This is a genomic window from Erwinia sp. PsM31 (genome assembly GCF_030433775.1).
GTDB lineage: Bacteria > Pseudomonadota > Gammaproteobacteria > Enterobacterales > Enterobacteriaceae > Erwinia > Erwinia aeris.
The window spans coordinates 1-46,706 of the sequence record NZ_JARUWZ010000033.1 but is presented as its reverse complement, the minus strand read 5'-3'; the positions used below and the strand labels follow the sequence as shown (position 1 = coordinate 46,706).

Below are 46,706 nucleotides of genomic sequence, written 5' to 3'. Positions count from 1 at the left end.
CAAATGTCACCGATAGAATATGAAAACCAGTATTATCAACGGCTCGGAAGTGTCTGGATTATCCGTGGCGATTCAAAAACTTCGAGTGATCCAGCTACTGTTGGGTCACAAAAAACTCGAAAGCACAGTACGTTACCTTGGCATTGAAGTAGATGATGCTCTGGAGATATCGGAGTCAATTGAAGTCTAACCGGTGAGGGCTGCAACAGCAGCCCTGTGCCAAAAGTCGACATTCATATACAGGCCGGCACAGCAAGACGTTAAGATTCTTATGCCCCCCTTAATTCCGGCCGGCAACGACAAGATCCTCTTTTCAGCAGATCTTTATGCGCTTATTTTTCATCCAGAAGGATTTACATAGAAAACTGATTTTCAGTTACGTTATTTCTGCTGATAAACCAGTTGTTGCTTTTCGAGGTAACAGTCGGGAAACAAGAAGGCCTACAACCTGCCCGGCTGCAGCCAGATAAAAAGCGAGCTGTAAGGCATTTTCGAGACTGCTCACAGACGTTTCCTGCTGCAGATTTTCAGCCCCGCTTCCGGATAGAGCTATCAGCAAAGCAATACCAACAGCATTACCCACATTCAGCGTTGTAGAAGCCATACCCGAAGCGATCCCTTGTTCGTTAAGCTTTACCCCTGAACCAGAAGCTATCCACATTGCCGTCCAGACAATCCCCTGGCCTGTTCCTGAAATAACCAGCCCGGGCATTATGGTCGCATAGGATGCAACTGAAAAGGCTGCTGGTACCAGTGCCAGCGTACCCGCAATTCCTGTGACAAATCCGGTCAGTAATACCGTGCGCACTGGCAGGCCATTTGCAAGTCGGGCTCCAAGTTGCGTTCCGGCAAAAATGGCCAGCGAAGGAATAATAAACGCAAGGCCGGTCTGCAAAGCGCTGTAACCAATAATGCTTTGAAACATAACCGTCAGGAAATAAGGCAGAGCACCAAAGGTTCCCATATAAATAAACGTGATCACCATGCCTGTGACCAGACTGCGGTTTCTGAATAAGCGTACCGGCATCAGGGGATCGTGACTGCGAAATTCAATAGCAATAAACGCCAGCAGGCATGCCGCTGCCAGACCCAGCGATAAAAGAACATGTGCCGTCAACCAGCCCTCTTCCGGCCCCTGAATCAGTGCATAAACCAGCAGGGTTGATCCCACGGTTACTGTTACGGCGCCGGGTAAATCGAAGTTGCGGCGTTCGTTCCGAAAGCTGTCTTTCGGTAAGACAAAAAAAGCGGCAAAAATAGCGACGGCCGCCAGCACAACGTTGACGAAAAATACCGCCGGCCAGCCACAGGTACTGGTGAGTACCCCCCCGGCGAGCGATCCCAGGGTAAGCCCACTTGCGCCTGCGCCGCCCCAGACAGCCAGTGCCCGGTTGCGTGACGGCCCTTCCTCAAAGAGTCTGTTTATAAGCGAAAGTGTGGCTGGAAACAGTAATGCTGCGCCGATGCCCTGTATGGCTCGCGCAATGACGATGACCACAGGACTCCACGCTAACCCACCGGCAAGCGAGGATAGCGCATACAGCCATAACGCACCGATAAACACGCGACGCTGCCCCATAAGATCGGCAGCACGCCCACCGAACAGTAAAAATCCTCCGCAACATACCGTATAAGCACTGACCACCCACTGAAGTGTATGCTCTGAAAAGCCCAGTCCCGCGCCAATTTCCGGCAGAGCGACAAACACAATATTGATATCCAGGGAGTACATAAGCTGGGCAAAAGCAAGCAGCGCAAGGCTCCAGTGCTGTAAGCGAGGGGTATCTGAATCCGGTAAGGCTATAGCCATCTGATAATCTCCATATAGACTAATGTACGAGTACATACGTACAATTAATGTATGTATGTACTCGTACATTAGTCAACAGATAAAATTTAAAGTAGAGTGTTGGTATGTTGCTAACCTGATGAGAAAACTAATGCTTGCTGGGCATCCTGATAAGGAACAAATACGCTTTGAGAATGTGCTGACGGCTTTAGGAAATCCGCTACGTCTGACTGTGGTACGCGTACTGGCTGGGGGGGGTGAGCATGCCTGTAGCGCCGTGCTAAGCGGTATACCCAAATCAACTCTGACTCACCACTGGCGTGTACTACGAGACAGTGGCGTTATCTGGCAGCGTCCCTTTGGCCGCGAAAATTTATTGTCGCTACGTCGGGAAGACCTAGATGCCCGCTTCCCCGGATTGCTTGATGTCCTGTTAGGGGTGGTGAAAAACGATGCACTAACTCAGGAATCAACGACAAAGAATCTGCCGCCGTCATCCCCGGAACAACAGGCACATGCAAAGATGAAGTGAACTGAGTGTATATGTCCGCTTTTCGCTCATAGCAGACCTTTAGCGCCTACCGTCCGCTTTGTGCCAGAAGCGGACGTTGGCTTATGCCAGTTAATGAAGGCAGGTCACTTCATCAGCCGGAAAAATACTAATTATCAGTTTCGGTTAGTAACGGATTTTTCAACGAGTACCGTCGTGGCGAACAACCATTGAGTCGTCGAAACGCCGTACTGAACGCAGCTTCTGATTCATAACCTAGTGAGTGCGCGATTGCAGAGACAGATTCAGTGCCACTGGTGAGCCGGTGGCATGCAATCATCATCCGCCATCGTGTCAGATATTCGATTGGCGACGCGCCGGATAGACTTTTAAACCTGAGAGCGAATTTGGATCGAGACATCCCGGCCTCCTGCGCAAGTGCCGGCAAGGTCCATCGCCTGCCCGGGCTGGCATGAATTGCGCCAATGGCAGCCGCGATCCGCTTATCACCAAGTGCAAACAGCCAGCCGACGTCTTTTCCCAAGCCGTGATCCAGATAAAGCCGCAGCGCCTGGACCAGCATCAGATGCGCGAGATGCTGCACGATAAGCCTGGCGCCCGGCTGTGCTCCGAACAGTTCCTGGCGCATACGATCGAGGGCCCATCGCAGACCTGTCTTGTCGTCTTCATCGCGGAGCCGAATGATGGCTGGCATTGAGCCGAGAAGCATATCGACATGGTCACCAGCGAAGCCGAAATGGCCGCCGAGCATTGTCGTTTCTCCCCCGCCGTTCACCGTTGCGATCCCGCCGTTCCAGTCTTCTTCAGGTATGGTAGCAATGCCGATCGGCTCGAAGGCGAGGTCTTGGGCAATCAGGAACCGACGTCCGTTAGGCAGCAGGACGCAATCACCCGCCTTAAGCTTTATCGGATCCTGCCCATCATCGACGGCCAGCCAGGCGCTACCCGATACGAGCGCAAAATACTTGAGGCCAGAATGCTTCCCGAACTGAAGCGCCCATTCCCCCCCGAAGTCAAATCCACCCGCGATGTAGGTTTTCGGCGTCAATAGCGAGATGATATCGGATAAAGGATCAGCAATCATGGGGACAATCTCGAAAGTAATAGGGATATTCAAACATAGTTTGTTTCGACTTCCATGGTTATCCTTATTTCGAAGCAGACGCACCGGCTGCTCCCCGTCAAAGGATATTTTCATGATCAAAGTCATTATCGCTTTCAAGCGTCGGCAAGGTATGAGCATAGAGGAATTCAGGAATTATCGTCGCGACGTTCATGCTCCACTGCTTTTTGCCATTCCTGAAGCAAAGATGATCCGCCGCTTTGTTATTTCATACCCCATGGATTATGCGTCTTCAGAGCTACCCCGGTTTGACGCTATGGTGGAGGCATGGTTCGACAACGCTGAAGAGATGGATAAACTCTTTCTGTCAGACAACTTTGCAACCAGGGTGGATCCGGACCACGTAAACTTTATTGACCTGAGTTCCGTAGTCCGGCTCGTGACCGAAGAACTCATCGTCGTTGAATAACGATCCCGCCGGGGACGCAGGACGAAAAGCGTGGTCTGGAACGGCGATCGCCCCGGCCTTATCAGGGATAAATCATGTCCGCCTCGTGCCAAAAGTCGCTATCGGTGCTTTAGGTTAGAACCGAAGTGGAACGCCTCATAGCTGTTTGGTCTTCCACCTCATCGGGCCTGGCTGCCTACCCTTCCTGGCGATCTGCGCCATATGCCACGGCTTTCATTGCTTGCAGCGCGTGCAGACGCATTTTTAACGCGGCTTCAATATTGTCGTAGGCTGTGCTGCCCAGCGGCAGACGTAATGGAGGGCTGGCAGCATCTGCCGCCGCGATCATAGCCGTCACGCATTTTTCAGCATCGCCTTTAATCACAAACTCTCCGGACATCAGTGCCGCCCGCAGTTTCCCCGCTGCCGTATCACGGTAGGCCGGTAAGGCATCAGCAATATCCAGCCCCGCACCAAACCGCGTCGCCGTCGGCCCCGGCTCGACCAGCAAAAAATCAATGCCAAACGCCGCTACTTCCTGCCGCACCGCTTCGACAAAACCTTCAATTCCCCATTTAGTGGCATGATACAAACTGAAATCAGGATAGGCGACCTGGCCGCCTTCCGACGACACCTGCACAATGCGCCCGCCACCCTGCTGCCGCAAAAAGGGAATCGCCGCGCGGATAAGCTGAATCGACCCGGTAAGATTGGTGGCAATCTGACGCTCAATTTGCCTATCGCTTAGCTCTTCCGCTGCGCCAAACAGGCCGTAAGCCGCGTTGCTGACCACAATATCAATTCTTCCCGCCTGAGCGAACGCCGCCTCAACGGTGGGTTTTATCGTCGCTGCCATACTGAGATCAAGCACCGTTACCTGCAAACGATCGCCGTATATTGCTGACAGACCGTCTAATACTGCTCGATCGCGGACGCTGGCAAATACTCTGTCGCCTCGGGCCAGCAGCGTTTCACACATCAGGCGGCCCAGGCCGCTGGATGCACCGGTTATTAGCCAGGTTTTCATTAGGGTCTTCTCCATTCAGTGAACCGAAGGACAGCATAAACCGAATAATTGGTGGCATAATCTCCGCAAATCAGCATGAAGTGGTGGGAAATATTCAACAATGAAACGACCTTCCTGGAATGAATTGCAGGCGGTGAAAACCATTGCCGGGCAGCGCAGTTTTCGTCGCGCTGCTGAGGTGCTGGGACTTAAACGCTCGACGCTTAGCCATACTGTCAAAGGACTGGAGGCAACACTTGGCGTGCAGCTGTTCCATCGCACAACGCGCAGCGTTGCGCTGACAGAAGCGGGTGAAATACTGATCGCGCGCCTGGCGCCGTTACTGGCGGAAATGGATGACCTGCTGAACGACGTTACCGCCAGCGGTCAGCAGCCTTATGGCACGCTGCGCATCAGTGCCAGCGATGCAGCGATTAGCCTTCTGCTGGAAAAGGTGCTGCCGACATTTATCCAGCAAAAGCCGGGGATTGAAATTGATTTAGTGGCGCAGGGGCAACTCATAGACATCGTGGCGCAAGGGTTTGATGCGGGCATTCGGCTGATTGAAGATGTGCCTAAAGACATGGTTGCCATTGCTCTGAGCGGGCCGCTGCGCTTTATTACCGTGGCCTCGCCCGGTTACTTAGCCGGGCGGCCCAAAATCATGCATCCGCAGGATCTGATGCAGCATACCTGTTTGCGCCAGCGCTTGCCGGGCGGTAAACGGTATCACTGGGAATATCAGCAGCATGAGCAGCAGTTTGCGCTGGATGTGCCGGGCAGCCTGACCCTCGACAGCAGCGCTTTAATGGTGGAAGCGGCTGTCGCCGGGCTGGGTGTGGCCTATGTCCCCGAGCGCTACGCCCGACAGTGGCTGGACACGCAGCGGCTGGTGACGTTGTTGGACGACTGGACGATTGCGTCACAGGGCATCGCGCTCTACTTTCCACAACATCGCCATATGTCTGTCGTATTGCGCCTGTTTATCGACACGGTAAAAGTCGTTATGCGCGGCCGGGCTTAACCTAATCGCTTTATTTTATTCAGAAAAAAGGCCAGGCACGGGCCAGAGAATAAGAAAGGTAGGTTGAGTAATCGAATTACTCATTTAACGGCCGGTAGAACCACCTTAATTTATGCCTCTGGCCCGTGAATTCAGGGAAATATTTTTTGCCTGTTCAGATATGATTTTTCATATCTGATGGGTTGGAATGCGGGCAATGACCTTAATTTCAAAGTCGAATCCCGCAAGCCATGTTACGCCAACGGCAGTCCAGTTTGGATAAGGGGGATGGGGAAAAATCGATTTCTTCACCTGCATAATTGTCGAAAACTGATTTTCCGGATCGGTATGATAAGTCGTGACATCAATCAGATCGTCAAAAGTACACCCCGCTGCGGCAAGCGTGGCGGCCAAATTATCAAACGCAAGCTGCACCTGCGCGGCGAAATCAGGCTCCGGCGTACCGTCGGCGCGGCTACCGACCTGGCCGGAAACAAACAGCATATCACCAGAACGGATTGCGGCAGAATAACCATGTTCCTCATAAAGAGCATGTCGACTAGCAGGGAAAACCGGTTCACGATGGGCGATGGCCATACGATTTCCTTTGATTAGGTCGGGTTGGAATGCGGGATGCGCAGCGCACAGGAATGATCTAATATACGCTGCGTATGTACAATTAATCACACATACGCGTCGTATGTCAAATAACATACGCCGCGTATGGCACAAGGATATCGTATGGCCACCAAGAGCCGCGCCGAACTGATGAAAGAAAACCGCATAAAACTGATTGCGGCGGCACGAAAAGCATTTGCTGAAAAAGGGTTCGCAGGCGCATCAATGGATGAGCTTACTGCCAGCGTGGGCCTGACGCGTGGCGCGCTTTACCCCAATTTTGGCGATAAAAAGGGGCTGCTTGCGGCGGTTGTCGAACAGTTAGATGGTGAAATGGCGCAACGTGCTAAAGCTGCGGCGGCTACGGCTGGCAATGACTGGGAAAAGTTAATAGCTGAGGGCATCGCCTATATCGAAATGGCGATGGATGCAGAAGTACGGCGCATCGTGCTGCTTGATGGTCCGGCCTTTCTTGGTAACCCTTCGCAGTGGCCTGGTCAAAATAGCTGCCTGGAATCCACTCGCCAGAGCATTATAAAAATGAGCGCAAGCGGCGTCATAAAACCCGTCGATGCCGATGCCGCCGCACATCTTTTAAATGGTGCCGCGCTCAATGCGGCCTTGTGGATAGCAGCCAGCGACGATCCGCAGCAGGCACTGCCAAAAGTTATTGAGGTATTCAGACTACTGGCAAGCAGCTTACTCACCCGCTCGGGTAAAGAGGGGTCTGATTAGAACGCTACCGCCGGTTCAGGCTTTTGCAAGCAAAAAAATAGCCGCAGGAGCAAAGCGATAATTTCTCCTGCAGCCCAGAGGTGATATTGAAGCAAACTTCCCGCGTCAGACATTCGCACCCAGCGCTTTATCAACGGCAGCTTCGCAGTGGATCAGCGTGGTATCGAACACAGGGACGGAAACGTTATCCCTGTTAAGCAACATGCCGACTTCGGTACAGCCAAGGATCACACAGTCAGCGCCGTTGTCAGCTAAACGCTGTGCGATATCTTCATAAACAGCGCGACTGGCCGGGTTTATAACGTCCTGGCACAGCTCCTGATAAATGATGCGATGAACCTCAGCCCGATCGGCATCATTCGGTATAACGGGCTGAAGTTTTACCGCCCTGAGCCGATCAAGATAAAAAGCTTGTTCCATCGTAAATGCGGTTGCCATCAGGCCTGGCGCTTTAAGGCCCGCTGCAAGGATCCGAGCCGCCGTTGCATCAGCAATGTGCAGCAGCGGAATGGAAACGCCGCTCATCATTTGGTCCGCCAGTTTATGCATGGTATTTGTCGCCAGTACGATAAAGTCGGCCCCGCCGCGCGCCAGCGCCAGCGCCTCCTTATTTAAAAGGGTTGCGGCGTCGTCCCATTTTCCGCTGGCCTGCAAATGTTCAATGTTGGCAAAATCCAGCGAACGGATAAGCAATTCAGGCGAGTGTAAACCGCCCAGACGCTGACGAACCAACTCACACATTTTCCGATAATAAATTTGTGTTGAGGCTGCTGACATCCCTCCCAGGATCCCAATCGTTTGCATTGCGTTTCCTTAAATTTTGTTACCTGTTCAGGGTGGTTACTCCAGCTTATCGCTGATAGCGGCGACGTACGCCAGTTGGTATCTGCTTTGGAACTAAAGCAGGCCTGAGCACGTAAGCCCATCGTTTACTGCCATAGCCTTGGGATCCTTATTTTATTTAAGCCGTAATCCGGGTGATACCAAAACGCAGTAAAGCAATAGCATACTTACCTGAAAATGTATGTCGAATCATGCAGGTCTGCCAGCGAGCGCCTTTCCCGGCATCCTTTTTAAGGCTCAGGCCTTTTCGCCCGGAGACTGCCCGATATTAAGGGGAAAGTGGCGCACTTTTAGTACGCCACCCGACAGTTATAACAGCGGCAGTTCCAGAAGCTGCCCTCCCTCTTCCGCAAGCCGCGTTAAATAGTGCGACGCTTCCAGAATCTGATAAGGAAAGTAGAGACCCGGCGCCACCGGCGGTTTGCCATCCAGCCCGATCAGTCGTTCAAGAAGCAGGGCAATGCTCATGCCTGTCAACGGTGCGGCTCCCCCCGGATGAACGACCGCATTGCGGGTACGAAGAGCCTGCCCGGCCTGATCCAGGCCTGAAATCTCAATAATGATTTCGGTGGAGAATGTTCCTCCTTTGCGCCGGCTTGAGCTGATACCCATGCCGAGATCGAACAGGACGCTGTGCGCACCCGTAGCAGTTGCCAGCCCAACCACGTCAATCGACGAGAAGCCCGTGGCGGGGATTTTGGTGCCGTCGAGCGCTGAGAAGGTGCCCTTAGCCTCATCGCCCTCGCGCCACAGATAGACGCCGGCCCGCCGCGTGAGCGCTGCGGGCAACAGGTGGTGCAGATGGTCGAAATCAGCGGCGACCGCAGGCCCGCCAACATCCTGTTCATCGACTAACGCCCCAATGCGGATTTCATGTACCTGGCCAAACGCTTTGCTCAGATGAAGCGCAGGCACCGTCGTGGCACCGACCAGCCACTCATAGCCGAGCACCACTGCCGACGCGCCCGGAGCGTGCATAAAGCTTGCGATTTCCGGAGCAATCTCGAACACGCCAGAAGAAATACTCAAATGGGGTACGCCTCGTGACTGAGCAAAGCGGAGTGCAGCAAGCGTATGGTCTTTATAGAGGACGACCACCGCACTGATTTTTCGCTCGCCGAGGCCAAGGTCTGCACGGGCGGTGTCAATCGCTATACCTTCCGCACCTCCCATTTTTGCGGCGGCGTGCTGCGCCCTGGCAAGGTCGCGCCCCCCTATCAGCAAGGGAAGATCGGGATAAGCAGCGCGTATTGCCCGGGCAGTCTGACCACCAATAGATCCGGAGCCGCCCAGCAGTAAGACAGGAGCAAATGACATAAGCGAGGTTCCTTGTGTGTGATAAGCTACTATTGGTAGGAAAGATAGCACTCCACAGCAACATAAGCTACTTTTAGTAGGTTTAATGAGAAAGAGAGAATGAAAGAACACAAGGCTCCGGCCGCCGGGTCGCCTGCCCGGCGCCTGTCGAAGGCAGAACGGCGACAACAGCTTCTCGATACCGCGCTTCTGATCGTGCGCGAGGAAAATGCGGATCGCCTCACGCTGGGCCATCTGGCCGTGCGTGCAGGCGTCTCGAAACCTGTGGTTTACGATCATTTCGCGACTCGTTCGACGTTACTGATCCAGCTGTACAGGTGGATAGATATGGAACGGGTAAGGACGTTTACTGAGGCCATGAGCGCGACTTCCCGAAGCCAGCAGGAAACGGTACAGATGCTGGCGAGCGCCTATATACACTGCGCCGCAGACAAAACGGACGAGTTTCACGCAGTGGGAGCGGCGCTGGCGGGGAGTGAAGAAAAGGCGGTCGTTTTCCAGGAACTTCTGGACAATTGTGTCGCCATGTTTGCGTCAATTCTGACACCCCATGTCAATATGACGCCCCAATCACTACAGCAATGCTGCATCGGCCTGGTCGGCGCGGGAGAAGCGCTGTCCGTGGCCCTTACCCGTGGGCGACTGAAGGAAACGGAAGCGGTTACAGCCTTCGCCTCGCTGATTGGCGGACTCATACAGACGGGCGAAAGCTGAAGGTCTGCGCAGATAACAGGCCAGGATATCAGCTTTTCGCCTGGCCCGGGGGCGGACGTGTTGTTTACATATTCTCTTCCAGAAAATCACGAATAGCAGGAATGATTTCCTTGCCGTGGGTTTCCAGCGCAAAGTGTCCGGTGTCATAGAAGCGAATCTCCGCATTGGGAAGGTCGCGTTTCCATGCCTCTGCGCCAGCCGGAAGGAAAAACGGATCGTTCTGCCCCCAAACTGCCAGCAAAGGTGGCTGATATTCACGGAAGTACTGCTGAAAATCAGGATACATTGCCACATTCGAGGCGTAATCCAGCACCAGATCGAGCTGAATATCCGCATTGCCCGGCCGTGAGATTTGCAGCCCCTCCAGCGTATATCCATCTGGCGAAACCAAACTCTTGTCGGTCACCCCTTCAAGATATTGCCATTTAATTGAGGCCGGTGTCGGAAAATCCTGCAGCGCATTCCGGTTCTGCTGTCCAGGGTCATGCCAGTATCTCTGGATAGGCGCCCAGCTCTCGCCCAGTCCCTCCTCATAAGCGTTGCCGTTCTGGGAAATGATGGCGGTCACGCGCTCCGGATGCGCGACAGCGAGACGCCAGCCTACCGGGGCGCCGTAGTCGTGAACCATAAGTGCGTAGCTATTGAGCTTAAGCTGTTCGGTGAACTGTCCGATGGTCTTTGCCAGCTGGCTGAACGTATAGGCGTACTCGCCTCTTGCAGGGGCTTCGGTAAAGCCGAACGCCGGCAGATCTGGCGCAATGACGTGATAGCGTCCGGCAAGTTCAGGTATCAGGTCGCGGAACATAAATGATGAAGCAGCAAAGCCGTGAAGCAGCAATAGGGCGGGCGCTTCTGGATTACCGGCTTCACGGTAGAAAATCCTTACGTTATCCACCTGCTCGTAGCGGTAATGAACCTGGCTCGCCACGGCGGATGCCGTGTCGTTAAGCAAAGGGGCAGCAGATGCTGATTTAGAAGCAGTCACGATCGTCTCCTGTAACCTTTAAAGTTAGAATTTGAAGGTTACATGCATTTTTGGTAACCTGCCAAATTAAATTTGTGGGTTACATAGCATGCTGGATCCTGACAACGCTTTTTCCGACGCCCCGTTTCTGGGTGATAACCTGGCCCTCGATTTTATTAACAGCGAGTATGTTGTGGAGGGTAAACGTCATGACACGCTTATCGACGATCGCAGCGTCGCAAGCTGGCTGATGAGAGCCGGACTCTTGTCCGACATCAACGATCGGCAGGTCCCGGATGGACTGCTTACTGAGGCTCGTGAACTTCGCGACGCGGCAAAGATCGTGGTGAACGCCGCCATTAACAGTGTTCCGGTGGATCTGGCTGTGATTAATCGGGTGCTTGAGCTGGGCCGCCCTGTCAGGAAGCTGGAATGGGACGGCGATTTGCAGCAATTTCGCATCGCCGTGTATCAAAATGCCACCAGCCCGTCCGGCCTGCTCTGGCCGATTGCCGAGGCTCTGATCAATCTGGTCACCAGCGATAAGTTCGAATTCGTTCGTCAGTGTGAGGCCCATGACTGCATTTTGTGGTTCCATGACCTGAGTAAATCTCATCGCCGCCGCTGGTGCAGCATGACAACCTGCGGTAATCGCATGAAAGTGGCGGCATTTCGTGCCAGAAAGAAACCCGGATAAGGCAGATCTTCCGGGCCTGCACTGCGTTCCCGTCAGCTGTGGCAGCATCTCCGCCTCTTGCTCAAAGTGGACATCGGCCTGCACGTCAGGGCGCTCCGTGCGAAAAGCAGACGTGGGTTCCCAGGGGGGCCGTATGGTCAACTCAACCGGCCGCAATCAGCCGTTAACGTCAGAGCCTGGTGAAACTTAAACTACCTCGCTCAAACTTGTGTCAGCCCACCATCCACACAAATTTCCGCTCCGGCTATATAGCTGCTTTCGTCACTCGCGAGGAATAATGCTGCATTGGCAACTTCTTCAGGCCTGCCCATTCTTGCTAAAGGAATGGCGCTGATTATCCCGTTGCGTAGCTCTTCAGAGGCTGCCTGCATCATCTCCGTATCAACAGGGCCGGGAGCGACAACATTAATGCGAATGCCCCGCTCGGAGAGTTCACGTGTCCATGTGCGGGCAAAAGAACGAAGCGCCGCCTTACTGGCACCGTATACGCCATATCCCTGAGTGCCAAGGACATCGGCGACAGAACCTATCAATACCACGCTGGCGCCCGCTTTCATCAGGGGAAGTGCGGCCTGGAGAGCAAACAGCGGTGAGCGCACGTTCAAACCGAAAGTAGTATCAAAATGCGCTGGGGTGACTTCATCAAGGGTCGAGTATGTCGACATGCCGGCATTGATCACCAGCACATCTATCTGGCCGGACTCCGTCTTAATCAGCTCAGCTATACGCGTTAGTTCGCTTATCTGACTGACATCGGCACGTAGCGGCCTGCCATCGCCGGCTATGGTGTGGCTGGCTGCTGCTAATTCCTCGTTGCGGCGCGAGGTGAACCAGGTTGTTGCCCCTTCACTGGCAAATCGCTGGCTGATAGCAAGACCAATGCCTTTGGCGCCGCCGAGTATCAGGGCAACTTTATTATTTAACCTACTCATCTGCTCACTCCTGTCGGGATGGAAAACAGATGATATAATTTTTATACTTAATAACAATTACGCACTTTGTTTATACCAGGTATTCCGGAGTATATCGCTATGAATCAGACTGACTGTAATGACCTGAAAGAAATAGGAAAAACCCGCCCGGTTCTTGAGAATATAACCAATAAATGGTCGATTTTAATTCTTACCGTGCTTTGTAGTGAACCCGTGCGCTTTAATGAACTGCGCCGCCGACTGGACGGCATTACGCACAAGGCTTTGGCTGATGCGCTTAAGCGGCTTGAGCGCAATGGACTGGTTCATCGAAAGGTACTGTCTGGTTCGCCGGTGAGCGTGGAGTACAGTCTTACCGCACTCGCGCAGTCGCTCCAGGACCCTTTTAATGCGCTGTACGAATGGGCGCTAAAATATGGCCCTGAAATGGCACAGGCTCAGTTGATATATGACGCTAAACATGCGGAAAAACTTTGCTGAATCAGCGAAACGTTGGATAACCTTGCGATGAGCCGCCTGGCCTTTCGGGTTGTTGCAGGCTTTAAGGAGGCGAAAGCATCCGCTGCTTTCTGTTACGAAGAATTAATCGCGCAGCAGCGTCAGCACGTTTTGCGCCTGCTGGTTGGCCATCTTCGTGACCGCATTTTGCCCCTGCTCTTTGATCTGCGCCATAGCCAGCTTGCTGGCTTCCTGCGCGTAGTCGGCGTCCTGAATGCGGCTCTGTGCCGCCTGCGTCGCGATACTCTGCTGTGACAGCACCGATTTGTTGGACTCGTAACGGTTGATCTTCGAGCCATAATCGGAACGGTAGCTGCTGACTTTGTTCAATGCCGCATCCAGCGCGCCCATCGCCGTACGAATGGCACCATCGGTCAGCAGGCTGGTGTTGTCCAGACCCAGCGTTTTGGTATCGGACGGCGTCGGCCCCAGGGTATCCGACTGGATCGGCTGACCATAGTTGGCGCTGGTGATCACCTCTAAAGGCTGGCTCTGTTTCGGCGGCACCGCTGGCGTGGCGGTCGGCTGCGGCAACGAGCCCCACGTCAGGTTGCTGTTAAACGAACCGTTGCCCACCACCACCACGATAAGATCTTCGCTGACGTTATCAATGCTGACCCGTTCCAGGGTATTGCTGGTTACCGTGCCGTCGTTCGCCGCGCCCGTGGCCGCATCTTCATAGCGATCGCCGTCGCCGCTATAGGTGATGCTCATCCCGTTATAGCTGGAGGTTTCGCTGCCGTTCAACGCCCACGCCGGGCCGCCTTCATTCAGACCTGAAGCGTCGTAGCTGGCGCCGCTGCTGAAACCGTTGCTGACGCTCATCAGCTTGCTGGTCGCGGAGGCGGCATCGGTGACGCCTTTACTGGCCCACGTAAAGTCGGGCGTGCCGCCTTCGATCGGCGTGCCGGCCAGATGCTTGCCGTCGCGCGTGAACAGCTGCACATCGTCATCCATGCTCAAGGAATCAACGGTAATAGAAATATTCGTGGTGCCGGCCGGAATATACGCCAGCGAAATCACGCCGGAGTTAAAGGAGTAGTTCTGTCCGGCTATCGGGAATTTAGTGCCGATAGGCGCAACGTTGCCCAACAGCACCGGCGGCAGCTCCGGCTTATCGGTCGCCAGAGGAAACTGCCCAAAAATTTCCGTGCCGCTGGCGATGCCGTTGATGCTTGCCAGCAGCTGTTGATATTCCGCGTTATAGCTCTGGCGGTCGGACACTGACATAGTGCCGTTGGCCGCGCGTACCGCAAGGCTTTTTGCCTTGATCAGCATATCGCCAATGTTGCCCAGCGCGCTTTCCGCCGTCTGCGCGTAGCTGATAGCGTCGTTAAGGCCGCGTGTTACCGCGCTGTCGGCGTTGACGTTCGCCTGCATACGGTTGGCGATAGCCTGCCCCGCCGCGTCGTCGCGCGCGCCATTAATGCGCAAACCAGAGGAAAGCCGCTCAATAGATTGCGCCAGCAGCGAGCTGTTCGCCGCTCGGGCATTGCCCGTGGCCAGCGCAGTTTCATTGTTGTAAATCGTTAACATTATCACTCTGCACAATTATTGAGGTAGTGAAGTTATCGGCTGCAGCCAGGACGGCTTTAGACGGCACGATTAATCTTTACACAACCCAAATAAATCTCGCCTTTCCGCGCCAGAGGCCAACATGGCGCACGGTTGGATAAGTTATTTTTCACTCATTAATAACTTATGATGCACTTAACTGCGCGGTTTTAGCTCGTTGAGTCGCGCCAGATGACGGCAGAAACGTGATAATCCTCTATTTTTTGTGAAATGGCGTGCATAAACCACGCATAATATTGCTTAAGTTTGCTGCGGTAAGAGAAATATCCAGCTGTTACAGACAGGTTATTAATAGGGCTTTTTGCGCAACCCTTAACCTTGATACAGAGCAATATGTTTAACATTTATGTAAAAAAAGCAGTTTATAGCAGGCACGGGCTTTTCAAATGTAATAAACACTAATAAAACTGCGCTTGACCTTATTTGAAAAAAGGCTTGCCTGACAGCACGCAATCGGCGAAATTAACCGCCGATTTTCCGAATTTATAACTATGCGGCTAAAGCCCGTCCTGATGAAAACCGACTTAATTTTCGCTTCAAATCAGGCGATTGACTCCAGAGGTATCCGTGTCAACTGCAAACAAACATCCTGAGAACACCAGTCTCAACGCGTTTAAACAGCCCCGATCCTTTTATTTAATTTTTTCGATTGAGCTCTGGGAACGATTTGGTTACTACGGCCTACAGGGCATCATGGCGGTTTATCTCGTCAAGATGCTGGGCATGTCCGAAGAGCAGTCTATTACGCTGTTCGCCTCTTTCAGCGCGCTGGTCTACGGCCTGATAGCCGTTGGCGGCTGGCTGGGCGATAAGGTGCTCGGCACCAAACGCGTTATCGTGCTGGGCACGCTGGTGCTGGCGCTGGGCTATGCGCTGGTGGCCTGGTCAGGCCATGACGTCAGCATGGTCTATATCGGCATGGCGACGATTGCCGTCGGTAACGGCCTGTTTAAAGCGAACCCCTCTTCGCTACTCTCTACCTGTTATGAAAAAGACGATCCCCGCCTGGACGGCGCCTTCACCATGTATTACATGGCGATCAATATCGGCTCCTTTTTCTCCATGCTGGCCACGCCCTGGCTGGCCGCGCACTATGGCTGGAACGTCGCCTTCTCACTCTCTTTTGTCGGCATGCTGATCACCCTGGTGAACTTTATGATTTGCCGCCGCTGGGTGAAAGATCATGGTTCTAAGCCTGACTTCCAGCCGTTGCAGGTAGGCAAGCTGCTGGCAACGATAGTCGGTATCGCGGTGCTGATCGTCATTGCAACCTGGATGCTGCACAATCAGGGCGTCGCGCGTCTGCTGCTGGCAGTGGTCGCTATCGGCATCGTGCTGCTGTTCGCTAAAGAAACTTTTGCCTTACAGGGCGCGCCGCGCCGCAAGATGATCGTCGCGTTTCTGCTGATGGTGGAAGCCATCGTGTTCTTCGTGCTCTATATGCAGATGCCGACCTCGCTGAACTTCTTCGCCATCCGCAACGTCGAGCACAGCATCCTGGGCCTGACCTTCCAGCCCGAGCAGTACCAGGCGCTGAATCCTTTCTGGATCATGATTTTCAGCCCGCTGCTGGCGGCAATCTATAACAAGATGGGCGACCGCCTGCCGATGCCGCACAAGTTTGCGCTGGGCATGGTGCTTTGCTCCATCGCTTTCCTCGTGCTGCCGCTGGGCGCGAAATTCGCCAACGATCTGGGTATCGTGTCGGTGGGCTGGCTGATCCTGAGCTATGCGCTGCAAAGCGTGGGCGAGCTGATGATCTCCGGGCTGGGCCTGGCGATGGTCGCCCAGCTGGTGCCGCAGCGTCTGATGGGCTTTATTATGGGCTCCTGGTTCCTGACCACGGCAGGCGCTGCCATGGTAGCCGGTAAAGTTGCCAACATGATGGCGGTGCCGGAAAACATCACCGATCCGCTGCAGTCACTGCACGTTTATGGCGACGTCTTTTTGCAGATCGGTATCGTGACCGGCGTTATTGCTGTTCTGATGATGCTGACCGCGCCTAAACTGAACCGCATGACGCAGAACTGATATCGACTTAGTGCTGAAAAGGGTGACGCCACGTCACCCTTTTTTATTGACGGCCAACGTCGAGGCGGCAAACTCCACCGCCAGCCCGGCGGCGGGCAGCAGCTGGCGAAAACGCACTATTTTTTCCGGCGCGATCAGCAGGCAACGTTCTTCCCCCTCCTTTTGTGGCCAGACAAGCTCCGCCGTTCCCTGAATATGCAGCGCCGCGCCCTGATGAAAATCCATAATCAGCAGCGCGCAGCGAGGCGCCAGCAGCAGATTCCCCAGCGTATTCATATAACGGTTGCCCGCGTAGTCAACGATCGCCAGCTTCCCCTGCGTCATCCCGATAAAACCCGGCGGCCCGCCGCGATGGGAAATATCCGCGCCCTGCTGCGGCGCGCGGCTGGCGATAAAGCAGGTATCCGCGGCGGCAATCAGGTAGCGCGCATCGGCATCCAGCGCGGCCAGCGGCTCCCGCTCCGGCTGTCGCAGCAGCTGGTGCTCAGGCAAGATCCGCCGCTGAATATATTTTGGGCAGTTGCCAAAGCTTTCCTGCACGGCGAGCGTCACAAAATCTGGCGTAACGCTGGCGATCGTGCCGTTGACCCGATTGCGCCGCCGGTTGGAAAAATCGAGGCCCAGGCCGCCCGCCGTCATGCCGGGTCTTAAAGCCGGCAGGCCGGGAAAGGTCGTTAAGGAAGCGGTGGCTATGCGCAGATGGTTCTCATCCGTTGCCTGCACAAATCCCGGCTCGCCCTGCAAAACGGCCGCAACCGGATAGCCAGCGGCATCGATCGTGCTGAAATAAAACTGGCTCAGCCCGGCGTAAAACAGCTGGTGCTGTTGCGGCATTGCCGTATAGATGGCGGCGCTTTCGGGGCTAAAGCCCGCCTTTTGCTGCGCCAGACGTTCGCCGGAGTGGAACATGGTTACGCTTCCTGTGGATGCGGCAGCGGCGGCAGCGCAATAAATCCCGGCAGCGCCTCAACGTTTTGCAGCCATTGGCGAATAGCCGGATAGTCGCGCAGCGAAATGCCGCCTTCCGGCGCGCAGGCGACGTAGGCATAGCAGGCCAAATCGGCAAGCGTCGCGCTGTCGCCCACCAGCCAGCTTTTGCCGCCTAAATGCGCCTCCATCTGCGGTAAAAATTTACGCGCTGTCGCCACTGCCGAGTCATAATTCTCTGGCGTGCCGAACTGTTTAATCAGCCGCGCCGAGGCAACCCCGTAGCGAATTTCGCCTGCGGCCTTGCCCAGCCATTGCTGCACCTGGGCTTGCTGATGCAGATCCTGCGGCAGCCACTGGCTGTCCGGCGCATAGCGTTTTACCAGCCAGATCAGTATCGCGTTGCTGTCGGTAATGACGTGCTCGCCATCCACCAGCACCGGCACCTGTCCCAGCGGATTCAGCGCCAGAAAAGCGGCGCTTTTTCTGACATCGGCACCAGCCTCTTTCAGGGTGGTCGGCAGGTTCAGCATAGCCAGCAGCAGCCGGACGCGATGCACGTGCCCCGAAAGTTCCGTTCCATAAAGCGTTAAGGTAGTCATGACGTTTCTCCTCTGTTTTTTCCAGCATACTCTTGCTGAAAACGGCGTAAACCGGCAAAGATAGCAATTCATAATTTCATAAAGTGAAACGGTGATGGATAAACTCGACGAGCTGGCGGTCTTTGTCGCCGTGGTGCAGCAGGGAAGCCTGGCGGCGGCGGCCCGCATGCTGCGGCGTTCTCCGGCGGCGATAACCCGCACGCTGGCCGCGCTGGAGCAGCGCCTGGCCTGTACGCTGATAGAGCGTACCACGCGTCGCCTGGCGCCGACGCCCGCAGGCGTTGCGCTGTTTGAACGGGCAAAAGGCGTGCTGGACGCTTATCAACAGGCGCTTTCCGCCAGCGACGGCAATCCGCTCAGCGGCCAGCTTAGCCTGACCGCGCCGGTGCAGTTTGGCCGCAGGCATGTCGCCCCGCTGGTGCTGACGTTTCTGGAGCGCTATCCGGATATCCAAATCGATTTACAGCTCAACGACGGCTATCAGGATCTGATTGAGCAAGGGCTGGATATGGCGGTGCGCATTGGGCAGCTGCGCGACTCTTCGCTGGTTGCCGTCGAGGTCGGCCGCGTGCGGCGCCTGCTGGTCGCAAGCCCGGACTATCTGGCCCGCATGGGCGAGCCTTTATCGCCTGCCGCGCTGGCGGATCACCATCTGATTGCCGGTGTGACAGCCAGTAAAACGTGGCGCTTTACCGCCGCTGGCTTGCAGGAGCGCGTTCGCATCACGCCCAGGCTAACCGTTAACGAGGTGGAAACCCAGCTGATCGCCGCCCGCGCGGGAAAAGGCATCGCCCGCCTGCTCTCCTATCAGGTTTACGAGGATCTACAGGCGGGAACGCTGTGCGAAGTGCTGCCCGCGTTTCGTTGCGCCGCCGTTCCGGTGCAGCTGGTGACGCAGAATGTCAAATATATGCCCGCCCGCGTGCGGGCATTCTGGGAGCTGGCTCGCGCCGCGCTGCCCGAGCTTGCCTGTTTTCAGACCAATAAGCCGGGCCAGCCCGAAAAAGAGATCGATTAAGCCAGCCGCGTACGCAAAGCCGCTGACTTTTTGAGCAGACGGCACTAAGCTAAGAACATCTTTTCCTCTGAGTCAGGGAGTACGCCATGAAACTGTTCTTTAAACCCGGTGCCTGTTCGCTTTCGCCGCATATCGTGATGCTGGAAACGGGCCTGGATTTCACGCTGGTCAGGGTCGATACCGCCGCCGGGATCACCGAGCAACAGGAAGATTACCGCCGGATAAACCCAAAAGGAAAAGTCCCCGCGCTACAGTTTGACGACGGCACCGTGCTGACCGAAGGCGTAGCGATTGTCCAGTATCTGGCGGATCTGAAACCCGACCGTCAGCTGCTGGCGCCGACCGGCACGCTGGCGCGCTATCAGACGCTGGAATGGCTGAGCTTTATCTCATCGGAGCTGCATAAAGGCTTTTCGCCGCTGTTCAGCGATGCCGCGCCGGACGACTATAAAGCCGTGTTGCGCCAGCAGCTGGAGGAAAAATTCACCTGGATCGATGGCGAGCTGAAAGACAAACAGTGGCTGTCTGGCCTGCATTTCAGCGCCGCAGATGCCTATCTGTTTACCGTAATGCGTTGGGCGAAATTGCTGAAGCTGAATATAGCCAGCCTGTCGGCGCTGGAAGGCTGGTTTCAGCGCGTTGCGGCACGACCATCCGTAATTGAGGCCTTAGAGGCGGAAGGACTGAACTGAAGGCCTGCGGATGAGCCAGCGCATAAGGTGTTAAACCGCGTAGCGGCAATGCCTTATACTCTGCGGCTATTACATCTGGAGGTACTATGAGTTCCGTAATTGATATCCTTACCGCCCATAAAAGCGAGCGCAGCTTTACCGATCGTCCGATTGATGACGCTATCCTCGATCGTCTTGTTGCGTCCGCCTACCGTGCGCCAACCTCGGTGAACTCACAGCAGGTGTCGCTGGTTATTACGCGCAATGCCGAAGCTCGCGGCAAGATTTCCGCTATTGCCGGCGGCCAGCCGTGGATTGCCAAAGCGCCGCTGTTTATCACCTTTGTGCTGGATATGCATAAAAGCCAGCAGGCGATGGCGGCCATCGATAAAGAGCAGATTGCCCAGCAGAGTATTGAAAGCGTGGTCTCCGGCGCGACCGACATCGGCATTGCGCTGGGCGCCGTGATGACGGCCGCGCGGGCTGAAGGCCTGGGCATTGTGCCGATTGGCGGCATCCGTCGCGATCCGCAGGCGATGATTGAGCTGCTGCATCTTCCCGAGCTGACTTTCCCCGTGGTCGGGCTGGCGCTTGGCTATGTGGATGAGCCGGCGCATCAGAAACCGCGCCTGCCGCTGAGCACTTTCCGTCACGAAGAGCGCTACAGCACGGAAGGCCTGCAGGAAAATATCGCGGCTTATAATCAGGAGATGGTGCAGCACTGGCAGAATATCGGCCGCCAGGACGGCGAAAGCTGGAGCGAGAGCGTTTCCGGCTACTATCAAAATATCTATTTCCCGGACGTGCTGTCCGCGCTGCTTAAGCAGGGCTTCGGCAACGAGAAATAATGAGGTTGCCGGGCTGCTTTCAGCCCGGCAATATCAGAGTTTTACCGCATCAAAATGCTGCTGGGGATTGGCGATACTGTCCTGAGCCGCCACCAGCTGAAGCTCGTACTCCCCCATCTCATGGGTTTTCAGCATCACTTCATAGACCGCCGCCGTAATGTGCTCTAACGCCTCTTTCAGCCCCAGACCGTGCAGCAGATCCACCAGCAGCAGCCCGCTGGTCAGATCGCCGACGCCTACCGGCTGACGCACGCCAAAATCCACCAGCGGACGGCTGATATGCCAGGCCTCATCCGCCGTGACCAGCAGCATTTCAAAGCGATCGCTGCGCTGGCCTGCCCGCGCCAGATGCTTCACCAGCACGATTTTCGGCCCTTTGGCGATCAGCTCGCGCGCGGTGGCGATAGCCTGCTCCACGCTGTTGACCTCATGACCGCTGAGCAGCTCCAGCTCCAGCAGGTTCGGCGCAATAATATCGCTGGCGGGCAGCGCGCTGCGGGCATGAAACTCCGCCACGCCGGGCGCAACGATACAGCCCTTTTCAGGATGACCCATCACCGGATCGCAGAAGTACCAGGCGTCGGGATTAGCCGCTTTCACCTGACGAACGATTTCGAGGATCTGCTCGCCCTGCTCTGCGGAGCCAAGATAGCCGCTGAGCACGGCATCACAGGTTTTCAGCCGGTCGATAGCCGCAATGCCGCTGACGATATCGGTCAGGTGGCTGGCAGGCATGACCACGCCGGTCCACTGGCCGTACTGGGTATGATTAGAAAACTGTACGGTATTCAGGGGCCAAACGTTTGCGCCCATGCGGCGCATCGGGAATTCCGAGGCGCTGTTGCCGGCATGGCCGAAAACGGTGTGCGACTGGACGGAGAGAATGTTTTTCATGGAAACCTTGCCGGAAAAAAGGGACGGGATGCTTAAAAGCGGGCTGGCGCGCCCCTGCTTCAGGACGCGCCTTTGTCTGTTCACGCCTGAAGCATTATTTCCAGACGATCAGACAGTAGTTCTTTTTACCACGGCGCAGCAGCGTAAAGCGATTAAACAGGCGATCTGCCGGTGCAAACGCGTATTCCGCGCTGAGCTGCACGTCACCGTTGATACTTACCGCTTTCGATTCGATCAGCTTACGCGCCTGGCCGCGAGACGGCGCTAAATCGCCGTCGACCATCGCCTGTTGCAGATCCTGACCGGCTTCCAGCTCAACAAACGGCATTCCGTCCTGCGCCAGCTGCTCAAAGTCCGCTTCGGTCATTTCCGCCAGGCTGCCGGAAAAGAGGCTTTTGGTAATGCGCTGCGCGGCGGTCAGGCCTTCTTCGCCGTGCACCAGCTTCGTGACCTGCTCCGCCAGCACATACTGGGCGCGAGGCGCTTTACCGCTGTTTTTGTCTTCTTCTTCCAGCGCATTGATCTCTTCAATGCTCATAAAGGTAAAGAACTTCAGGAAGCGGTAAACGTCGGCGTCCGCGGTATTGATCCAGAACTGGTAGAATTTGTACGGGCTGGTTTTCTTCGCGTCCAGCCACACCGCGCCACCTTCGGTTTTACCGAACTTGGTGCCGTCGGATTTAGTGATCAGCGGAACGGTCAGGCCAAACACCTGGTTCTGATGCAGACGACGAGTCAGATCGATACCGGAGGTGATGTTGCCCCACTGATCGGAGCCGCCAATCTGCAACGCCACGCCGTAGCGCTCGTTCAGGCAGGCGAAGTCGTAGCCCTGTAGCAGATTGTAGGAGAACTCGGTAAAGGAGATGCCCTGGTCGTCACGGTTCAGACGCTGCTTCACCGCTTCTTTATTAATCATCTGATTAACGGAGAAGTGCTTACCGATATCGCGCAGGAAAGTCAGCACGTTCATGCTGCCGAACCAGTCGTAGTTATTGGCCGCTACGGCGCTGTTGTCGCCGCAGTCGAAGTTCAGGAAAGGCGCGACCTGGCCGCGGATCTTTTCCACCCACTCGTTAACGGTATCCGCGGTGTTCAGCTTGCGCTCGGCCGCCTTAAAGCTCGGATCGCCGATCAGACCGGTCGCGCCGCCCACCAGCGCCACCGGACGGTGACCGGCATCCTGGAAGCGCTTCAGGCAGAGAAGCGGGACCAGATGGCCCAAATGCAAGCTGTCCGCGGTCGGATCGAAGCCGCAATAGAGCGCGATTGGCCCTTGCGCCAGCCGCTCTGCTAACGCTTCCTCATCCGTTACCTGGGCGACCAGGCCACGCTCTTGCAATTGTTTAATCAGGTTACTGCTGCCCATCTGTGACTCCGTGTAAAAAAAGTCTGCACCTTTGCTGGTACACAGCTCTCCGCTGGCTAGCGGATGAAAAAAAGGGGTATAGAATAAAGCGCCGACGGGCTCTGTGCCAGCGCTTAACGGATTATTTCGCGCAATCAGGGCGCCAGACGATCGATTTTCCACGCCTCGTTGTCGCGCTGGTAGAAAAAGCGGTCATGCAGACGATGTTCGCCGCCCTGCCAGAACTCCATTGAGTCTATGGTAATGCGATAGCCGCCCCAAAAGCTCGGCAGCGGCACCTCGCCCTGCTGAAATTTCTGCTTCAGTTCCAGAAACTTGCCTTCCAGCACGCCGCGCGCGGAAATGCGGCTCGACTGTTTCGATACCCATGCGCCTATCTGGCTTTCGCGCGGGCGGCTGTGGAAGTACTTTATCACGTCGATCATTGACAGTTTTTCAACGCGGCCCAGCACCATCACCTGGCGCTCCAGCATATGCCACGGAAACAGCAGGCTGATGCGCGGATTTTTTTCCAGATGCTGTGCTTTGCGGCTGCCCAGATTGGTGTAAAACACCATGCCGCGCGTATCAAAATGCTTCAGCAGCACGATGCGCTGGTAAGGCTGCCCGTGCTCGTCCACGGTCGCCACGCTCATGGCAGTAGGATCCGGCAGCTGCGCGGCAACCGCCTGGCTCAGCCACTGTTCAAACAGCACCAGCGGGTCGTCAGGCAGATCCTTGCGGCGCAGGCCGCCACGAGTATATTCACGGCGCAGATGAGCAATCTGCTGTAGGCTGTCGTCATTCATGGGATTTTCCGCTATCAGAGTTGAGGCATTGTGCGCCTCATCACAATCAATTTCAACGAGTTAACGGTTTTCGAGCCGGCAGTCGTCAATGATGATTTTGCCGTTGCGCTCCACAAAAGCGCCGTCGCCTTTTGACCAGAAAACGTAGTTTTCATCGGCATAGCGCGTGCCGGAAGCGGCGGGCTGCTGCTTCAGCGTCAGCGGATTGCCGTCCAGAATCAGATTCACTTCCTCACGATCGTTATCCAGCAGCACCGACAGCGGCAGCGTGCCGCAGCGATAGTGCAACCGGCTGATTTTTTCAGGCGTCTGATGTAGACATCCGCTCAGCAGCAGCGCGGCCATCAGCAATAAACATTTTTTCATCTTTGCTCCATTCAGATAACTCAGCGGCAGCGCTGAACATTAGCGGGAAAGATTGCACCGATCACGGAGGCTTCGCGCGCGCCGGTCACGGAAGGCAGATTACCCGGCTGCGATGAGAGCGTACGGCAGGCCAGCCAGGCGAAAGCTAGCGCTTCCATATCGTCACCGCGAATGCCGACCTCATCGGTGGCGTTGACTTCAATGCCCGGCAGCAGCGCTTTCAACCGCGCCATCAGCAGCGGGTTTTTTCCGCCGCCACCGCACACCAGCAGCCGCTCGCAGCCGCCGCTCAGCATCACCTGCTGCGCAATAGTGGATGCGGTCAGCTCCACCAGCGTGGCCTGCACGTCCTGCGGCGGCAGACCGGGGAAGTTAACCAGCTGCCGGTCGATCCAGGCCGGATTGAAATATTCTCTGCCGGTAGACTTGGGCGCGGCCAGCGCAAACCAGGGATCCGCCAGCATTTGCTGCAATAAAGGATACACTACCTGGCCGCTGCTGCCCCAGGCGCCGTCCCGATCGTAGGGCTGACCCTGGTGACGCCAGATCCACGCGTCCAGCAGCATATTGCCCGGCCCGGTATCGTAGCCGCCCACCGGCTGGCCGGGGAGCAGCAGCGAGAGGTTGGCAATGCCGCCGATATTCAGCACCATCCGCCGCTCTTCAGGATGCATCAACACTGCCTGATGAAAAGCGGGCACCAGCGGCGCGCCCTGTCCGCCTAACGCCATATCCCGGCGGCGAAAATCCCCCACCACCGTAATGCCGGTCAGCGCGGCTATCTGGTTATTGTCGCCGATTTGCAGCGTATTAGGCGCGTCGCCCAGCGGCTCGTGCCAGACGGTCTGCCCGTGGCAGCCGATGGCGGCGATATCCTCTTTCTCCAGCCCTTCGCGCTCGATCAATGCCTGTACCGCTTCGGCAAACAGCCGGCCCAGCCGCGTATCCAGCTGCCCCAGCCGGGAAAGCGTCAGCGACTGCCCCTGGCTGACCGCCAGGATCTCCTGGCGCAGCGCCAGCGGCATGGGATGGCAGTAGCTGGCCTGCTGCGCCACCATCTGCGGGTCAATTGCGGCCAGCACCACGTCCACGCCGTCCAGACTGGTTCCTGACATTACGCCTATATAACGTCCCGATCTCATCAAAGTCCCTTACCCGCTGTGGGAATATCAAACCTGGGTACAGCGTCGCAAAAACGGTGCAGCAATTCTATGATTAACTGTGCATTTTTACATGATGACAGACTTTTTACTGCGCTTTCCGCGCCGGCATTGATTTCAGGTTTACCCGCACTGCGCTATGCTTAAAGCAATTTTTTGACGTAACCACACAGCAGGCATTGCCTGTACCGTATAATTAGGTTATTGATCGCTGCGCAATTGACTGCAGCACATGGAAAAGAAAGGAGTTTGATGATGTTGAAGCGCATGATGATCGTAGCACTGACCGGTGTGACTTTAGCAGGCTGCGCCAATGACAGCTCGCTTTCCGGCGACGTTTACACCGCCTCGGAAGCGAAACAGGTGCAGAGCGTCACTTACGGCACGCTGGTTGGCGTCCGTCCCGTCCAGATCCAGGGCGGCGACGACAGCAATGTGATCGGCGCGCTCGGCGGCGCGGTGCTCGGCGGCTTCCTGGGTAATACCGTTGGCGGCGGCACGGGCCGCAGCCTGGCAACGGCGGCAGGCGCAATTGCCGGCGGCGTGGCCGGTCAGGGCGTACAGGGATCCATAAACAAAACTCAGGGCGTGGAGCTGGAGATCCGTAAGGATGACGGCAACACCATTATGGTGGTGCAGAAACAGGGCAACAGCCGTTTCGCTGTAGGACAGCGCGTCGCGCTGGCTTCCAACGGCAGCCAGATCACCGTTTCGCCACGCTAACCGAGGAACCGGCAATCGCCGGATCATCAGAGTGCGGATAAAGCCCATTCAGTGGACTGCACCCCCGTAATGTTAGACACAGTTTTTTTATGAGCAGTCCCCTGACCATAAACAGATGTTCAGGGGACTTCATAGAACAACCAGAACCACATCGCTTACATGTTCCAGTAATCCTCTACAAAGTTGCGCACAGGCAGTTTTGGACTTAATAATCCTATGCAAGTTCAGTTAGTCGTAATTTGACTAATTATTACACCCTCTACATTCTTGTCTTTAAGATTGTACTGAAGGCAGTTCATCTGTGTGAAATCACCATAAATCTTGGTGTCATTGCAATATCTAAACACTTTTGCATCTGAAGTTTCAGAAAATGATGATGAAATGTTTTTCAATGTCATATTCAATAAAGGAATCCCCTTGATTGTTACGCTTAAATCATCTGAATAAGAATAACATCCTTTCGTCCTCTCATTTCTGGCTACTGCTATAGATGTTAAATTGCCTTGCCCCATCTCGTTATCAGAAATAAACCAATAGTTCACGCCTTTTGAGTTCAGGCAAAGCCATGAGGCTTGATCTCCTTTGTTGATGGTTACGTCAGTACTTTTCGCTATGTCTGCAAGGAGGCTGTATTCCATAACAAACACGTTGTCGCCAACAATAACGTGAGGCGATAAATCCTTATTAGTATTGTATTCAGGAACGGATGCATCATCCTGGTAATAGTTAGCACCAAACCCCTCCATTTGCATAGACATAGCAGCAGGAGAAGCCATTACAGCAAGGGCAAGGGCAATATTTTTCATTTCACCTTTAACTCCCTTTCACCACTTGCCCAAATGCTCTTTCTGACGCTGATGGGGGCGATAATACATCCTTCGGATGAGTCCAGTGGATGCCTCTTGCTCGCGCCATGTATGCGAAAGGCTGAGCGTCCGCACATTGCATTACTCAGGTTAGGGGTAAGGTTTAGCGTATATTTCCCCGTATGAGGGGAATTGTGGGGGAAGCCGATTGTATAAGTCCCTCTGGGAAGAGGGCCTTTCCCGCTCACACATTCTTGAGAGCTATCATTTTTATATCCAGTCGCTCCGGCATAGTCAGCGGTATAAGTTTCACCGTTACGGGTAAAAGTGTGTGTTTTTACATCATATATCCACGCCATTATGCAGCCCGTCCTTTCCATAAGTCAGAATGAATAATATTGCCATCAAGATAATGCCATGTGATCTTCTCATAAGCTAAATCAACGTATTCAAGATGGTCATGCCTTTCCCATTGAGGATTGTTTATATCCATCATGAGCGGTTCTATTTCTGTTACTTTCACGCTCTCCAGCGTGGTCCTGAAGTACTCTTCCTCGAATCCGTTGTGGTTGATGCGATAGAACTTAAATACAGCCCTTTTTAGGGGCTGACCTGTAGACAATGCTTTGTAAAGATAAGATGATGAGCTATCGATGCCTTTCATGAAAGCATATGAGCTATGTAAACGCTTTGCAGTCGCTTTCCCAGTCAGAAAATCAGTAGGCTGTTCTACAGAGTGCATTAGTTCACTAACTTCTATGCTTCCTTCCCGACCATTCACATCGACACTGCCCTTTATTGAAGATCCACTGTCATCTTCGAGCCATAGGTAAACCGGAATAGCCATTGAATAAATTCCCTTATTAGTTGAATGGGCGATTATCCTCTGTCCAATCTTTCATGATGAGATGTTGTTTGATATTTTATTGAGACAGGTCAATAAAACACGCATTTCCCCGACTACATTCAGCCTTCGTCTCGTGTTCTCTGCGATCAGGCTGCCACTTGTTGAATGTTGAAGTAAGCGGAACTCAACCGGGCTGAGGCCATTGAGGCGCAAACTGATGCGTTCATGGTTGTAGTAGTGGATACAGGCGTCAATGGCCTCTTTCAGAGCAGGGATGCTGCTGAATTCTTCCAGATAGAAGCATCAGGATTTAAGCGTGCCGAAAAAGCTTTCAGCTATTGCGTTATCGAGGCAGTTGCCCTTTCACGACATGCTTTGCACCACGCCTGCCGCCCGGAGCCTGTCCTGATAAGCCGTCATCTGGTACTGCCAGCCTTGGTCAGTGTGCAGCACGGGCGTATCACCCGGCGACAGCCGTGTAAATACTTTATCCAGCATCGTATCAATAGCGCCATCACGTGCCTTTCCGACAGACTGTACGCGCGGTCAGGGCGTGCAGGGATCCATAAACAAAACTCAGGGCGTGGAGCTGGAGATCCGTAAGGATGACGGCAACACCATTATGGTGGTGCAGAAACAGGGCAACAGCCGTTTCGCTGTAGGGCAGCGCGTCGCGCTGGCTTCCAACGGCAGTCAGATTACCGTTTCGCCACGCTAAAAAAGGAACCGGCGCTCGCCGGTTCTTTTATTCGCGGTTTTGCAGATCCAGAATATTCTTTTCCAGCCTGGCGATTAGCGTCACCAGCTGGTCGATCTCCTGCTGGGAGATACCAGCCAAAATATCATCCCGCGTGGCGTCGATAACATGCTCGACTTCGCTAATGATCGGCGCCGCTTCCTCGGTCAGCTTGATGCGCTTGGCGCGACGATCGCTGGCGCAGGTGGTGCGGGTAATCAGCCCTTTTTCTTCCAGCTGATCCAGCGTGCGCACCAGCGAAGGCTGTTCAATGCCGATGGCTTTGGCCAGCTGGATCTGCGACTGCTCCGGCGGCAGCTGATGAATATTGTGCAGCGTGACCCAGTGCGTCTGCGTCAGCTCCAGGGGTTTCAGGCGCTGGTCGATCAGCGATCGCCAGATGCGCACCAGTCTTGCGAGATCCGTTCCTAATGGGGTATCCAATTTCCTCTCCTTATAATTAGCTTGCTAGCTATCAAGCCTCATTCCAGGCTATTCTGCGAGTTTACAGGACAGAATACAAATATCATTCACATTAAGCGTAATGCCAATCTACAGCTATGCTGTGACCTGGGTAACAAGGAGTGCTTTAAGTGAACAATGCTTTTACGGCGGCTGTTTCGCCGCTAACCGACCTGGTTTTCGGCGCGTCGCTCTATTTTCCGCCGCTGTTTAAAGCCGTGCTGGCCGGGTTTTTCCTCTGGCTGCTGATCCACCCCGTGTTGCGCAGCTGGATCTATTCCGGCGAGATTTGGCATCCCACCCTGCTCGACCTTTCCCTGTTTATTCTCTGCGTCAGCGCTTCGCTGTGGCTACTGATGGCATTCGTATGAAATTCAACTCGCTAAAATATTTTTCAACGCTGATCTTCTTCGCCGCCGCGCTTTGCGCAGGCTGGTGGCTATGGAATTTTTATATGCAGTCACCGTGGACGCGGGACGGTAAGGTGCGCGCCGAGCTGGTTAATATCACGCCGCAGGTTTCCGGGCGCATTGAAACGCTGCTGGTAAAAGATAACCAGTTCGTGACCAAAGGCACGCCGCTGCTGACGCTGGACGCCGAGCCTTATCGCATCGCGGTGCTGAACGCCGAGGCGCAGCTGACGAAGGCACAGGCCGATCTGCTGAAGGCTCAGCATGAGTCGCGGCGGCGTCAGAGTCTGCCACGCAACGTGATTTCCGCAGAAGATTTGGATGCGGCCGAGCTGAACGCGAAGTCGCTGGCGGCGGCGGCAAAGGCCGCTCAGGCGCAGCTGGAACAGGCGCGCTGGAACCTGACCCAGACGCAAATCGCCGCGCCAACCGACGGCTGGATCAGCAATCTGGTGGTGCGGCCCGGTAACTATGCCACCAGCGGAACGCCGGTCTTCGCGCTGGTCGACAGCCACTCTTTTTATGTGATGGGCTATTTTGAAGAGACCAAGCTGCGCCATATTCGTCCCGGCTATCGCGCGACCGTGCGGCTTTACAGCGATAACCGCGTGCTGCACGGCGAGGTCGAAAGCATTGGCCGCGCTATTTACGATCAAAGCGTGGAAAGCGACAGCTCACTCATTCCCGATATCAAACCGAACGTGCCCTGGGTGCGCCTTGCGCAGCGCGTGCCGGTGCGTATTCGCCTGGCCGCGTGGCCAAAAGATTTGCCGCTGGTAGCGGGCACCACCTGCACCATCACCGTTGCGCCATGAACTGGCAGTGGCTGGAGTGGCAAAACCTGCCGTGGATCAAAGCGACCCGAGGCCAGTGGCGCTACGCGTTGCGCAATGCCCTCGCGATGTGTCTGGCGCTGAGCATCGCCTATGCGCTGGCGCTGGACGAGCCTTACTGGGCGATGACTTCCGCCGCTGTGGTGAGTTTTCCGACCGTCGGCGGCGTAATCAGCAAAAGTTTGGGCAGGATTGCGGGCAGCCTGCTGGGCGCGGGCGCGGCGCTGCTGATCGCGGGCTATACGCTGAACGAACCCTGGCTGTTTGCGCTGGCTATCGCGGGCTGGCTGGCGCTCTGCACCTGGATCCAGAACCATTATCAAAATAACGTTGCCTATGCGTTTTCCCTGGCGGGCTACACCGCCGCCATTATTGTGTTTACCACGGTTAATATTACGGAAATCGGCGATCTGTGGGAGATTACCCAGGCGCGCGTTTGCGAAGTGATTACCGGCATCCTGTGCGGCGGCCTGATGATGATGATCCTGCCCAGCACCTCGGACGGCGAGACGTTGATTAACTCGCTGAAAGAGATGCATCTTCGCCTGCTGGATCATGGACGACTGCTGCTGCAACGCGAAAGCACCGATAATGTGCGTAGCGCGCATGAAAACGTTATTGGGCAGATCCTCACGCTTAATCTGCTGCGTATTCAGGCGTTCTGGAGCCATTATCGCTTTCGTCGGCAAAACAACGTGCTGAACTATATCCTGCATCAGCAGCTGCGCCTCACCAGCGTGATCTCCAGCCTGCGCCGAATGCTGCTGAACTGGCCCGACGCGCCGGAAGGCCTCTATACCGTTGTACAGCAGCTGCTGGATGAGCTGGCGAGCGCCGACTGCGATAAATATCGTCTGGCGCGACTGCTCGCCAGCGCCGCGCCGCAGGATCAAAGCGACTATCGCTATCAGGCTTTCTGGCATCGTCTGCGCTATTTCTGCTGGCTGTGGCTGAATATCCGCCGCTGGCTGCGGCTGTTTGAACAGGCCGACGACGATACCCGCCTCGCACCGCCCGCCGCCCCGGCGCTCGCCAGGCACAGCGACAGCGCGGAAGCCAGCTGGAGCGCCCTGCGCACCTTTAGCGTGATCGTGCTGGGCTGCGCTTTTACCATCGCCACCCAGTGGGATGCGGGCTCGGCAGCGTTAACGCTGGCCGCCATCAGCTGCGTGCTCTACTCCTCCGTGCCTTCGCCCGTCAGCAGCGTGTCGCTGCTGCTGAAAACGCTGCTGCTGCTTTCCGTGTTCAGCTTTATCATCAAGTTCGGCCTGATGGTGCAAATCAGCGTGCTGTGGCAGTTTTTGCTGCTGCTGTTTCCGCTGCTGGTCACGCTACAGCTTTTCAAGGTGCAGCAGAAAAAGCGCGCCGCGCTGTGGGGCCAGCTGATTGTGTTTGGCGGCTCGTTTCTTGCCGTTACCAATCCGCCCACCTATGACTATCAAAGCTTTATTAACAATAATATCGCCAAGGTGTGCGGCGTGCTGCTTGCGTGGCTGGCTTTTCTTATTTTGCGGCCCAGTTCCGACAAGCGGCGCAGCCGCCGCCATATCCGGGCGCTGCGCCGCGAGTTTCTCGATCAGCTCAGCCGCAGGCCGCACCTTAGCCAGAGCCGCTTTGAGTCGCTGATTTACTATCGGGTCAACCAGCTGAACGCCAGCCGTGACGAGCCGGCCAGGCTGTGGCTGCTGCGCTGGGGCGTGGTGTTGCTGAACTGTTCGCACATTGTCTGGCAGCTGCGCGACTGGCAGTGTGATTCGCCCGCACTGCTGGCGGTGCGGGACGCCATGCTGAGCAATCTGCATCGTATTATCAGCGGTAAAGGCGTACAGCAGCACGCGCTGGAAGAGACGTTAAAGGAACTGCAGGAAAATCTGGATCTGCTGGCGGCGGGCAAAACAAAAAGCGAAACGGAACTGGCGGGTATTGCCTGGCGGCTTTACTGCTCGCTCTCACAGCTGCAGCAGGCTTCGACATTGACATAACACCGAATTTTTCATTTATACTGGGCCACGCTTACATGGAGTTTAACGAATGAGGGATCATGATGAAAAAAATTCTGGCTACCGTTCTTCTGCTCGCCTGTTCTCTGCCGGCTTATGCTCATGCGGCAAAAACCGTCACGGTTAAAGAGGCGAAAACGCTGCGCGATGATACTCGCGTGGTGCTGACAGGCAAAATCACCGGACATGCAGGCGACGACGATCTTTACTGGCTGCAGGACAGCACCGGAAAAATCCGCATTGACATTGATGATGACGAGTGGGAAGACAATCACCTAGCAATTGGCAAAACCGTGCGCGTGGTCGGCGACGTGGATAAAAATGGCGGGCATACCGAAATCGAAGTCGATCATATTAGCGTGCTGCGTTAGGCAATAAACCTGCCGCCGCGACGAGCGGCGGCGGTTTGGTTAGATCACCCCGCAGGCGAAACGGCCGCCTCCGCCGCCCAGCGGCGCAGGATGATCGGCATGGTTATCGCCGCCGGCATGCACCATCAGCGCTTTGCCTTTAATATCCGACAGTTTTTTAATGCGCGGCGCCAGCACCGGATAGGTAGCCGTGCCGTCGGCGCTCACATAAAGGGCCGGTAAATCGCCCAGGTGACCATCCTGCCACGGTCCCAGATGCTTGCCGGTTTTTTGCGGATCGAGATGGCCGCCCGCCGCGCCTGCGGCAACCGCTTTCCCGTCGGTGGTTTTTGGATCGCAGCTGCCGTTGGCGTGCACATGGAAACCGTGAATACCCGGCGGCAGCTCTTTCAGCTGCGGCGTAAAGCTCAGGCCATAGGCCGTTTCTGCTATCGTTACCTGGCCAATACTGTCGCCTGCGCCTTCAGGGGTGGCAAGCCTGATATCGACTTTTTCGCTGGCGGCCTGGGCCAGGCCACAAAAGGCCAGCGATACCATAAGCAGGTTTATACGTCTCATTACACTTCCTCACATTTTGCTGTGGAAGCTATAAGCCTGGCCGCTATTTGCAGAACTACATAAGAATCTGTCTACTAAAACAAAGAAGGCTGTTCCGGTTCGTCCGGCTCGGCGGGTTTACCGGCGCGCAACAGTCGCTGCCGCCGCAAACGACAAAGCCGCAGCACCTCGCGTTTTTGCGCATCGCTGAACTTCATCCAGTTAAAGCGCTCCTCGCGGCTACGCAGGCAGCCACGGCAGTAGCCGCGATCGTCGCTCTGACAGATCCCCCGGCACGGGCTGGGAACGGGGAAAAACTCCAGTTGTTCGGCCAACGTCGCTCCTTATGCAGGGAAAATTTAAATGTAATATTAATGTTAGTCTTTCAACATCGTTTAGTGTCAGTTAATGTTTAATTGTGCTAACAAAGCTATGCTCATTCACCGCTTACTGCTGATGAACCTTTATGAAGCTGACTGCTTTACGCTGCAATGAAATCAGTTTTAACTTTTATGCCGCCTTGTTTTTTACGCTTATCCCGAATGCGCTGTTCTTTTTTCACGCGTGGGAGCGTATCCCTTACAGCGAGCTGAAGGATTATTTTTTCGCTGCCACCATGCCGCTGGTGCTGTTCTGCGGATTTCTGTTTATTTTTAGCGTGGCCGCCCTGCCGTGGATCAGAAAACCCCTGTTAATTTTTCTGGCTATCGTCAGCGCGGCGGCCAACTATTTTATTTACAGCTTTGGCACCGTTATCGACACCAATATGATCCAGAACGTGTTTGAAACGGATCTGCAGGAAGCGACCGCCCTGTTCAGCCTGCGCTATATCCTCTGGCTGCTTCTGCTGGGCCTGCTACCCGCGCTGCTTATCTGGCGGGTCAGGATTGTAACGCGGCGTCCATGGTGGATGAATATCGCTTTTCGCACCGGCACGGCCCTGGCGGCGCTGCTGGCGATCCTGCTGGTCGCCGCGCTGTTTTATAAAGATTACGCCTCGCTTATCCGTAACAATAAAGGCCTGGTGAAGATGATTACGCCGGTCAATATCGTCAGCGGCATTGGCCACTATATTGATAATCGCTGGTTTGACGGCGATCGCACGCTGATTAGCATCGGCCAGGATGCACGCAAAGGCCCGCAGATTTTAGCGCAGCAGAAAAAAACGCTGGTGGTGTTTGTGCTGGGCGAAACGGCGCGGGCGGAAAATTTTTCACTCGGCGGCTATGTGCGCAACACTAATCCGAAGCTGGCAAAAGATAACGTCATCTATTATCCCAACGCCACTTCGTGCGGAACGGAAACGGCCATTTCCGTACCCTGTATGTTTTCCAATATGCTGCGCGAGCATTACGATGCCAGCCTGGCGCGCCATCAGGAAGGGCTACTGGACGTAATGGCCCATGCGGGCGTCAGCGTGCTGTGGCGGGAAAACGACGGCGGCTGTAAGGGCGCCTGTGACCGCGTGCCGCATACCGACATGACGCGCTGGCAGCTGAAGAACTTTTGCCGTGACGATTACTGCCTTGACGACGTGCTGCTGTGGCGGCTGGATCGCTATCTGGACAGCATGAAAAACGACACGGTAGTTGTGCTGCATCAGATGGGCAGCCACGGCCCGGCTTACTACCGGCGCTATCCGGCAGACAAGAGGCCCTTTACTCCGACCTGCGACAGTAACCAGATCCAGGACTGTGACAGCCAGGCGCTGGTCAATACCTATGACAATACGCTCGTCTATACCGATTCAATGCTGGATGACACCATCGGCCTGCTGAAGACCTACAGCAGCCGCTACAACGTCGCGCTGATTTATCTTTCCGATCACGGTGAATCGCTGGGCGAACGCGGGATGTATCTGCACGGCGCGCCTTATCTGATTGCGCCCACTCAGCAGACGCATATTCCCTTTCTGCTGTGGCTTTCTGACGGCTACGCCAGCGCCTTTGGCATCAATAGTACCTGCCTGCGGCAGGCTTCCGGCGCGGCGGTGTCGCAGGACAACGTTTTCCATACGCTGCTGGGAATGATGAATATTGAAACCAAAGAGTACCAGCCCGCGCTGGATATGATCCGATCGTGCCGTACCGTTGCAGGTAGCGGCAATTTCTCTACTACGCTCAATAGTCACTGAAAATTTTGGCTTTGCCACCGCCGTATCGGCGGTTGGCAGCCGGTTTCCCAGGAGCGATAAATGCAGCTGAAAAAACTTTTTACCCCTTTAAAACTTGGCGCGATTGTGGTGCCTAACCGCATCTTTATGGCGCCGCTGACGCGCCTGCGCAGCATCGAACCGGGCGATATTCCTACGCCGCTGATGGGTGAATACTACCGCCAGCGCGCCAGCGCCGGGCTGGTGATCACCGAAGCCACGCAGATTTCCTTCCAGGCAAAAGGCTATGCCGGCGCGCCCGGCCTGCATACCGCCGAGCAGATCGCCGCGTGGAAAGCGATTAACGCCGGCATCCATCAGGAAGGCGGCCACAGTTCGGTGCAGCTGTGGCATACCGGACGTATTTCCCACAGCAGCCTGCAACCGGAAGGTAAAGCGCCCGTGTCGGCTTCCGCCATCAATGCCGAAACCCGCACCTCTCTGCGCGATGACCAGGGCCGGACAATCCGTGAAGCGACCTCCACGCCGCGCGAGCTGCGTCTGGATGAGATCGACGACGTGATCAACGATTTCCGTCAGGCCACAATCAACGCGCGCGAAGCGGATTTTGACCTGGTGGAGCTGCATTCCGCGCATGGTTACCTGATGCATCAGTTTATTTCGCCCGCGTCTAACCAGCGCACGGATGCCTACGGCGGCAGCGTGGAAAATCGCACGCGCTTTGCGCTGGAAGTGGTGGATGCGGCCATTGACGGCTGGCGCGCCGACCGGATCGGCATTCGTATTTCGCCGCTCGGGCCGTTTAACGGTCTGGATAACGGCGAAGATCAGGAAGCCGCCGCGCTTTACTACATCGGCGAGCTGGCGAAGCGCAATCTGGCCTATCTGCATATTTCAGAACCGGACTGGGCGGGCGGCAAGCCTTACAGCGATGCCTTCCGCGAGGCGATCCGCGCCGCTTATCCCGGCGTGATTGTGGGCGCAGGCGGCTACAGCGCTGAGAAAGCGGAAGCGCTGATTGAACAAGGCCTGATCGACGCCGTAGCCTTTGGCCGCGACTACATCGCCAATCCGGATCTGGTCGAGCGCCTGCGGCAGAACGCGCCGCTGAACGAGCAACGCCCGGAACTCTTTTACGGCGGCGGCGCGGAAGGCTACACGGACTATCCGTTCCTGTAAGCGCCTGCGGGTTTTATCGCCGTCCGACGTCTGACGGCGCGAGAAAGCACGCATTTCCTGGTTTCCGCCAGGCTATAGCTGCTATTCTCTCACGCGGGTAAAACGGCCTGAAGGCCGTTTTACCGCCGGGAATGCCTGCTGGTTCCCGTAACGGCAGGAATTCAGGCTATGCTTGTTATCGGATGATAACGTTTGTTCAAAGAGGATGTTATGCGCTTACTTCACACCATGCTGCGCGTTGGCGATCTGCAACGCTCCGTTGATTTCTATACTAAAGTTCTGGGCATGCGCCTGCTGCGCACCAGTGAAAACACCGAATATAAATACACGCTGGCTTTCGTAGGCTATACCGAAGAGAGCGAAGGCGCGGTGATTGAGCTGACCTATAACTGGGGCGTGGATAAATATGACCTGGGCGATGCCTACGGCCATATCGCGCTGGGCGTGGACGACGTGGCGGCTACCTGCGATCGTATCCGCAACGAAGGCGGCAACGTAACTCGTGAAGCCGGCCCGGTTAAAGGCGGCACCACCATTATCGCCTTTGTGGAAGATCCGGACGGCTATAAAATCGAACTGATCGAAAACAAACACGCGGGCCACGGCCTGGGCGCGTAACGCGTCGGGGTGCCTTCCCGGCACCCTTCTTTCCCCTTCCCCTGCTGCAACCCATGCCGAAATTTGCCATAATACGCGCTCAATTTTCGCCTGTGAGATCCTGATGTCCGAATCGAACGAACTTAACGCCCTCAGCAGCCGTTTTCGCGGTTTTTATCCGGTAGTGATCGATGTTGAAACCGCCGGTTTCGACGCCAAAACCAACGCCTTACTGGAAGTGGCCGCCGTCACGCTGAAAATGAACGACGATGGCTGGCTGGAGAAAGACGAAACGCTCCATTTTCACGTTGAGCCGTTCGAAGGGTCGGTTCTGCAACCCGAAGCGCTGGCCTTTAACGGCATCGATCCTGCCAATCCGCTGCGCGGCGCGGTCAGCGAGTACGAAGCGCTGCACGCCATCTTTAAAGCCGTGCGCAAAGGTATCAAAGATCAGGGCTGCAATCGTGCCGTCATGGTGGCTCATAACGCCACTTTCGATCTGAATTTTATGAATGCCGCGGCGGAAAGAGCCGGGCTGAAGCGTAATCCTTTCCACCCGTTTGTCACCTTTGATACCGCCGCGCTGAGCGGCCTGGTGCTGGGGCAAACGGTGCTGGCGAAAGCCTGTACGGCCGCCGGAATGCCTTTCGACAGTTCGCAGGCGCATTCCGCGCTGTATGATACCGTGCAGACGGCCGATCTGTTCTGTGAGCTGGTTAATCGCTGGAAACGTCTGGGCGGCTGGCCGCTGGCGGAAACGGCGAACCTCGACTAAAAAAAACAGGCCTGACGCATTGTCAGGCCTGTCCGATAGTCTCTTCGCTTAGCGCAACGTTTTATTCTGTTGCGTCGGAAGGATATTTCTGCGCCGTCTCTTTAATCAGCTGCTGCAGTTCACCCGCCTGAAACATCTGAATAATGATGTCGCAGCCGCCGACCAGCTCGCCGTCTACCCACAGCTGTGGAAAAGTCGGCCAGTTGGCGTATTTAGGCAGCTCAGCGCGAATTTCCGGATTCTGCAGGATATCGACATAGGCGAAACGCTCGCCGCAGGCGGACAGCGCCTGTACGGCCTGCGCGGAAAAGCCGCAGCTTGGCAGTTTTGGGGAACCTTTCATATACAGCAGAATCGGGTTTTCTGCGATCTGGCGCTCAATCTTCTCAATGGTGCTCATAAATGCCTTCCTCAATCGGCTACTTCGTGTCTGTATAGTGTAGCGAGTCTGCGAGCGTGATGAAAATGTCATTTTCAGTCGCCCACTGACGCTACGGTCGGAAAACAAAATGTTAAAATACCATTTTCGGTCCGGCGGTGCTGCGTTAACTGTAAATATCAGCGGCAAATTTGCGCAGATAAATGTTTGAACAGGCTAAATTTTACAGCTTTTACCGCTTTGCGACGATTGAAACAAAAAAGGCCTTACTTTTTAGTAAAGAGTTCGATTAGAATCGTCCTGACTGACTGCCCAGGCGCAGATCTCCTTATTTAGCCATGCTCTTGCCACTGGCGGGAGCACAAACTGTTAATGGTAAAGATGCGTTTACTCATCACGTTGCTGATGCTGGCCTTTGCCCAGCTGTTTATGTCTGTGGCGCACGCATCGCCACACGCTGCCGTTAAAGCGGACCACCACAAAGCAGACAGCGCCACGCCTGCTCGTGAAGACGATCGCCGCAAGCGCCGCCCGGTGAAAACCTCTACACGTAAAGTAAAAGAAGCCAGCCCAACCAAAAGCCGTTCGCCCCTTGCTAAAAAGTTTAAGCTGCGCAAAAAAACGCAGACCGTCGCCGCTGCGCTGCCGCCCAAGAAACGCTATGGTCGTCATCGCTTGCGCAACGAAGAGACGGAAGCCTTAACCAGCGGCTCGGCCTCGGCCCCGCTTAAGCTCAGCAAAGCGCATCGCGCCCGCTATCAGAAAGCCCGCGAAACGGCGATGAGCAAGCTGATGAACCAGCTGGGCAAGCCCTATCTCTGGGGCGGCACCTCGCCCAAGACCGGTTTCGACTGTAGCGGTCTGGTCTGGTATGCCTATAAAGATCTGGTGAAGTTTAAGATCCCTCGCACCGCTAACGAAATGTACCATCTGCGGGATGCGGCTTCGATCAAGCGCAACGAGCTGGAAAAAGGCGATCTGGTATTTTTCAGCATCAACGGCCGCGCCTCGGCGGATCACGTTGGCGTTTACCTGGGCAACGGCAAGTTTATCCAGTCGCCGCGTACCGGCAAGGATATACAGGTGAGTATGCTCAGCGAAGATTACTGGGAGCAGCACTACGTCGGCGCTCGCCGCGTCATGACGCCGAAAACTATCCGCTAGCCCACTCAGCAGGCTGGAGGCCCGAATCGCGCAAACGATCCGGGCCGGTTTACTCTTATTTGCGCAAAATGTTCGCCTGTTGCCCTAAAACCCTCGTGTTCTGCGCCTGCTCTTGTTAGAATCCACGGTTTGTTGCGCAACAGGCATTTAGCCGACATGACGCTCTGCTCAAGTCTGTTTCGCCACCCTGAACTCCCTCCTGGTATAACCATTCCGCAACAAATTATGCGCAACTTATATCAGGATTATCATCATTCCAGGCAATCGTTTAACAAACCGCTTTTCAGTGACTTATTGAACAGCGCAGGAGTCTTTTTCCATGGCAACCATAAAAGATGTGGCCAAACGCGCCGGTGTCTCAACCACCACGGTGTCCCACGTCATTAATAAAACCCGCTTTGTCGCTGAAGACACGCGGGAAGCCGTCTGGGCAGCGATCAAAGCGCTGCACTATTCGCCCAGCGCCGTGGCCCGCAGCCTGAAGGTCAATAACACCAAAACCATTGGCCTGCTGGCGACCTCCAGCGAGGCGCCCTATTTCGCCGAAATTATTGAGGCGGTCGAACACAGCTGTTTTGCCAAAGGCTATACGCTGATTTTGGGCAACGCGCATAACGAACTGGAAAAGCAGCAGGCCTATCTGTCGATGATGGCGCAAAAACGCGTCGATGGCCTGCTGGTTATGTGCGCCGAGTACCCGGATGAGCTGATTAAGATGCTGGAAGATCACCGCAACATCCCGATGGTCGTCATGGACTGGGGCGAGTCGCGCGGCGATTTTACCGACACTATTCTCGATAACGCTTTTGAAGGCGGTTATCTGGCAGGCCGCTATCTGATCGATCGCGGCCACCGCGATATCGGCGTGATCCCGGGCCATATGGAGCGCAATACCGGCGGCGGTCGTCATGCCGGCTTCCTCAAGGCGCTGAACGAAGCGGGGATTACGCTGCGCGAAGAGTGGCTGGTTCAGGGCGATTTTGAGCCGGAATCGGGCTATCGCGCCATGCAGCAGCTGCTGGCGCAAAAACAGCGTCCTACCGCGGTATTCTGCGGCGGCGACGTGATGGCGATGGGCGCGATTTGCGCCGCAGACGAGATGGGCCTGCGCGTACCGCAGGATATTTCGGTGATCGGGTATGATAACGTGCGCAACTCGCGCTACTTTACCCCCGCGCTGACCACCGTCCACCAGCCGAAAGAGCGTCTGGGCGCAACGGCCTTCAATATGCTGCTCGATCGTATTACCAGCAAACGCGAAGAGCCGCAGACGATTGAAGTGCATCCGACGCTGATTGAACGTCGCTCCGTAGCGGACGGCCCTTTCCTCGACTACCGTCGCTAAGCGCACGGGCGGCCATCTGCCGCCCGTCTTTTACGCCTCCCGCAGCCATTCGCAGTTCAGCGTTTCCGTTTCGCCTAAATAATCCAGCAGCCAGCGCAGCGCTGGCGACGCCTGCTGTTCCGACCAGCTGACGCAGCAGGGGCTATCCGGAAAAGGCGGATCCAGCCTCAGTTCGCACAGCGAGCCGTTTTGCAGCAGCGGTTGCGCAAGATGCCCCGGCACCATGCCGACACACAGCCCGGCCAGCAGGCAATCAAACGCGCTCTCCCAGTCCGGCGCGACCAGCCGTCGCTGATTATCCAGCGTCCAGGTGGTTCTTTTCGGCAGCGCGCGCGAGGTATCTTCCAGCACCAGCGAAGGCCACTCCCGGATCGCCTCCTCGCTAACCTTCTCCCGGTGTTGCGCAAGCGGATGATCCGCCTTCACCACGCAGCGCCAGTTGAGCATTCCCATATTGCGAAAAGCGAAGCGTCCGCCGACCGGAATAGCCTGCGTCGCGCCTATCGCCACGTCGACCCGGCCGTCGGCCAGCGCATCCCATACGCCGTTGAATACTTCCGGCGAAAGATGCAGTTCCATATCGGGAAAATGTCGGTAAAAATCCACCACTAGCTGGCGCGTACGCGCGGTTTTAACAATACGATCGACGGCGATATTCAGCTGGCCGCGCCAGCCGTTAGCGACCTGCTGACACTGGCGTCGCGTGGCAAGCATTTTTTTGATAACACTCCGCCCTTCCTGGATAAAGACCTCGCCCGCCGCCGTTAAGACCACGTCCCGGTGACGCCGTTCGAACAGCGGCACCGCCAGCCACTCTTCCAGCTGGCGCACGGTATAGCTGATGGCGGACGGAACGCGATGCAGCTCCGCCGCGGCGGCGGTAAAGCTGCCGGTTCGGGCGACCGCATCAATCACCTCAAGCGAGTGTTCTGACCACATATTCTTCCTGCAAAATTTTTGAACGCAAGACGCAAATATTACCGTTTCACAACCGCTATCGCACTCTTTTACACTGCCGTCCGCTATTCACCTGATAAAAAAGAGCAAAATCTCATGCCGTCGAAAGGATTTTTACTTTACCTCGCGCTGCTCAGCGTTGCAGGTTTTCTTGCCACCGATATGTATCTGCCCGCCTTTACGGCGATGCAGCAGGATTTGCAAACCGAAGCGGGCGTCATCAGCGCCAGCCTCAGCCTGTTCCTGGCCGGGTTTGCCAGCGCGCAGCTGTTCTGGGGGCCGCTTTCCGACCGCATTGGCCGCAAGCCGGTGCTGTTGATGGGGCTGGGGCTGTTTGCCGTCAGCTGCGGCGCAATGTGGTGGGCGGAATCCACCACCATGCTGCTGACGCTGCGCTTTTTACAGGCGGTAGGCATTTGCGCCGCCGCCGTCAGCTGGCAGGCGCTGGTGATCGATCGCTATTCCGGCGCGCAGGCCAACCGGGTGTTTGCCACTATTATGCCGCTGGTGGCGCTGTCGCCGGCGTTGGCCCCGCTGCTGGGTGCCTGGCTGCTGAACCACTTTGCCTGGCGGTCGATTTTCCTGGCGCTGCTGCTGCTGGCCCTGATCCTGCTGGTCGCCACGCTTTTTCTGTCGACGCCTGCTCCAAAAGAGCATAAGGAAGAGGCGAAAGTGGGTTTCTTCACGCTGCTGAAGTCGCCGATCTGGAGCGGCAACGTGCTGATTTACGCCGCCTGCTCCGCCAGCTTTTTCGCCTGGCTGACCGGTTCGCCATTTATTCTGGCCGAACTGGGCATGTCGCCGGGCGATATCGGCCTTAGCTACGTGCCGCAGACGCTGGCCTTTCTCGCCGGCGGCTACGGCTGTCGGGCGCTGCTGAAGCAGACCGAAGGCGCTTCGCTGCTGCCCTGGCTGCTGACGCTGTATGCCCTCAGCGTGGGCGCGTTTTTCATCGCCGCACAGGTGGAAACGCCTTCGACCTGGGCGCTGCTGCTGCCGTTTTGCGGTATGGCGCTGGCCAACGGCGCTATCTATCCGATTGTGGTGGCGAATGCGCTGCTGCCTTTTCCGCAGGCCAGCGGTAAAGCAGCCGCGCTGCAAAACACGCTGCAGCTTGGTCTCTGCTTCGTCGCCAGCATGATTGTTTCCGGTTTTATTGCTAACCCGCTCGCCACCACGTCGCTGGTCATGCTCAGTACTGTGTTTTTGACAATTATTGGCTATATTTTACAAAGGACGACGTTAGCCAACGCTCCCCTGACCCACGCTCAGAGCCGTCGTTAACTGGCTGAATCTATTTAGTTAGCGTCCTAACGATAAGGCGTTGAATATTGCCTGAGGTGAGCATATACTCAATTTCAGGCAATAATTCATAACAACTTTGTATCATTTTTTTGATTCCTGACAGGGTTGTCCGGGTGTTCTCTTTTGTGGCAGGCGTCACCCTCATTCTGTAGGTTTCAGTTCAATCCTCTGTAACGCCGGATATCAGGCGCACGGCTAAGCGTGCGTTTTCTCAAACCCTGTGGAAATTGATGATTCTTTTTCTCAGGTTTCAATCACGAAGGGTGATGGAGAAGCTATGAGTTCATCGTGTATAGAAGAAGTGAGCCTGGAAGAAAATCAGTGGTATCGAATCGCCCAGGAAATGTTACGCAACGCGGATATCGAAATTAACGGCACCCGTCCCTGGGATATTCAGGTGACCCATCCCGATTTTTTTAAACGCGTGATGCAGGAAGGGTCGCTGGGCCTGGGCGAAAGCTATATGGACGGCTGGTGGGAGTGCGAGCAGCTGGATATGTTTTTTCACCGCGTGCTGCTGGCTAAGCTGGATCAGCAGCTTCCTCGCCATTTTAAAGATACGCTGCGCATCGCCGCCGCGCGCCTCACCAACCTGCAATCCCGCAAGCGCGCCTGGATTGTCGGCAAAGAGCATTATGACCTTGGTAATGACCTTTTTACGCTGATGCTTGACCCCTACATGCAATACTCCTGCGGCTACTGGAAAGAGGCGGAAACGCTGGAGCAGGCGCAGCAGGCTAAATTAAAAATGATCTGCGAGAAACTTCAGCTGGAACCCGGTATGTCGCTGCTTGATATCGGCTGCGGCTGGGGCGGGCTGGCGGCTTATGCGGCGCGGCATTACAACGTCAAGGTGACTGGCGTGACGATCTCCGCCGAGCAGCAGAAGCTGGCGCAGCAACGTGGTGAAGGGCTGGACGTCACCATCCTGCTACAGGATTACCGTGACCTCGATCAGCAGTTTGACCGCATCGTTTCCGTTGGTATGTTTGAGCACGTCGGGCCAAAAAATTACGCCACTTACTTTAACGTGGTCGATCGCAATCTGAAGCCGGACGGCATCTTTTTGCTGCATACCATTGGTGCGAACAAAACGGACGATAATGTCGATCCGTGGATCGATAAATATATTTTCCCTAACGGCTGCCTGCCTTCCGTACGCCATATTGCCGAGGCGCACGAACCGCATTTTGTAATGGAAGACTGGCACAACTTTGGGGCGGATTACGATCTGACGCTGATGGCCTGGCACCAGCGTTTTTTAGCCGCGTGGCCGCAGCTGGCGGATAAATATGGCGAACGCTTTAAGCGCATGTTCAGCTACTACCTTAACGCCTGTGCGGGCGCTTTCCGCGCGCGGGATATTCAGCTCTGGCAGGTGGTCTTTACCCACGGTAAAGAGGGCGGATTGCGGGTGCCGCACTAGCGGACAAGGTCGGCCACTAAGCCGACCTTGTTTATTACTCTTCCGGCTGAATTTCCGCAGCGGCCGCCGCCAGCAGCGCCGCTTCACGCTGCGCCAGCACGCGCTCAACGGTTTCCACAATCGCCTGGGTATGCGGATCGATTTCAATATTCACTCTGTCGCCCAGCCGCTTGCCGCCCAGCGTGGTTCTTGCCAGCGTTTCCGGGATCAGATGCACGCAGAATTTGCTTTTGGTGACTTCGCCAACCGTCAGGCTGATGCCGTCAATCCCAATAAAGCCTTTGTGCAAAATATATTTCATCTGCTCGCTGTCCTGCGGCTTAAACCATATTTCGCGGTTATTTTCAGACGTCAGGATTTTGCAGATTTCGGCGGTAGTCATAATATGACCGGACATTAAATGGCCGCCGATTTCATCGCTGAATTTCGCCGCGCGCTCTACGTTAACAATATCGCCGGGCTTTAAATCCCCCAGGTTGGTAATACGCAGCGTCTCTTTTACCAGGTCAAAACTGACGCGGTTGCCGTCAACCCCGGTCACCGTCAGGCAACAGCCATTGTGAGATACGGAAGCGCCCAGCTCCAGTCCCGGCAGCAGCTCGTCCGGCAGGCGGACGATATGCGTGCGAAAATTCGGTTTCTCTTCAATTGCCAACACCTCTGCGGTGCCCTGCACAATACCGGTAAACATAATTATGACCTCGGTGGATTTTTCGCTATTCTTGTCTGATCTTAAAACTATACCAAATAGTCTTTCTCCCTTCAGTTAAAAAACAGGTGTATATGTGCAGAAGTATCTGACCGAGGCGCGTCAATTGCTGGCGCTGGCAATTCCGGTAATTTTTGCGCAGGTTGCGCAAACCGCTATGGGCTTTGTGGATACGGTGATGGCCGGCGACGTCAGCGCAACGGATATGGCTGCCGTTGCGGTCGGCACATCTATCTGGCTGCCCGCCATTCTGTTCGGCCACGGTTTGCTGCTTTCGCTCACGCCGGTTGTGGCGCAGTACAACGGCTCGGGCCGCCGCGATCGTATCGCTTTCCAGGTTCGTCAGGGGTACTGGCTGGCCGCCTTCGCTTCCCTGCTGGTTATGGTTGTGCTGTATAACGCCGGCTATGTTATCCGTTCTATGCAAAATATCGATCCCGTGATGGCGGATAAAGCCGTAGGCTATCTTCATGCGCTGCTGTGGGGAGCGCCGGGTTATCTTTTTTTCCAGACCGCGCGCAACCAGTGCGAAGGCCTCGCCAAAACCAAGCCGGGCATGGTGATGGGTTTTCTCGGGCTGCTGGTGAATATTCCGGTTAACTATATTTTTATCTACGGCCATTTCGGGATGCCCGCGCTTGGCGGCGTCGGCTGCGGCGTGGCGACGGCGTCCGTGTACTGGGTAATGTTTATCGCGATGAAAATATGGGTTTCGCGCGCCTCTTCCATGCGCGATATCCGCCTGGCGGATCGGTTCAGTCCGCCCGATGCGAAAGCGCTTTCCCGCCTCTTTAAACTCGGCCTTCCCGTCGCGCTGGCGCTGTTCTTTGAGGTGACGCTGTTCGCCGTCGTCGCGCTGCTGGTGTCGCCGATGGGCATCGTCGAGGTGGCGGGTCACCAGATAGCGCTGAACTTCAGCTCGCTGATGTTTGTACTGCCGCTTTCTCTTGGCGCAGCCACCACTATCCGCGTGGGTTTCCGGCTTGGTCAGGGCTCGACCGAAGGCGCTCGCGTAGCGGCATGGACGGCGCAGGGCGTGGGCATGTCGCTGTCGCTGCTGACGGCGCTGTTCACGGTGGTATTTCGCGAGCAAATCGCGCTGCTTTATAATCAGAATCCGGCCGTGGTGGCGCTGGCGGCTCAGCTGATGCTGCTGGCCGCAATTTATCAGTTTTCCGATTCGATTCAGGTTATCGGCAGCGGCATTCTGCGCGGCTATAAAGATACGCGCGCCATCTTTTTTATCACTTTTATCGCTTACTGGGTGCTGGGCCTGCCCAGCGGTTACATTCTGGCATTAACGGACTGGGTGGTGGCGCCGATGGGCCCGGCGGGCTTCTGGACAGGCTTTATTATTGGCCTGACCTCCAGCGCGATTATGATGGTCTGGCGTATTCTGCGGTTGCAGCGCCAGCCTGAAGCGCAGCTGCTGGCACGCGCGGCCCGCTAACATCTTCATTTAAACCGGATGTTTAAAAATGCTGCGCTTCGCACAGTTGCGCAGCAGTCGCACCGAAAATAGCGATTTCTGCTTGCAAGCCGCCAGGGCTGTCGTTAATATTCGTCCCCGCTGTCACTCAGACAGCATGATGCGTTCTTAGCTCAGTTGGTTAGAGCACCACCTTGACATGGTGGGGGTCGGAGG

At 55.6% G+C, this 46,706-nt stretch carries 51 protein-coding genes and 2 pseudogenes; 27 read left to right on the top strand and 26 right to left on the bottom strand.

All coding sequences use genetic code 11. From position 1 onward, the window contains the following. The first annotated feature begins 19 nt into the window (after nt 1-19). Complete coding sequence (locus QCD69_RS19665; protein ID WP_301253266.1) at nt 20-190, top strand: hypothetical protein; 171 nt, start codon at nt 20-22, stop codon at nt 188-190. A gap of 186 nt (nt 191-376) precedes the next feature. Here the strand turns inward: QCD69_RS19665 and QCD69_RS19660 are convergent, their stop codons facing one another. Then, complete coding sequence (locus QCD69_RS19660; protein WP_301253259.1) at nt 377-1,810, bottom strand: MFS transporter; 1,434 nt, start codon at nt 1,808-1,810, stop codon at nt 377-379. A 130-nt stretch (nt 1,811-1,940) separates the two neighbouring features. Here QCD69_RS19660 and QCD69_RS19655 point away from each other — a divergent pair, with 130 nt between their 5' ends. Further along, a complete protein-coding gene (locus QCD69_RS19655) occupies nt 1,941-2,321 on the top strand; it encodes an ArsR/SmtB family transcription factor (protein WP_301253264.1) in 381 nt (126 codons plus the stop codon). A gap of 127 nt (nt 2,322-2,448) precedes the next feature. Here the strand turns inward: QCD69_RS19655 and QCD69_RS19650 are convergent, their stop codons facing one another. Then, nucleotides 2,449-3,510, bottom strand: coding sequence for an AraC family transcriptional regulator (locus tag QCD69_RS19650; RefSeq protein ID WP_301253258.1), 1,062 nt, complete (start codon nt 3,508-3,510; stop codon nt 2,449-2,451). Between QCD69_RS19650 and QCD69_RS19645 the strand changes: the two genes are divergently transcribed. Next, nucleotides 3,497-3,832 carry an EthD domain-containing protein gene (locus tag QCD69_RS19645; RefSeq protein ID WP_301253256.1) on the top strand — a complete coding sequence of 112 codons (336 nt, stop codon included), beginning with the start codon at nt 3,497-3,499 and terminating at the stop codon, nt 3,830-3,832. The genes QCD69_RS19650 and QCD69_RS19645 overlap by 14 nt on opposite strands. Nucleotides 3,833-4,007: 175 nt before the next feature. Here the strand turns inward: QCD69_RS19645 and QCD69_RS19640 are convergent, their stop codons facing one another. Next, entirely contained in the window at nt 4,008-4,838 is an 831-nt protein-coding gene (locus QCD69_RS19640) for an SDR family oxidoreductase (RefSeq protein WP_301253255.1), read from the bottom strand. Nucleotides 4,839-4,938: 100 nt separating this feature from the next. Between QCD69_RS19640 and QCD69_RS19635 the strand changes: the two genes are divergently transcribed. Further along, a complete protein-coding gene (locus QCD69_RS19635) occupies nt 4,939-5,841 on the top strand; it encodes a LysR family transcriptional regulator (protein ID WP_301253254.1) in 903 nt (300 codons plus the stop codon). A 168-nt stretch (nt 5,842-6,009) separates the two neighbouring features. On the opposite strand, the gene QCD69_RS19630 is transcribed toward QCD69_RS19635, so the two are convergent. Further along, a complete protein-coding gene (locus QCD69_RS19630; RefSeq protein WP_301253262.1) occupies nt 6,010-6,411 on the bottom strand; it encodes a RidA family protein in 402 nt (133 codons plus the stop codon). Between the two features lie 150 nt (nt 6,412-6,561). Between QCD69_RS19630 and QCD69_RS19625 the strand changes: the two genes are divergently transcribed. Next, nucleotides 6,562-7,173 carry a TetR/AcrR family transcriptional regulator gene (locus QCD69_RS19625; protein WP_301253253.1) on the top strand — a complete coding sequence of 204 codons (612 nt, stop codon included), beginning with the start codon at nt 6,562-6,564 and terminating at the stop codon, nt 7,171-7,173. Between the two features lie 105 nt (nt 7,174-7,278). Here the strand turns inward: QCD69_RS19625 and QCD69_RS19620 are convergent, their stop codons facing one another. Together QCD69_RS19620 and QCD69_RS19615 are read right to left on the bottom strand one after the other, a co-directional pair. After that, nucleotides 7,279-7,977: an aspartate/glutamate racemase family protein gene (locus QCD69_RS19620; RefSeq protein ID WP_301253251.1), complete on the bottom strand. Its 699-nt coding sequence runs from the start codon at nt 7,975-7,977 to the stop codon at nt 7,279-7,281. Between the two features lie 348 nt (nt 7,978-8,325). Continuing rightward, nucleotides 8,326-9,333, bottom strand: coding sequence for an NAD(P)-dependent oxidoreductase (locus tag QCD69_RS19615; protein ID WP_253454388.1), 1,008 nt, complete (start codon nt 9,331-9,333; stop codon nt 8,326-8,328). Nucleotides 9,334-9,432: 99 nt separating this feature from the next. Here QCD69_RS19615 and QCD69_RS19610 point away from each other — a divergent pair, with 99 nt between their 5' ends. Next, a complete protein-coding gene (locus QCD69_RS19610; protein ID WP_301253249.1) occupies nt 9,433-10,047 on the top strand; it encodes a TetR/AcrR family transcriptional regulator in 615 nt (204 codons plus the stop codon). Between the two features lie 64 nt (nt 10,048-10,111). Here QCD69_RS19610 and QCD69_RS19605 read toward each other — a convergent pair whose 3' ends face one another. Further along, nucleotides 10,112-11,032 (bottom strand): alpha/beta fold hydrolase, encoded by a 921-nt coding sequence (locus QCD69_RS19605; protein ID WP_441004990.1) that lies wholly within the window; start codon nt 11,030-11,032, stop codon nt 10,112-10,114. Between the two features lie 88 nt (nt 11,033-11,120). Between QCD69_RS19605 and QCD69_RS19600 the strand changes: the two genes are divergently transcribed. Then, nucleotides 11,121-11,708 carry a CGNR zinc finger domain-containing protein gene (locus QCD69_RS19600; protein WP_301253247.1) on the top strand — a complete coding sequence of 196 codons (588 nt, stop codon included), beginning with the start codon at nt 11,121-11,123 and terminating at the stop codon, nt 11,706-11,708. Nucleotides 11,709-11,908: 200 nt separating this feature from the next. On the opposite strand, the gene QCD69_RS19595 is transcribed toward QCD69_RS19600, so the two are convergent. Beyond that, a complete protein-coding gene (locus tag QCD69_RS19595) occupies nt 11,909-12,640 on the bottom strand; it encodes an SDR family NAD(P)-dependent oxidoreductase (RefSeq protein ID WP_301253246.1) in 732 nt (243 codons plus the stop codon). Between the two features lie 99 nt (nt 12,641-12,739). On the opposite strand from QCD69_RS19595, the gene QCD69_RS19590 reads away from it, so the two are divergent. Then, nucleotides 12,740-13,120: a winged helix-turn-helix transcriptional regulator gene (locus QCD69_RS19590; protein WP_301253244.1), complete on the top strand. Its 381-nt coding sequence runs from the start codon at nt 12,740-12,742 to the stop codon at nt 13,118-13,120. Nucleotides 13,121-13,222: 102 nt separating this feature from the next. Here QCD69_RS19590 and QCD69_RS19585 read toward each other — a convergent pair whose 3' ends face one another. Next, nucleotides 13,223-14,674, bottom strand: a complete 1,452-nt coding sequence (locus QCD69_RS19585) for a flagellin N-terminal helical domain-containing protein (protein ID WP_301253243.1) — start codon at nt 14,672-14,674, stop codon at nt 13,223-13,225. 606 nt (nt 14,675-15,280) lie between these two features. On the opposite strand from QCD69_RS19585, the gene dtpA reads away from it, so the two are divergent. After that, entirely contained in the window at nt 15,281-16,744 is a 1,464-nt protein-coding gene (gene dtpA, locus QCD69_RS19580) for a dipeptide/tripeptide permease DtpA (RefSeq protein ID WP_253454417.1), read from the top strand. Nucleotides 16,745-16,777: 33 nt separating this feature from the next. Here dtpA and QCD69_RS19575 read toward each other — a convergent pair whose 3' ends face one another. Further along, a complete protein-coding gene (locus QCD69_RS19575; RefSeq protein ID WP_301253242.1) occupies nt 16,778-17,653 on the bottom strand; it encodes a pyridoxamine 5'-phosphate oxidase family protein in 876 nt (291 codons plus the stop codon). Between the two features lie 2 nt (nt 17,654-17,655). Continuing rightward, complete coding sequence (locus tag QCD69_RS19570) at nt 17,656-18,273, bottom strand: glutathione S-transferase family protein (RefSeq protein ID WP_253454419.1); 618 nt, start codon at nt 18,271-18,273, stop codon at nt 17,656-17,658. 94 nt (nt 18,274-18,367) lie between these two features. Between QCD69_RS19570 and QCD69_RS19565 the strand changes: the two genes are divergently transcribed. From QCD69_RS19565 to QCD69_RS19555, 3 genes are all read left to right on the top strand, one after another. Continuing rightward, a complete protein-coding gene (locus tag QCD69_RS19565) occupies nt 18,368-19,291 on the top strand; it encodes a LysR family transcriptional regulator (RefSeq protein WP_301253240.1) in 924 nt (307 codons plus the stop codon). Nucleotides 19,292-19,377: 86 nt separating this feature from the next. After that, on the top strand, nt 19,378-19,983 hold the full coding sequence (gene gstA, locus QCD69_RS19560) for a glutathione transferase GstA (protein WP_253454421.1): 606 nt from the start codon (nt 19,378-19,380) through the stop codon (nt 19,981-19,983). An 86-nt stretch (nt 19,984-20,069) separates the two neighbouring features. Further along, nucleotides 20,070-20,810 carry an NADPH-dependent oxidoreductase gene (locus QCD69_RS19555; RefSeq protein WP_253454422.1) on the top strand — a complete coding sequence of 247 codons (741 nt, stop codon included), beginning with the start codon at nt 20,070-20,072 and terminating at the stop codon, nt 20,808-20,810. A 33-nt stretch (nt 20,811-20,843) separates the two neighbouring features. Here the strand turns inward: QCD69_RS19555 and pdxY are convergent, their stop codons facing one another. The 5 genes from pdxY to anmK form a co-directional block, all read right to left on the bottom strand. Further along, nucleotides 20,844-21,704 carry a pyridoxal kinase PdxY gene (pdxY, locus tag QCD69_RS19550; protein ID WP_125289802.1) on the bottom strand — a complete coding sequence of 287 codons (861 nt, stop codon included), beginning with the start codon at nt 21,702-21,704 and terminating at the stop codon, nt 20,844-20,846. A 94-nt stretch (nt 21,705-21,798) separates the two neighbouring features. After that, nucleotides 21,799-23,073 (bottom strand): tyrosine--tRNA ligase, encoded by a 1,275-nt coding sequence (gene tyrS, locus QCD69_RS19545; protein WP_253454423.1) that lies wholly within the window; start codon nt 23,071-23,073, stop codon nt 21,799-21,801. Nucleotides 23,074-23,207: 134 nt separating this feature from the next. Beyond that, a complete protein-coding gene (gene pdxH / locus QCD69_RS19540) occupies nt 23,208-23,861 on the bottom strand; it encodes a pyridoxamine 5'-phosphate oxidase (protein ID WP_301253239.1) in 654 nt (217 codons plus the stop codon). 60 nt (nt 23,862-23,921) lie between these two features. Further along, on the bottom strand, nt 23,922-24,227 hold the full coding sequence (locus tag QCD69_RS19535) for an MliC family protein (protein ID WP_253454425.1): 306 nt from the start codon (nt 24,225-24,227) through the stop codon (nt 23,922-23,924). Nucleotides 24,228-24,247: 20 nt separating this feature from the next. Beyond that, nucleotides 24,248-25,369, bottom strand: a complete 1,122-nt coding sequence (gene anmK, locus QCD69_RS19530; RefSeq protein ID WP_301253237.1) for an anhydro-N-acetylmuramic acid kinase — start codon at nt 25,367-25,369, stop codon at nt 24,248-24,250. Between the two features lie 273 nt (nt 25,370-25,642). On the opposite strand from anmK, the gene slyB (QCD69_RS19525) reads away from it, so the two are divergent. Continuing rightward, a complete protein-coding gene (gene slyB / locus QCD69_RS19525; RefSeq protein ID WP_253461006.1) occupies nt 25,643-26,110 on the top strand; it encodes an outer membrane lipoprotein SlyB in 468 nt (155 codons plus the stop codon). A 224-nt stretch (nt 26,111-26,334) separates the two neighbouring features. Here slyB (QCD69_RS19525) and QCD69_RS19520 read toward each other — a convergent pair whose 3' ends face one another. The 4 genes and pseudogenes from QCD69_RS19520 to QCD69_RS19505 form a co-directional block, all read right to left on the bottom strand. Then, entirely contained in the window at nt 26,335-26,916 is a 582-nt protein-coding gene (locus tag QCD69_RS19520; RefSeq protein ID WP_301253235.1) for a hypothetical protein, read from the bottom strand. Next, on the bottom strand, nt 26,913-27,275 hold the full coding sequence (locus tag QCD69_RS19515; protein ID WP_301253233.1) for a tlde1 domain-containing protein: 363 nt from the start codon (nt 27,273-27,275) through the stop codon (nt 26,913-26,915). Before QCD69_RS19515 ends, QCD69_RS19520 begins: the two co-directional genes overlap by 4 nt. Beyond that, on the bottom strand, nt 27,275-27,763 hold the full coding sequence (tssD, locus tag QCD69_RS19510) for a type VI secretion system tube protein TssD (protein ID WP_301253231.1): 489 nt from the start codon (nt 27,761-27,763) through the stop codon (nt 27,275-27,277). The genes QCD69_RS19515 and tssD overlap by 1 nt, the downstream gene beginning before the upstream one ends. A gap of 177 nt (nt 27,764-27,940) precedes the next feature. Beyond that, nucleotides 27,941-28,305 (bottom strand): annotated as a pseudogene (locus QCD69_RS19505) (transposase); the annotation flags it as partial. Between the two features lie 2 nt (nt 28,306-28,307). Between QCD69_RS19505 and slyB (QCD69_RS19500) the strand changes: the two are divergent. Further along, nucleotides 28,308-28,481 (top strand): annotated as a pseudogene (slyB, locus tag QCD69_RS19500) (outer membrane lipoprotein SlyB); the annotation flags it as partial. A gap of 27 nt (nt 28,482-28,508) precedes the next feature. Here slyB (QCD69_RS19500) and slyA read toward each other — a convergent pair. Then, complete coding sequence (gene slyA / locus QCD69_RS19495) at nt 28,509-28,943, bottom strand: transcriptional regulator SlyA (protein ID WP_253454427.1); 435 nt, start codon at nt 28,941-28,943, stop codon at nt 28,509-28,511. Nucleotides 28,944-29,092: 149 nt separating this feature from the next. Between slyA and QCD69_RS19490 the strand changes: the two genes are divergently transcribed. The 4 genes from QCD69_RS19490 to QCD69_RS19475 are packed head-to-tail and all read left to right on the top strand — an operon-like array spanning nt 29,093 to nt 32,575. Further along, nucleotides 29,093-29,332: a DUF1656 domain-containing protein gene (locus tag QCD69_RS19490; protein ID WP_253454428.1), complete on the top strand. Its 240-nt coding sequence runs from the start codon at nt 29,093-29,095 to the stop codon at nt 29,330-29,332. After that, the gene (locus QCD69_RS19485; protein WP_253454429.1) at nt 29,329-30,186 is read left to right on the top strand and encodes an efflux RND transporter periplasmic adaptor subunit; all 858 of its coding nucleotides are present in this window, start codon (nt 29,329-29,331) and stop codon (nt 30,184-30,186) included. Before QCD69_RS19490 ends, QCD69_RS19485 begins: the two co-directional genes overlap by 4 nt. Further along, nucleotides 30,183-32,186, top strand: a complete 2,004-nt coding sequence (locus tag QCD69_RS19480) for an FUSC family protein (protein ID WP_253454430.1) — start codon at nt 30,183-30,185, stop codon at nt 32,184-32,186. Before QCD69_RS19485 ends, QCD69_RS19480 begins: the two co-directional genes overlap by 4 nt. A gap of 59 nt (nt 32,187-32,245) precedes the next feature. Beyond that, nucleotides 32,246-32,575, top strand: a complete 330-nt coding sequence (locus QCD69_RS19475) for a NirD/YgiW/YdeI family stress tolerance protein (RefSeq protein WP_301253228.1) — start codon at nt 32,246-32,248, stop codon at nt 32,573-32,575. Nucleotides 32,576-32,614: 39 nt separating this feature from the next. Here the strand turns inward: QCD69_RS19475 and sodC are convergent, their stop codons facing one another. Beyond that, nucleotides 32,615-33,133, bottom strand: a complete 519-nt coding sequence (sodC, locus tag QCD69_RS19470; protein WP_301253226.1) for a superoxide dismutase [Cu-Zn] SodC — start codon at nt 33,131-33,133, stop codon at nt 32,615-32,617. Between the two features lie 74 nt (nt 33,134-33,207). Continuing rightward, nucleotides 33,208-33,447: a DUF1289 domain-containing protein gene (locus tag QCD69_RS19465; protein WP_125289792.1), complete on the bottom strand. Its 240-nt coding sequence runs from the start codon at nt 33,445-33,447 to the stop codon at nt 33,208-33,210. A gap of 131 nt (nt 33,448-33,578) precedes the next feature. On the opposite strand from QCD69_RS19465, the gene eptA reads away from it, so the two are divergent. From eptA to rnt, 4 genes are all read left to right on the top strand, one after another. Next, complete coding sequence (eptA, locus tag QCD69_RS19460; RefSeq protein WP_301253225.1) at nt 33,579-35,246, top strand: phosphoethanolamine transferase EptA; 1,668 nt, start codon at nt 33,579-33,581, stop codon at nt 35,244-35,246. A gap of 60 nt (nt 35,247-35,306) precedes the next feature. Further along, nucleotides 35,307-36,404, top strand: coding sequence for an alkene reductase (locus tag QCD69_RS19455; RefSeq protein ID WP_253454435.1), 1,098 nt, complete (start codon nt 35,307-35,309; stop codon nt 36,402-36,404). Between the two features lie 210 nt (nt 36,405-36,614). Next, on the top strand, nt 36,615-37,022 hold the full coding sequence (gene gloA / locus QCD69_RS19450; RefSeq protein WP_253454436.1) for a lactoylglutathione lyase: 408 nt from the start codon (nt 36,615-36,617) through the stop codon (nt 37,020-37,022). 103 nt (nt 37,023-37,125) lie between these two features. Continuing rightward, nucleotides 37,126-37,776, top strand: coding sequence for a ribonuclease T (gene rnt / locus QCD69_RS19445; RefSeq protein ID WP_253454437.1), 651 nt, complete (start codon nt 37,126-37,128; stop codon nt 37,774-37,776). Nucleotides 37,777-37,837: 61 nt separating this feature from the next. On the opposite strand, the gene QCD69_RS19440 is transcribed toward rnt, so the two are convergent. Further along, nucleotides 37,838-38,176 carry a Grx4 family monothiol glutaredoxin gene (locus QCD69_RS19440; protein WP_253454438.1) on the bottom strand — a complete coding sequence of 113 codons (339 nt, stop codon included), beginning with the start codon at nt 38,174-38,176 and terminating at the stop codon, nt 37,838-37,840. Between the two features lie 360 nt (nt 38,177-38,536). On the opposite strand from QCD69_RS19440, the gene QCD69_RS19435 reads away from it, so the two are divergent. After that, nucleotides 38,537-39,319 (top strand): C40 family peptidase, encoded by a 783-nt coding sequence (locus QCD69_RS19435; protein ID WP_301253223.1) that lies wholly within the window; start codon nt 38,537-38,539, stop codon nt 39,317-39,319. 319 nt (nt 39,320-39,638) lie between these two features. Continuing rightward, nucleotides 39,639-40,664: an HTH-type transcriptional repressor PurR gene (purR, locus tag QCD69_RS19430; RefSeq protein ID WP_253454440.1), complete on the top strand. Its 1,026-nt coding sequence runs from the start codon at nt 39,639-39,641 to the stop codon at nt 40,662-40,664. 30 nt (nt 40,665-40,694) lie between these two features. Here purR and punR read toward each other — a convergent pair whose 3' ends face one another. Continuing rightward, nucleotides 40,695-41,603, bottom strand: coding sequence for a DNA-binding transcriptional activator PunR (punR, locus tag QCD69_RS19425; protein WP_301253221.1), 909 nt, complete (start codon nt 41,601-41,603; stop codon nt 40,695-40,697). Nucleotides 41,604-41,717: 114 nt separating this feature from the next. Between punR and punC the strand changes: the two genes are divergently transcribed. Then, nucleotides 41,718-42,905: a purine nucleoside transporter PunC gene (punC, locus tag QCD69_RS19420; RefSeq protein ID WP_253454442.1), complete on the top strand. Its 1,188-nt coding sequence runs from the start codon at nt 41,718-41,720 to the stop codon at nt 42,903-42,905. 298 nt (nt 42,906-43,203) lie between these two features. After that, complete coding sequence (gene cfa, locus QCD69_RS19415; protein WP_301253219.1) at nt 43,204-44,352, top strand: cyclopropane fatty acyl phospholipid synthase; 1,149 nt, start codon at nt 43,204-43,206, stop codon at nt 44,350-44,352. 34 nt (nt 44,353-44,386) lie between these two features. Here the strand turns inward: cfa and QCD69_RS19410 are convergent, their stop codons facing one another. Continuing rightward, nucleotides 44,387-45,043, bottom strand: a complete 657-nt coding sequence (locus QCD69_RS19410) for a riboflavin synthase subunit alpha (RefSeq protein WP_301253218.1) — start codon at nt 45,041-45,043, stop codon at nt 44,387-44,389. 94 nt (nt 45,044-45,137) lie between these two features. Here QCD69_RS19410 and QCD69_RS19405 point away from each other — a divergent pair, with 94 nt between their 5' ends. Then, nucleotides 45,138-46,511, top strand: coding sequence for an MATE family efflux transporter (locus QCD69_RS19405; RefSeq protein WP_253454445.1), 1,374 nt, complete (start codon nt 45,138-45,140; stop codon nt 46,509-46,511). Nucleotides 46,512-46,706 lie beyond the last annotated feature (195 nt).

Coding starts and splice junctions, on each gene's coding strand:
- QCD69_RS19665 (WP_301253266.1), top strand. CDS start 20: ATGAAAACCAGTATTATCAACGGCTCGGAAGTGTCTGGATTATCCGTG.
- QCD69_RS19660 (WP_301253259.1), bottom strand. CDS start 1,810: ATGGCTATAGCCTTACCGGATTCAGATACCCCTCGCTTACAGCACTGG.
- QCD69_RS19655 (WP_301253264.1), top strand. CDS start 1,941: ATGCTTGCTGGGCATCCTGATAAGGAACAAATACGCTTTGAGAATGTG.
- QCD69_RS19645 (WP_301253256.1), top strand. CDS start 3,497: ATGATCAAAGTCATTATCGCTTTCAAGCGTCGGCAAGGTATGAGCATA.
- QCD69_RS19650 (WP_301253258.1), bottom strand. CDS start 3,510: ATGACTTTGATCATGAAAATATCCTTTGACGGGGAGCAGCCGGTGCGT.
- QCD69_RS19640 (WP_301253255.1), bottom strand. CDS start 4,838: ATGAAAACCTGGCTAATAACCGGTGCATCCAGCGGCCTGGGCCGCCTG.
- QCD69_RS19635 (WP_301253254.1), top strand. CDS start 4,939: ATGAAACGACCTTCCTGGAATGAATTGCAGGCGGTGAAAACCATTGCC.
- QCD69_RS19625 (WP_301253253.1), top strand. CDS start 6,562: ATGGCCACCAAGAGCCGCGCCGAACTGATGAAAGAAAACCGCATAAAA.
- QCD69_RS19620 (WP_301253251.1), bottom strand. CDS start 7,977: ATGCAAACGATTGGGATCCTGGGAGGGATGTCAGCAGCCTCAACACAA.
- QCD69_RS19615 (WP_253454388.1), bottom strand. CDS start 9,333: ATGTCATTTGCTCCTGTCTTACTGCTGGGCGGCTCCGGATCTATTGGT.
- QCD69_RS19610 (WP_301253249.1), top strand. CDS start 9,433: ATGAAAGAACACAAGGCTCCGGCCGCCGGGTCGCCTGCCCGGCGCCTG.
- QCD69_RS19600 (WP_301253247.1), top strand. CDS start 11,121: ATGCTGGATCCTGACAACGCTTTTTCCGACGCCCCGTTTCTGGGTGAT.
- QCD69_RS19595 (WP_301253246.1), bottom strand. CDS start 12,640: ATGAGTAGGTTAAATAATAAAGTTGCCCTGATACTCGGCGGCGCCAAA.
- QCD69_RS19590 (WP_301253244.1), top strand. CDS start 12,740: ATGAATCAGACTGACTGTAATGACCTGAAAGAAATAGGAAAAACCCGC.
- QCD69_RS19585 (WP_301253243.1), bottom strand. CDS start 14,674: ATGTTAACGATTTACAACAATGAAACTGCGCTGGCCACGGGCAATGCC.
- QCD69_RS19575 (WP_301253242.1), bottom strand. CDS start 17,653: ATGTTCCACTCCGGCGAACGTCTGGCGCAGCAAAAGGCGGGCTTTAGC.
- QCD69_RS19570 (WP_253454419.1), bottom strand. CDS start 18,273: ATGACTACCTTAACGCTTTATGGAACGGAACTTTCGGGGCACGTGCAT.
- QCD69_RS19565 (WP_301253240.1), top strand. CDS start 18,368: ATGGATAAACTCGACGAGCTGGCGGTCTTTGTCGCCGTGGTGCAGCAG.
- gstA (WP_253454421.1), top strand. CDS start 19,378: ATGAAACTGTTCTTTAAACCCGGTGCCTGTTCGCTTTCGCCGCATATC.
- QCD69_RS19555 (WP_253454422.1), top strand. CDS start 20,070: ATGAGTTCCGTAATTGATATCCTTACCGCCCATAAAAGCGAGCGCAGC.
- pdxY (WP_125289802.1), bottom strand. CDS start 21,704: ATGAAAAACATTCTCTCCGTCCAGTCGCACACCGTTTTCGGCCATGCC.
- tyrS (WP_253454423.1), bottom strand. CDS start 23,073: ATGGGCAGCAGTAACCTGATTAAACAATTGCAAGAGCGTGGCCTGGTC.
- pdxH (WP_301253239.1), bottom strand. CDS start 23,861: ATGAATGACGACAGCCTACAGCAGATTGCTCATCTGCGCCGTGAATAT.
- QCD69_RS19535 (WP_253454425.1), bottom strand. CDS start 24,227: ATGAAAAAATGTTTATTGCTGATGGCCGCGCTGCTGCTGAGCGGATGT.
- anmK (WP_301253237.1), bottom strand. CDS start 25,369: ATGAGATCGGGACGTTATATAGGCGTAATGTCAGGAACCAGTCTGGAC.
- slyB (WP_253461006.1), top strand. CDS start 25,643: ATGTTGAAGCGCATGATGATCGTAGCACTGACCGGTGTGACTTTAGCA.
- QCD69_RS19520 (WP_301253235.1), bottom strand. CDS start 26,916: ATGAAAAATATTGCCCTTGCCCTTGCTGTAATGGCTTCTCCTGCTGCT.
- QCD69_RS19515 (WP_301253233.1), bottom strand. CDS start 27,275: ATGGCGTGGATATATGATGTAAAAACACACACTTTTACCCGTAACGGT.
- tssD (WP_301253231.1), bottom strand. CDS start 27,763: ATGGCTATTCCGGTTTACCTATGGCTCGAAGATGACAGTGGATCTTCA.
- QCD69_RS19485 (WP_253454429.1), top strand. CDS start 29,329: ATGAAATTCAACTCGCTAAAATATTTTTCAACGCTGATCTTCTTCGCC.
- QCD69_RS19480 (WP_253454430.1), top strand. CDS start 30,183: ATGAACTGGCAGTGGCTGGAGTGGCAAAACCTGCCGTGGATCAAAGCG.
- QCD69_RS19475 (WP_301253228.1), top strand. CDS start 32,246: ATGATGAAAAAAATTCTGGCTACCGTTCTTCTGCTCGCCTGTTCTCTG.
- sodC (WP_301253226.1), bottom strand. CDS start 33,133: ATGAGACGTATAAACCTGCTTATGGTATCGCTGGCCTTTTGTGGCCTG.
- eptA (WP_301253225.1), top strand. CDS start 33,579: ATGAAGCTGACTGCTTTACGCTGCAATGAAATCAGTTTTAACTTTTAT.
- QCD69_RS19455 (WP_253454435.1), top strand. CDS start 35,307: ATGCAGCTGAAAAAACTTTTTACCCCTTTAAAACTTGGCGCGATTGTG.
- gloA (WP_253454436.1), top strand. CDS start 36,615: ATGCGCTTACTTCACACCATGCTGCGCGTTGGCGATCTGCAACGCTCC.
- rnt (WP_253454437.1), top strand. CDS start 37,126: ATGTCCGAATCGAACGAACTTAACGCCCTCAGCAGCCGTTTTCGCGGT.
- QCD69_RS19440 (WP_253454438.1), bottom strand. CDS start 38,176: ATGAGCACCATTGAGAAGATTGAGCGCCAGATCGCAGAAAACCCGATT.
- QCD69_RS19435 (WP_301253223.1), top strand. CDS start 38,537: ATGCGTTTACTCATCACGTTGCTGATGCTGGCCTTTGCCCAGCTGTTT.
- purR (WP_253454440.1), top strand. CDS start 39,639: ATGGCAACCATAAAAGATGTGGCCAAACGCGCCGGTGTCTCAACCACC.
- punR (WP_301253221.1), bottom strand. CDS start 41,603: ATGTGGTCAGAACACTCGCTTGAGGTGATTGATGCGGTCGCCCGAACC.
- punC (WP_253454442.1), top strand. CDS start 41,718: ATGCCGTCGAAAGGATTTTTACTTTACCTCGCGCTGCTCAGCGTTGCA.
- cfa (WP_301253219.1), top strand. CDS start 43,204: ATGAGTTCATCGTGTATAGAAGAAGTGAGCCTGGAAGAAAATCAGTGG.
- QCD69_RS19410 (WP_301253218.1), bottom strand. CDS start 45,043: ATGTTTACCGGTATTGTGCAGGGCACCGCAGAGGTGTTGGCAATTGAA.